Annotated in this window: 35 protein-coding genes and 1 pseudogene; 22 read left to right on the top strand and 14 right to left on the bottom strand. The window is 67.0% G+C overall.

Annotated elements, in window-relative coordinates:
* A pseudogene (locus HB681_RS35900) lies at positions 1-360 on the bottom strand (bifunctional glyoxylate/hydroxypyruvate reductase B); the annotation flags it as partial.
* 421 nt (positions 361-781) lie between these two features.
* The gene (locus HB681_RS35895; protein ID WP_213959670.1) at positions 782-1,750 is read right to left on the bottom strand and encodes an NAD-dependent epimerase/dehydratase family protein; all 969 of its coding nucleotides are present in this window, start codon (positions 1,748-1,750) and stop codon (positions 782-784) included.
* A gap of 176 nt (positions 1,751-1,926) precedes the next feature.
* Between HB681_RS35895 and HB681_RS35890 the strand changes: the two genes are divergently transcribed.
* Positions 1,927-2,823: a LysR family transcriptional regulator gene (locus tag HB681_RS35890; protein WP_213959674.1), complete on the top strand. Its 897-nt coding sequence runs from the start codon at positions 1,927-1,929 to the stop codon at positions 2,821-2,823.
* Positions 2,824-2,886: 63 nt separating this feature from the next.
* On the opposite strand, the gene HB681_RS35885 is transcribed toward HB681_RS35890, so the two are convergent.
* The 6 genes from HB681_RS35885 to HB681_RS35860 form a co-directional block, all read right to left on the bottom strand.
* Entirely contained in the window at positions 2,887-4,017 is a 1,131-nt protein-coding gene (locus HB681_RS35885) for an acyl-CoA dehydrogenase family protein (RefSeq protein ID WP_213959669.1), read from the bottom strand.
* Between the two features lie 16 nt (positions 4,018-4,033).
* The gene (locus HB681_RS35880; protein ID WP_213959668.1) at positions 4,034-4,792 is read right to left on the bottom strand and encodes a 3-hydroxyacyl-CoA dehydrogenase; all 759 of its coding nucleotides are present in this window, start codon (positions 4,790-4,792) and stop codon (positions 4,034-4,036) included.
* Positions 4,793-4,840: 48 nt separating this feature from the next.
* Positions 4,841-6,088, bottom strand: a complete 1,248-nt coding sequence (locus HB681_RS35875; RefSeq protein WP_213959667.1) for an acyl-CoA dehydrogenase family protein — start codon at positions 6,086-6,088, stop codon at positions 4,841-4,843.
* 23 nt (positions 6,089-6,111) lie between these two features.
* On the bottom strand, positions 6,112-7,194 hold the full coding sequence (locus tag HB681_RS35870) for a phosphotransferase family protein (protein WP_213959666.1): 1,083 nt from the start codon (positions 7,192-7,194) through the stop codon (positions 6,112-6,114).
* A 13-nt stretch (positions 7,195-7,207) separates the two neighbouring features.
* Positions 7,208-8,206 carry a tripartite tricarboxylate transporter substrate binding protein gene (locus HB681_RS35865; RefSeq protein WP_213959665.1) on the bottom strand — a complete coding sequence of 333 codons (999 nt, stop codon included), beginning with the start codon at positions 8,204-8,206 and terminating at the stop codon, positions 7,208-7,210.
* 77 nt (positions 8,207-8,283) lie between these two features.
* Positions 8,284-9,147, bottom strand: coding sequence for a helix-turn-helix domain-containing protein (locus tag HB681_RS35860; protein ID WP_213959664.1), 864 nt, complete (start codon positions 9,145-9,147; stop codon positions 8,284-8,286).
* 130 nt (positions 9,148-9,277) lie between these two features.
* On the opposite strand from HB681_RS35860, the gene HB681_RS35855 reads away from it, so the two are divergent.
* From HB681_RS35855 to HB681_RS35810, 10 genes are all read left to right on the top strand, one after another.
* The gene (locus HB681_RS35855) at positions 9,278-10,042 is read left to right on the top strand and encodes an enoyl-CoA hydratase/isomerase family protein (protein WP_213959663.1); all 765 of its coding nucleotides are present in this window, start codon (positions 9,278-9,280) and stop codon (positions 10,040-10,042) included.
* Positions 10,043-10,047: 5 nt separating this feature from the next.
* Positions 10,048-11,238 (top strand): CoA transferase, encoded by a 1,191-nt coding sequence (locus HB681_RS35850; RefSeq protein WP_256735239.1) that lies wholly within the window; start codon positions 10,048-10,050, stop codon positions 11,236-11,238.
* Positions 11,239-11,251: 13 nt separating this feature from the next.
* Positions 11,252-12,418 carry an acyl-CoA dehydrogenase family protein gene (locus HB681_RS35845; protein ID WP_213959661.1) on the top strand — a complete coding sequence of 389 codons (1,167 nt, stop codon included), beginning with the start codon at positions 11,252-11,254 and terminating at the stop codon, positions 12,416-12,418.
* Positions 12,419-12,547: 129 nt separating this feature from the next.
* On the top strand, positions 12,548-13,687 hold the full coding sequence (locus tag HB681_RS35840) for an acyl-CoA dehydrogenase family protein (RefSeq protein WP_213959660.1): 1,140 nt from the start codon (positions 12,548-12,550) through the stop codon (positions 13,685-13,687).
* 121 nt (positions 13,688-13,808) lie between these two features.
* Entirely contained in the window at positions 13,809-14,993 is a 1,185-nt protein-coding gene (locus HB681_RS35835) for a lipid-transfer protein (protein WP_213959659.1), read from the top strand.
* Positions 14,994-15,010: 17 nt separating this feature from the next.
* Positions 15,011-15,466, top strand: coding sequence for a MaoC family dehydratase N-terminal domain-containing protein (locus tag HB681_RS35830; protein ID WP_213959658.1), 456 nt, complete (start codon positions 15,011-15,013; stop codon positions 15,464-15,466).
* Positions 15,466-15,891 carry a MaoC/PaaZ C-terminal domain-containing protein gene (locus HB681_RS35825; RefSeq protein WP_213959657.1) on the top strand — a complete coding sequence of 142 codons (426 nt, stop codon included), beginning with the start codon at positions 15,466-15,468 and terminating at the stop codon, positions 15,889-15,891. The genes HB681_RS35830 and HB681_RS35825 overlap by 1 nt, the downstream gene beginning before the upstream one ends.
* A 35-nt stretch (positions 15,892-15,926) precedes the next feature.
* On the top strand, positions 15,927-16,757 hold the full coding sequence (locus HB681_RS35820) for an SDR family NAD(P)-dependent oxidoreductase (protein WP_213959656.1): 831 nt from the start codon (positions 15,927-15,929) through the stop codon (positions 16,755-16,757).
* A gap of 40 nt (positions 16,758-16,797) precedes the next feature.
* A complete protein-coding gene (locus tag HB681_RS35815) occupies positions 16,798-18,495 on the top strand; it encodes an AMP-binding protein (RefSeq protein ID WP_213959655.1) in 1,698 nt (565 codons plus the stop codon).
* 376 nt (positions 18,496-18,871) lie between these two features.
* The gene (locus HB681_RS35810) at positions 18,872-20,107 is read left to right on the top strand and encodes a hypothetical protein (protein ID WP_213959654.1); all 1,236 of its coding nucleotides are present in this window, start codon (positions 18,872-18,874) and stop codon (positions 20,105-20,107) included.
* Between the two features lie 503 nt (positions 20,108-20,610).
* Here HB681_RS35810 and HB681_RS35805 read toward each other — a convergent pair.
* The 3 genes from HB681_RS35805 to HB681_RS35795 all read right to left on the bottom strand — a co-directional run bounded on the left by HB681_RS35805 (position 20,611) and on the right by HB681_RS35795 (position 25,662).
* Positions 20,611-23,346, bottom strand: a complete 2,736-nt coding sequence (locus HB681_RS35805; protein ID WP_213959653.1) for a LuxR C-terminal-related transcriptional regulator — start codon at positions 23,344-23,346, stop codon at positions 20,611-20,613.
* Positions 23,347-23,503: 157 nt separating this feature from the next.
* Positions 23,504-24,547: a CaiB/BaiF CoA-transferase family protein gene (locus HB681_RS35800; RefSeq protein WP_213959652.1), complete on the bottom strand. Its 1,044-nt coding sequence runs from the start codon at positions 24,545-24,547 to the stop codon at positions 23,504-23,506.
* Positions 24,544-25,662, bottom strand: a complete 1,119-nt coding sequence (locus tag HB681_RS35795) for an acyl-CoA dehydrogenase family protein (protein ID WP_213959673.1) — start codon at positions 25,660-25,662, stop codon at positions 24,544-24,546. The genes HB681_RS35800 and HB681_RS35795 overlap by 4 nt, the downstream gene beginning before the upstream one ends.
* Before the next feature lie 244 nt (positions 25,663-25,906).
* Here HB681_RS35795 and HB681_RS35790 point away from each other — a divergent pair, with 244 nt between their 5' ends.
* The 7 genes from HB681_RS35790 to HB681_RS35760 all read left to right on the top strand — a co-directional run bounded on the left by HB681_RS35790 (position 25,907) and on the right by HB681_RS35760 (position 34,209).
* Positions 25,907-27,043, top strand: coding sequence for an acyl-CoA dehydrogenase family protein (locus HB681_RS35790; protein WP_213959651.1), 1,137 nt, complete (start codon positions 25,907-25,909; stop codon positions 27,041-27,043).
* A 164-nt stretch (positions 27,044-27,207) separates the two neighbouring features.
* A complete protein-coding gene (locus HB681_RS35785; RefSeq protein ID WP_213959650.1) occupies positions 27,208-28,476 on the top strand; it encodes a porin in 1,269 nt (422 codons plus the stop codon).
* 243 nt (positions 28,477-28,719) lie between these two features.
* The gene (locus tag HB681_RS35780; RefSeq protein ID WP_213959649.1) at positions 28,720-30,093 is read left to right on the top strand and encodes an alpha/beta hydrolase; all 1,374 of its coding nucleotides are present in this window, start codon (positions 28,720-28,722) and stop codon (positions 30,091-30,093) included.
* Between the two features lie 23 nt (positions 30,094-30,116).
* Positions 30,117-30,611: a hypothetical protein gene (locus HB681_RS35775; protein ID WP_213959648.1), complete on the top strand. Its 495-nt coding sequence runs from the start codon at positions 30,117-30,119 to the stop codon at positions 30,609-30,611.
* Positions 30,608-31,756: an alpha/beta fold hydrolase gene (locus HB681_RS35770; RefSeq protein WP_256354014.1), complete on the top strand. Its 1,149-nt coding sequence runs from the start codon at positions 30,608-30,610 to the stop codon at positions 31,754-31,756. The genes HB681_RS35775 and HB681_RS35770 overlap by 4 nt, the downstream gene beginning before the upstream one ends.
* Positions 31,753-32,355 (top strand): GNAT family N-acetyltransferase, encoded by a 603-nt coding sequence (locus HB681_RS35765; RefSeq protein WP_213959647.1) that lies wholly within the window; start codon positions 31,753-31,755, stop codon positions 32,353-32,355. The genes HB681_RS35770 and HB681_RS35765 overlap by 4 nt, the downstream gene beginning before the upstream one ends.
* A 69-nt stretch (positions 32,356-32,424) precedes the next feature.
* Positions 32,425-34,209, top strand: a complete 1,785-nt coding sequence (locus HB681_RS35760; RefSeq protein ID WP_256735238.1) for a hypothetical protein — start codon at positions 32,425-32,427, stop codon at positions 34,207-34,209.
* Between the two features lie 147 nt (positions 34,210-34,356).
* On the opposite strand, the gene HB681_RS35755 is transcribed toward HB681_RS35760, so the two are convergent.
* A complete protein-coding gene (locus HB681_RS35755) occupies positions 34,357-36,114 on the bottom strand; it encodes a tetratricopeptide repeat protein (protein ID WP_256735237.1) in 1,758 nt (585 codons plus the stop codon).
* Between HB681_RS35755 and HB681_RS38565 the strand changes: the two genes are divergently transcribed.
* Positions 36,106-36,252, top strand: a complete 147-nt coding sequence (locus tag HB681_RS38565) for a hypothetical protein (protein WP_256735236.1) — start codon at positions 36,106-36,108, stop codon at positions 36,250-36,252. The genes HB681_RS35755 and HB681_RS38565 overlap by 9 nt on opposite strands.
* Positions 36,253-36,340: 88 nt before the next feature.
* On the top strand, positions 36,341-36,841 hold the full coding sequence (locus tag HB681_RS35750; RefSeq protein WP_213959645.1) for a nuclear transport factor 2 family protein: 501 nt from the start codon (positions 36,341-36,343) through the stop codon (positions 36,839-36,841).
* Between the two features lie 240 nt (positions 36,842-37,081).
* On the opposite strand, the gene HB681_RS35745 is transcribed toward HB681_RS35750, so the two are convergent.
* Positions 37,082-38,020, bottom strand: a complete 939-nt coding sequence (locus HB681_RS35745; protein WP_213959644.1) for a LysR family transcriptional regulator — start codon at positions 38,018-38,020, stop codon at positions 37,082-37,084.
* Between the two features lie 108 nt (positions 38,021-38,128).
* Here HB681_RS35745 and HB681_RS35740 point away from each other — a divergent pair, with 108 nt between their 5' ends.
* Both HB681_RS35740 and HB681_RS35735 read left to right on the top strand, forming a co-directional pair.
* On the top strand, positions 38,129-38,836 hold the full coding sequence (locus HB681_RS35740; RefSeq protein WP_213959643.1) for an HAD-IA family hydrolase: 708 nt from the start codon (positions 38,129-38,131) through the stop codon (positions 38,834-38,836).
* Between the two features lie 21 nt (positions 38,837-38,857).
* Positions 38,858-39,655: an aldolase gene (locus tag HB681_RS35735; protein ID WP_213959642.1), complete on the top strand. Its 798-nt coding sequence runs from the start codon at positions 38,858-38,860 to the stop codon at positions 39,653-39,655.
* Between the two features lie 321 nt (positions 39,656-39,976).
* Here the strand turns inward: HB681_RS35735 and HB681_RS35730 are convergent, their stop codons facing one another.
* Positions 39,977-41,287 (bottom strand): sorbosone dehydrogenase family protein, encoded by a 1,311-nt coding sequence (locus HB681_RS35730; RefSeq protein WP_213959641.1) that lies wholly within the window; start codon positions 41,285-41,287, stop codon positions 39,977-39,979.
* Positions 41,288-41,364 lie beyond the last annotated feature (77 nt).

Genomic DNA, 41,364 nt, shown 5'->3' with positions numbered 1-41,364 from the left:
GCGGCGCGACGTCGCCATGATCAGCGCGAAGACCGTGTCGGCCGTGGTCTCGGTCAGCACGCCCGGCGTGTGGCACAGCACGATGCCTCGCTGCTTAATCGCCGCGAGGTCGTAGTTGTCGACGCCGACCGAGATGCTGGAAATGATCTCCAGCGCAGGCGCGCTCGCCAGATCGTCAGCCGTGATCTTGAAGCTCGACCCGATCAGGCCTTGCGCGTCATGCAGCGCCGCACGAAAGCGCGGCAGTTCCTCGGGGCGGCGCGGGTCGGCCACGGTCACGTCGTGCTGCGCCCGGATGCGTTCCAGCAGATCGTCCGGAAGCTTCCTGAATACCACGACTTTCTTGCGTGATTCACTCATGCTTTATCTCCTTGAGGAATTCAGTGCGGCATCGAACGGATCGACGAAGGGCCGCCGTAACGGGAGGCGCCGGCCCTGGGCAGTCGAAGTTGAGAAGCCTTTCCTCCCTCGTGGGAGAAGCGATTCTATGAAACCGGTTTCAGATATACGCTAGGGATTTCCCTATGACACTAGAAATGCCGGCCGTGGGCCGCACCGACCCGAAGCGAACTTCCACGCCGACGATCGCCTGTTCCACGTCGGCGGAGAGACCTACGCGTTGACCAATCAGTGGGGGGATCGATCCGTGGAAGCAGTGGAAAGCATCAAGCGGCGATTGGGCCCCGCGGCACGCGTCGAATTCGCGGCGGCGTCCGAGTAGGCGCGGCTCGAAGGCCACGTTTGCGCTGACGGAACGGCCTTCCCTGACCCGTATGGTTTCTCAGGCGGTTGCCGCGGCGAGGCCGCGCGTCTTCGGCATGGCCGCCAGCGTCTGGCGGATGCCTTCCGCATTGGGGGTCTTGCGGATCGGTCCGATCAGCCGCTGCAGGGCCGAGTCATCCATGATCAGCGGATCGGTCATCAGGTAGTTCATCTCGACCAACTCCCGCATGAAGGGATTGAACAGGCCGATGAGGCGCAGCATCGTCTTGCCTGCGACGCGCAGCTTGAACTTCGTGCCGGTCTGGCGCCCCATCTCGGCAACCAGGTCGCGCTGGGTTGTCGTGCCGGCGCCCGCAAGATGCCAGATGCTTCCGAAGGCGGCGGGCGTGTCGACGAGCCGAGCGACCACCGGTCCCACATCCGGCACGAACACGAACTCGTGCGGACGGTCGATGGGCCCGACCAGATCGGCGGTACCGCCGTTCACTGCCGCCTGTGCGGCGCGGTGCAAGAGGCTGGCCTCCACGCCGGGGCCGTAGAAGTCCGGCAGGCGCAGCACGGTCGCGCGGATGCGGCCGTCGGCGTGGGCCTGCATGAGCAGATCCTCCTGGGACTTTCGCATGCGGCCCTTGAAGGTGTGCGGTTCGCGAGGATGGTCTTCCCGCACCGGGTTGGTATTCGGCCGACCATAGGAATACACGGTGCCAATCAGGATGATGTTCTTGACTCCAGCGGCCACCGCGCCGTCGAGGGTCTTGCGCATGAGCTCCGGGTGCAGTTCGAACTGCCAGTAGTTCACGCCGACCATGTAGATCAGTGTGTCCACACCGCCAGCCGCCGAGCGCACCGAGGCCGGCGAATCAGGGTCCCAGGAAACGATCTCGGCGAGCGGGTCGGTGCCGAAGGCCTTGCGAAGCTTCGAGATATTGCGGCCCACCACACGGTAAGGGCGCCCCTTGCTGGCGAGTTCAGTGGCGATGCTTTGCCCGATGACGCCTGCGGCGCCGAAGAGAGCGACTTTGGACATGATGGTTTCTCTTCAGGTTCAGAAGGACAACTTGCGGAGGGCGGCGGCCAATGAAGCCGCTCGCCGTAGGACTTTTCAGGCAGCTATCCAATGCCGCGAGTGACTGCAGTTTGCAGATTCCTGCCCAGAAAGAAAATCGCCCAGATCTGGCTAGCAGCTATGCATAATTGAATACCATGGCCAGTAGCGAACCCAACTGGGAGTGGTATCGAACCTTCCTGCAAGTCCTCGAGACGGGCTCGCTGTCCGCGGCAGCCCGGGCAATGGGGCTCACGCAACCGACCGTGGGTCGACACATCGACAGCCTGGAGGCCGCGCTTGAGCTAAAGCTGTTTACCCGCTCGTTCGATGGTTTCGCGCCAACGGACGCCGCGGGGGAACTGAGACCCTATGCGGCCGGCATCGCCGCGACGGCGTCCGCCCTGCGCCGGGTGGCCAGCAGTCACGGATCGGGCGTTCGCGGCACGGTGCGGCTGACGGCCAGCGAGGTGATCGGCGTCGAAGTGCTGCCGCCAATTCTCGCGGCCCTGCACAACGAGCACCCTGAACTCGTCATCGAGCTGGTGCTTTCCAATCAGGCCGACGATCTGCTGCATCGCGAGGCAGATATCGCGGTGCGCAATTTCCGGCCGGTGCAGGACGCATTGGTGGCCAAACGCGTCGGTGGAATCGAGCTTGGCCTGCATGCGCATCAGCGCTACCTCGCAGCCCGGGGCTTGCCCAAGTCGCTGGACGGGTTGGCCAGTCACGCGGTCATCGGCTTCGACCATGAGAGTGCCTACATCCGCCGGCTCCAGGAGAAGGTCCCGGCCTTCTCGCGGGAACGCTTCGCGTTTCGGGCGGACAGCGACCTGGCACAGTTGGGGGCGATTCGCGCAGGCATCGGGATCGGCATCTGCCAGTCGAGATTGGCCGCCAGGGACAAGCAACTGGTTTGTGTCTTGCGCAGCCAGTTTTCGCTGACGATGGACACTTGGGTCGCCATGCACGAAGACTTGCGGGCAAGCGCGCGTTGCGCTGTTGCTTACGCGGCAGTTGCCGCCGGGCTCCACGCCTACACGCGAGGCGCCTGACCAGCTTTCGATCCCGACCTTCCTGGCATCAGGTCAGCAGGCGCGGCCCATGTTCGCGCGACGCTACGCCAACGCCCGCTGGATCAGCAGCTTCTGGATATCCGAGGTGCCTTCGTAGATCTGGCACACGCGCACGTCCCGGTAGATGCGCTCCAGCGGAAAGTCGTTCACATAGCCATAGCCGCCGAGCGTCTGGATCGCAGCACTGCACACGCGCTCGGCCATCTCGCTCGCGAAGAGCTTGGCCATTGCCGCTTCCTTGAGGCAGGGGCGGCCCGCATCGCGCAGGCTTGCGGCATGCCAGATCAACTGGCGCGCCGCTTCGATCTGCGTCGCGCATTCGGCCAGTCGGAAACCCACTGCCTGCTGGTCGAAGATGGCGCCGCCGAACGCCTGTCGCTCCTTCGCGTAGGCGACCGCCACGTCGAAGGCACTGCGCGCCATGCCCACGCTTTGCGCCGCAATGCCGATGCGGCCGCCCTCCAGCGCGCCGAGGGCGATCTTGTAGCCTTCGCCCTCCTGGCCGATGAGGTTCCCGGCGGGAATGCGGCAGCCGTCGAAGTTGATCTGGGCGGTGTCGCTCGAATGCTGGCCGAGCTTGTCTTCCAGGCGAGCGACGTTGTAGCCCGGCGCGTCGGTCGGCACGATGAAGGCGCCCATGCCGCGCTTGCCAGCCCCCTTGTCGGTGACGGCGATCACGATCGCGACCTGTCCGTTCTTGCCGCTGGTGATGAACTGCTTGACGCCGTCGATCACCCAGCCCTCGCTGTCCTTGCGCGCGGTGGTGCGCAGCGACGAAGCATCGCTGCCCGCCTGGGGCTCGGTCAGGCAGAAGGCGCCGAGCATCTTCCCCTGCGCCAGCGGCTGCAGCCAATGCTTCTTCTGCTGCGCATTGCCGTACCGCATGAGGATGGCATTGACCGGGCAGTTGGTGACGCTGATGGCCGTGCTGGTCCCGCCGTCGCCCGCGGCGATTTCTTCCAGCACCAGGGCGAGCGCGAGGTAGTCGAGCCCGGCGCCGCCATCCTCCTCGGGCACGCAGATGCCATAGGCGCCGAGCGCCGCCAAGCCGGCGTGCGCCTCCTTCGGAAAGCTGTGTTCGCGATCCCAGCGCGGCGCGTGGGGCCAGAGTTCGGTTTGCGCGAATTCGCGAACGGCGTCGCGGATCGCCTCGTGATCGGATGTGAGGAGCATGGCAGTGAGGGTTTCGTCAACGCGGAGGCAGGCGGATCGCGCCGTCCAGGCGAATCACTTCGCCGTTGAGCATGTCGTTCTCGATGATGTGGCGGGCCAGGCTGGCGTAGTCCGCGGGCCGGCCGAGCCGCGATGGAAAGGGCACGCTGGCGGCCAGTGCGTCCTGCACCTCCTGCGGCATGCCGAACAGCATGGGCGTGCCGAAGATTCCAGGTGCAATCGTCATGTTGCGAATCCCCAGGCGTGCAAGGTCACGCGCGATGGGCAAGGTCATCCCGACCACGCCACCCTTCGACGCGCTGTAGGCAGCCTGCCCGATCTGGCCGTCATAGGCGGCAACCGAGGCCGTCGAGATCAACACGCCGCGCTCGCCCGTGGGCTCGGGCTCGTTCCTGGACATGGCGTCGGCCGCAAGGCGGATCATGTTGAACGTGCCAAGCAGATTGACCGTCACGGTCTTGCTGAAAGCAGCAAGCGCGTGCGGACCATTCTTGCCGACCGTCTTCTCGGCGGGCGCGATGCCAGCGCAGTTGATGAGGCCCACGAGCTTGCCCAGTTCGAGCGCCGCGGCCACGGCAGCCTGTCCGTCCGCTTCCTGGCTCACATCGCATTTCACGAACACGCCGCCCACTTCGGCGGCAACGGCCTCGCCTTTTTCCACCTGCATGTCGGCGATGACGACCCTGGCGCCGTTCGCGGCCAACATCCGCGCAACGCCTTCGCCGAGGCCGGATGCGCCGCCGGTGACCAGGAACACATGGTTCGCAATTTTCATGACTCTGCTTTTTCCACTCTCAAGATAGATCTGTTCGCGTTGCGCTTTTCAGTGCTCGGCGTAATAGGCCGCGGTCGAGCCCAGGTTCTCGCGCGCCCGTGACAGCTCCGCGCGCGCCAGGGTGCGCAGGTGCACTTCGTCCGGTCCATCGAAGAAGCGCATGGCCCGGCCCCAGGACCACAGGTAGGACAGGGGCGTGTCGGGCGTCACGCCCATCGCACCGAAGACCTGCATGGCCCGATCGACCACGCGCGTCTGCAATTGCGCGGCAACGAGCTTGATGGCCGACACGTCCACATGCGCAGACTTGTTGCCGTAGGTGTCCATCTTCCAGGCCGCCTGCAGCACGAGCAGGCGTGCCTGGTCGATCTCCACGCGCGAATAGCCGATCCAGTCCTGCACGTTCGAGAAATCGCCGAGGTGCTTGCCGAAGGCGCGGCGGGTCAGCGCGCGTTCGCACATCAGCTCCATGGCCAGCTCGCACTGGCCGATGGTGCGCATGCAGTGGTGCACGCGTCCCGGTCCCAGTCGCGCCTGCGCGAGCGCGAAGCCCTCGCCCTCCTGGCCGAGCAGGTTGGCCACCGGCACGCGCACATCGGTGTAGGTCACCTCGCAGTGCCCCTCGGGCGCATGGTGATGCATGATGGGCACGTCCCGCACCATGCGAAAGCCGGGCGTATCCAGAGGCACGATGACCATGGAGTGGCGGGCATGCCGAGGTGCATCGGCTTGATCGTTGGTCACCCCCATGACGATGGCGAACCTGCAGTTCGGATGCAGCGCGCCGGTCGTGAACCACTTGCGACCGTTGATGACGTACTCGTCTCCCTCGCGCCGGATGCTGGTCTCGATGTTCGTGGCGTCCGACGAGCACACATCGGGCTCGGTCATGGAGAAGCAGGACCGGATCTCGCCATCGAGCAGCGGCACGAGCCAGCGCTCGCGCTGCTCAGGCGTCGCGAACAGATGAAGCAGTTCCATGTTGCCGGTGTCGGGCGCGCTGCAATTGAACACCTCGGACGCCCAGGGCAGGCGCCCCATGATCTCCGCCAGCGGCGCGTATTCCATGTTGCCGAGCCGCGTGCCCGGCTCGTCCTCACGCAGCCCCGGCAGGAACAGGTTCCACAACCCCGCCTCGCGCGCCAATGCCTTCAGCGGCTCGACCACGGCGGTCGGATAGGCCTTCGTGGCCGCGATCCGCTCGAACTCGGCGTTGCGCGGCAGCACATGGCGGTCCATGAACTGACGCACGGTGCGCTGCATCTGCAGGCTCTCTTCGCTGTACTGGAATTCCAAGGTCGATCTCCGGACGGATGTTTTCAGAAATGGGGAACCGGGGTACGGATCGCCTCGAGCCCGCGCTGCGCCAGCGCGAGTCCCAGTTGCCCTACCTCGGCCGCGTTGCTGGCCACGGCATTGCCCTGCGCGGCGCGTGCCGCGATCCCTTCGAACATCACGGCCCAGCGCATCAGCGCAAAGGCCCAGTGGAAAGGCGTGGCCCGCCGAGCCGCGTCGCGGCCCGTGCGGCGGTAGTAGTGCGCCAGGTACTCGTGTTCCGACGGAATGCCCAGCGCCGCGAGATCCGCCCCGCGGATGCCGCCGAACTCGGTGGGCAGCGTGCGCCAGGCGACGGTGTTGAACGCTACGTCGGCCAGCGGATGGCCCAGGGTCGAGAGTTCCCAGTCGAGCACCGCTACGACGCGCGGCTCCTCGGGATGGAACAGCAGGTTGTTGAGCTTGAAGTCCCCATGGGTGAGCGTGGTCTCGTCATCGGCGGGCATGTGCTCGCCCAACCAGGCCAGCAGTTCGTCGATGGCGGGGTTCTCTCGCGTCCTGGACAGCGCCCACTGCTGGTTCCAGCGGCGCAGCTGGCGCGCGAAGAAGCCGCCCTCGCGACCGAAATCCGAGAGGCCCGCTGCGCGCCAGTCCACCGCGTGCAACTGCGCGAGCGTGTCGGCCATGGCGAGGTAGATGGCGCGGCGCTCGGCAGGCGCCATGCCGGGCAGCTGGTTGTCCTGGAACACGCGTCCCTCGACGCGCTCCATGAGGTAGAACGCGGTGCCCACGATGTCGGGCTCCGCGTGGTAGAGCACCACCGGCGGTACCGGCAGCGCCGTGCTCGCGAGCGCCTGCATGACCCTGTATTCGCGGTCCACCGCGTGGGCCGAAGGCAGGACATCGCCGGCAGGCTTCTTGCGCAGCACCATGCGACGGTTGTCGAAGTCCACGAAGTAGGTGGGATTGGACTGGCCGCCGCCGATGGCTTCGACGCGCATGCGGCCGAGCAGGCCCGGCAAGCGCCGATGCAGGAAGGCCTCGAGCCTGTCGACTGCCAATCCGGGGGCCTGTACGGGTTCTTGTCTTTCCAGGCCGCCGACTTCCAGATAGCTTGCGTCGAGCATGTCGAACCGAGTCCTACTGCAACTCGATGCCGTTGGCCGCGACGATCCGCTTCCAGCGCTGGATCTCCTCGCGCTGGAAGTTGCGCATCTGCTCGGGGCCACCGGCCATCGGCGACGCGTCCTGCTTCTGCAGGAAGTCCAGCGACGCCTGCGACCTGGCCGCCTTCAGGACGGCGGCTTCCAGTTGGCGCACGATGGGCTGCGGCGTCTTCGCCGAGACGCCAAGTGCGGTCCAGACGAAGGCCTGGAACTCGGGAACGCCGGCCTCGGCCATGGTCGGCACGCCTGGCAGCGAAGGCATGCGCTTCGGGCCGCTCACGGCCAGCGCGCGCAGCTTGCCGGACTTGATCATCTCCAGGCTGATGACCGCCACCGCATAGTCCACCTGCTTGCCCAGCAGTGCGCTGACCACTTCCCCGCCGCCCTTGTACTGGATGTTGACCGTCTTGATGCCGGTGAGTTCGTTGAGCCAGGTGGACCACAGGTTGTAGCCCGGCGAACCGGCGCCGTTGTTCAGCGCGCCGGGCCGCTTGCGCGCGTCGGCGATCAGGTCGGCCATCGTCTTGTACGGCGAATCGGCCGGCACCAGCACCATGCAGTACTGGCTGCTGATCAGGCTCAGCGGCGTGAAGTCGGCGATCGGGTCGTAGGGCATGTTGCGGATCAGCGCGGCGTTGATCGCGAAGGTCGAGTTGCTGCCGAACAGCATGGTGTAGCCATCGGCCGGCGCATTGAGCACCGACTGCACCGCGACGATGCCATTCGCGCCCGCCCTGTTGTCGACTATCACCGGCTGCCCCGTGCTCTCGCTGAGCACCTGTGCAATGACGCGCGCCTGCATGTCCGAGCCGCTGCCCGGATTGAAGGCCACCACCATGCGGATCGGCCGCGACGGAAAGGTGGGGTCCGCGGCGTGCGCGGCGAAAGGCAGGGTTCCGGCCATGGAGGCCAGGCCTGCGCCGGCGATGCTGCAAAGCAGTTGGCGGCGCGATTGATTGGTCGTGTGGTGCATGTCTTTGTCTCCTGTAGTGCACCCAGTGTTCTCGCAAGCCCGGGCCGGGACCAGAGCTCAATTTCGATGAGCGAAATTCAGGTTGATCCAGCGGGCGCCTGCACCCTGGCCATTTCATCCCACGCGCGCTGCACGTCTTCGACCAGCTTGCGCAGCACCGGCGCGCAGCGCTGCACGAGCGGTTCGTTATCGCCATCCTTCGCCGACAGGCTGAAGTTGATGGCGTAGAAGGTGCGGTCCGGCGCGCGCAGTCCAGCCGCGATGGCCGACATGCCGGGGATGGCGTCCGAGCGGCAATAGCCCAGGCGCGTATGGCTCGCCAGGGACTTGTCGATGTCCTTGCGCAGCGCCGGCCAGCGTGCGCCGTGCTGGGCTTCGAGCGCTTTCAGGATGCGCTGGCGCGAGCGCGCGTCGAGCGCGGCAAGGTACGCATGCCCGGGTGAGTTCGACTCGATCGCGAGCCGAATGCCCGCCGTCACCTGTCGCTGCACCGGCCCCCGGCTCTCCCGCAAGGTCTCCAGGTACACCATCGCCAATCCGTCAGGGGTCGAGAGGCCGACGTTGATCTTCTCGGCCACGGCCACCTTTCGCATGAGCGGCAGGGCCAGCGCCAGTTCGGACTTGGTCTGGCGAAAGGCCACGCCCAGGCTCAGGTGCACCGGCGCCAGGCGGTAGGCGCCGGTCTGGGCTTCATGCACCAGGAATCCCGCGCCCACCAGCGCGTTCGTCAGCCGGCTGATGGTGGGCCGTGGCAGGCCGGTGCGCTCGGCCAGTTCCGCGTTGGTGAGCGCCGGCACGCTGGGCAGGAAGGCTCGCAGCAGGTCGAGACCGCGCACCAGCGACTGGCTGCCGGCGGTCGAGCGCGTGAAGGTGCCGCTTTGCCGCGTCAGGCTGCGCGTCGAAGGCTTTTTCGAAGGGACTGAAGGCGGTGAACGGGCCATGGCAAATGCTCGCTGCAATTTCGAAGAGCGAAATTTGACCATGGTGCGGAGCCTTTGCCTACGCAAATACTTGTGCTCCTACAAACCGCTGACCGGGGCTGCACGAAGGCCCGTCCGAACGAGACATCCCATGACCAGTTCCCCCGACCTCTGCATCACCCTTACCGGACATGTCGCCCACATCGAGATGCGACGCGAAGCGCCGGGCTACATCGACATGGACTTCGTCACCCGCCTGGCCGGGCAGCTGGAGGCGCTGGATGCCGACGACGACTGCCGCGCCATCGTGCTCTCCTCGGCTGGCAAGGCCTTCTGCGCGGGCGCCGACTTCGGCGGCGTCACGCAGGGCACGCCCGACCCCGGCCCCTTCTACCAACAGGCCATGCGCCTGTTCCGCACGCGCAAGCCCATCGTGGCGGCGGTGCAAGGCGCGGCGATCGGCGCCGGGCTGGGTCTTGCACTGGTGGCCGACTTCCGCGTGGCAGGCCCCTCCGCGCGCCTGAGCGCCAATTTCAACCGCCTCGGCATCCACCCCGGCTTCGGCCTCACGCTCACGTTGCCGCGGCTGGTCGGCGAGCAGCAGGCCGCCCTGCTCTTCTTCACCGGCCGCCGCATCGACGGCGCCGAAGCCCAGCGCATCGGGCTGGCCGACGAACTGGTCGCCGACGCCGAAGTGCTACCGCGCGCCCTGGCGCTGGCGGCCGAGATCGCCGAATCGAGCCCCACCGCCGTCGAAAGCACGCGCGCCTCGCTGCGCCTCGGCCTGGCCGAACGCATCGCCGAGGTCAACCGGCGCGAGCGCGAGATCCAGATCGGTCAGATGGTCAGCGCTGATTTCCGCGAAGGCGTGGCCGCGATGGCCGCGCGCCGCCCGGCCAACTTCACCCGGACCTGATGGCCATGCGCGAACAGGCTCCCACCGGACCGCTGGCCGGCATCCGGGTCATCGACCTGACGGCCGTGGTGCTCGGCCCGCTGGCCACGCAGGTGCTCGCCGACTTCGGCGCCGACGTGATCAAGGTCGAGCCGCCGGAAGGCGACCTCATGCGCGCCAACGGCGTGTCACTGCATCCGGGCATGAGCTCGATCTACCTGGCGCTGAACCGCAACAAGCGCTCGGTGGTGCTCGACCTCAAGCAGGAGGACGATGCCGCCGCGTTGTGCGCACTGATCGCGGGTGCGGACGTGGTCGTGCACAACATGCGCGTCGCCGCCATCGAGCGCCTGGGCTTCGGCTATGAGGCGGTGGCTGCGCTCAATCCGAAGATCGTCTACTGCGTGGCCACCGGCTTCGGCCAGGACGGCCCCTGGCGCGACCGCCCTGCCTTCGACGACATCATCCAGGCGTCCTGCGGCATGGTGGGCCTGGGCGCCATCGACGGCGAGGCGCCCGGCTACATGCCCAGCCTGATCGCCGACAAGGTCTGCGGGCTCGCGCTGGCCAATGCCGTGATGGCGGCGCTGGTCCACCGCGGGCGCCGCGGCGAAGGCCAGTACGTCGAGGTGCCGATGCTCGAGACCATGGCCTCCTTCGTGCTGGCCGAGCACATGGGCGGCCTGAGCTTCCCGGGCTCGCCCGCGCCGGCCGGCTATGCGCGCCTGCTCGACGGCGGTCGCCGCCCCGTGCCCACGGCCGACGGCTGGATCAGCCTGCTGCCCTACACCGGCCGCCACTGGAGCGCCTTCTTCGAGGCCGTGGGGCGCGAAGACATCGCGCGCGCCTACGACTTGTCCAGCCGGCATCAGCTCAACAGGCATATCCGCCAGCTCTACGCCTGCCTGGCCGAGATCACGCCCACGCGCTCGAGCGCCGACTGGCTGGCCCTGTGCGAGCGGCTCGACATCCCGGCCACCGAGATCTGCCGCCTGGACGATCTGCCGGGTCATCCGCACCTCGAAGCGGTCGGCCTGTTCCAAAACTCGACGCATCCGACCGAAGGCGCGCTCCGCGAGTTGCGCCCCGCCACCCTGTTCCACAAGACCCCCGCCACGCTTCGCCGCCATGCGCCGTCGCTCGGCGAGCACACCCAGGAGGTGCTGCGCGAAGCAGGCATTGCGATGCCGCGCGCCCTCCCCCAACGCCAAGACTGAAAAGAGACACACCATGAACTTCGAACTCGAAGAAGAGCACCAGATGCTCAAGGACCTCGTCGCGCGCTTCGTACGCGACGAACTGCTGCCACTGGAAGCGGGCGCCATGGCACGCGAATCCACCACCGGCCAGTTCGCGCTGTTGCCGGAGGAACACCAGCGCCTCGACGCACTGTCGAAGGAGCTGGGTCTCTGGGGCCTGGACGCGCCCACCGAGATGGGTGGCGCCGATATGCCGGTCACGGCGATGGTGGGCGTCAACGAGGAGTTCGGCAAGACCATCACGCCCTATGAGCTGCCGCCGGATTCGCCCAACCTGCGCATGCTGATGCTCAGCGCCAATGACGACCAGCGCGAGCGCTACCTCGCGCCCTATGCGCGCGGCGAGACCGTCTCGGCCATGGCCATCTCCGAGCCCGGCGCCGGTGCCGACCCGGCGGGCATGAAGACGCGGGCCGAGCGCGACGGCGACGGCTGGGTGATCAACGGCCGCAAGATCTGGATCACGCGCGCGGACCGCGCCGACTGGTCCATCGTGCTGGCTGTCACCGACAAAGCCAAGGGCGCGCGCGGCGGCATCTCCGCGTTCATCGTGGACCGGGGCACGCCCGGCTTCAACGTCGAGCGGCGCATCCCGATGATCGGCGGCCACTCGACCTTCGAGGTGAGCTTCGACAACTGCCGCGTCGGCGGCGGCCAGCTGCTCGGCAAGGAAGGCGCGGGCTTCGCGCCGATGCAGGCGCGCCTGAGCAGCCGCCGCGTGCAGATGGCGGCCTGGTGCATCGGCCGCGCGCAGCGCGCTCTCGACATGCTGTGCGAATACGCGCCGCAGCGCAGCACCTTCGGCGCGCCGCTGGCCGAGCGCCAGGCCATCCAGTGGTGGATCGCCGACGCGGCCACCCGCATCCATGCCTGCCGCCTCATGACCTACGAGGCCGCCGCCCGCATCGACCGCGGCGAGGAAGCGCGCAGCCAGGTCTCGATGATCAAGGTCTACGCCACCGAGATGGCCTGGGAAATCATCGACCACGTGATGCAGGCCTTCGGCGCCATGGGCATGACGAAGGAGCTCCCCCTGCAACAGATGGCCAACGAGACGCGCCTGATGCGCATCTACGAAGGGCCGAGCGAAGTGCACCGCTGGGTGGTGGCGCGCGAACTGCTGGGCCTGCGGCGCTGACAGCGGCCCCTTCCACTCCACTGGAGTGGTGACCGCCACGGAGGCCCGCGCGACCATGACAGTCAAGCCGGCGGGCCTCGCCCAACGCGCCCCGCCGCCAAGAACACCCCCATTTGCCAAGAGGATTCCATGGAAATTCAACGCAAGGTCTTTCGCGAGGACCACGAGCAATTCCGCGACACGGCGCGGCGCTTCTTCGAGCGCGAATGCCTGCCGCGCCAGGCCGACTGGGACCGCGCCGGCCGCGTGGACCGCGAGACCTGGCTCAAGGCCGGGCGCGAAGGCCTTCTGTGCACCACCATCCCCGTCGAATACGGCGGCGGCGGCGGTGACTTCGGCCATGCGGCCGTGCTGGGCGAAGCCCAGTCCAGCTGCGGCGTCTCGGGCCTGGGCTTCGGCCTGCACTCCGAGATCATCGCGCCCTACATCCTGCGCCTGGGCACCGAGGAACAGAAGCAGAAGTGGCTGCCCTCGATCTGCGCCGGCGAATCGATCCTGTCCATCGCCATGTCTGAACCCGGCGGCGGCAGCGACCTCAAGGCGATGCGCACCACCGCCAGGCGCGAAGGCGATGAATACGTGATCAACGGCGCCAAGACCTTCATCAGCAACGGCCTGAACTGCGATCTCATCCTGCTGGCCTGCAAGACCGATCCGCAGGCGGGCGCCAAGGGCGTGAGCCTGATCCTGGTCGAGGCCGAGCGCGCGGGCTTCCGCCGCGGCCGCAAGCTGGAGAAGGTCGGCCTGCACGCGGCCGACACGGCCGAGCTGTTCTTCGACGACGTGCGCGTGCCCGTGGGCAACCTGCTCGGCGAAGAGAACATGGGCTTCAAGTACCTGATGCAGGAACTGGCCCAGGAGCGCCTGCTGATGGCGGTCGCCGCGGCCAGCAAGCTTGAATGGCTGCTGGGCCTGACCATCGACTACGTGAAGCAGCGCAAGGCCTTCGACCAGACGGTGTGGGACTTCCAGAACACCAAGTTCAAGCTGGCCGACATCAAGGCGCAGGCCGTCGCCACGCGCCTGATGGTCGACTACTACATCGGCGAGCACATGCAGCGCAAGATCACCTTGCAGGAGGCCGCGATCGCCAAGCTGTTCTCCACCGAGGCGATGTGGAAGGCCGTGGACGACATGGTGCAGATGCACGGCGGCTACGGCTACATGGTCGAGTACCCGATTGCGCGGGCGTTCATCGACCTGCGCTACCAGCGCATCGCTGGCGGCGCCAGCGAAGTGATGCGCGAACTCATCGCACGCAAGCTCTGATTTTTTATCCGCGTGTCCGGCGCCCGTGCCGCTACTCCGTGGGAGTGGTGCCGCGGCCCGGCGTGCGGACCATCATGAATGAACCGGCGCCGCGATGGCGCCCCCAAACCTGGAGACTGATATGAGCGAGAAAGTGATTGTGGCCGGCGTCGGCATGATTCCCTTCAGCAAGCCCGGCGCAAGCCCGAGCTACACGCAGATGGGTGCCGAGGCCCTGCGCCTGGCGCTGGCCGATGCCGGCATCGGCTACGACAAGGTGCAGATGGCCTTCGCCGGCTATGTCTTCGGCGACTCCACCAGCGGCCAGACCGCCATCTACGAGGTGGGCCAGACCAGCATCCCCATCGTCAACGTCAACAACAACTGCTCGACCGGCTCGACCGCCCTCTTCCTGGCACGCGCCGCGGTCGAGAGCGGCCAGGTCGACTGCGCGCTGGCGCTCGGCTTCGAGCAGATGCAGGCCGGCGCGCTCAAGTCGCCGTGGGACGACCGCCCGCCCACGCGCGAGCGCTTCCTGCCGGTGCTGTTCGGCCTGACCTCGGACATCGAGATCCCGCAGGCGCTGCGCGGCTTCGGCGGCGCGGGCCGCGAGCACATGCAGAAGTACGGCACCACCATGGAGACCTTCGCCGCGATCCGCGCCAAGGCCAGCCGCCATGCCGCCAACAACCCGTTGGCGCTGTTCAGGAAGATCGTGACCACCGAGGAAGTGATGGCCGACAAGGTCATGTGGCCCGGCGTGATGACCCGCCTGATGGCCTGCCCGCCCACTTGCGGCGCCGCTGCCGCCATCATCGTGTCCGAGAAATTCGCGAAGAAGCACGGCCTGCGCACCGACGTGCAGATCCTGGCGCAGGCAATGACCACCGACCCGGTCGAATCCTTCGACCCGCCCTCGCTCATCAGCTACGTCGGCGACCACATGACGCGCGCCGCCGCCAAGCAGGTCTACGAGAAGGCCGGCATCGGCCCCGAGGACATTCGCGTGGCGGAGATGCACGACTGCTTCGCGCAGAACGAACTGCTCTCCTATGAAAGCCTGGGCTTCTGCGCCACCGGCGAAGGCATGAAGTTCGTGCTCGACGGCAACAACACCTACGGCGGCCAGGTGGTGACCAATCCGTCCGGCGGCCTGCTGTCCAAGGGCCACCCGCTGGGCGCCACGGGCCTGGCCCAGTGCTACGAGCTCACCAACCAGTTGCGCGGCACAGCCGACAAACGGCAGGTGGAAGGCGCGAGCATCGGCCTGCAGCACAACATCGGCCTCGGCGGCGCCTGCGTGGTGACGCTGTACGGCAAGAACTGAACGCCCGGCAGACACCCATGATCGACAAGTCCTTCATCGGAACCGACCTCGGCCGGCGCACTGTCACCATCGAGGAAGGCGCGGTGCGCTTCTACGCCAAGGCGATCGGCGAGACCGATCCCATCTACAGCGACGTGGACGCCGCCCGCGCTTCCGGCCTGCGCTCGCTGCGCGTGCCGCCAACCTACCTGTCGTGCCTGGAAACGCAGGCCTTCCCCTCGCGCGACGTACTCAAGCTCGTGGGCATGGAGCTCAAGCGCATCTTGCACGCGGAGCAGGCCTACGCCTACCACGCACCGGCGTGCGCGGGCGAGGCGCTGACCTTCGAGTCGCGCATCGCCGACATCTACGAGAAGAAAGGCGGCGCGCTGGAGTTCCTGATCAAGGAAACCCGCGTCACCAACCAGGACGGCGTGCACGTCGCCGACCTGCGCTCCACCGTCGTGCAGCGCCAACTCGGAAAGGCAAGCTGATGGCCATCGACCTCCAACAACTCCAGGCCCTGAAGGTCGGCGACAGCACGGCCACCTTGCAGATCCCCGCGATCTCCCGCACCACGCTGGCGCTGTACGCCGGCGCCTCGGGCGACCACAACCCGATGCACATCGACATCGACTTCGCGCGAGCGGCCGGCGTGGACGACGTGTTCGCGCACGGCATGCTCTCGGCCGCCTACGTGGGCCGGATGGTCACCGACTGGGCCGGCCAGGCGCGCGTGCGCTCGCTGAACATCCGCTTCACCGGCATCACCGCCGTGCACGACGCGCCCAGCTGCACCGGCGTCGTCGCCGAGCGCTTCGAGCAGGACGGCGAGATACGCCTGCGCATCGACATGCAGGTCGCCAACCAGCAGGGCGACGTCAAGATCACTGGCCAGGCCGTGATCGCCGTCGTCTGAACTTCATTCAATCCAACATCCAGCAAGAGACACACATGAGCAGAAAACTCGAAGGCAAGGTCGCCATCATCACCGGATCGGGCCGTGGCATCGGCCGCGGCGTGGCACTGAAGCTCGCCAGCGAAGGCGCGCGCATCGTCATCAACGACCTCGACGCGGCACCGGCCGAGGAAGTAGTGGCCGAGATCCGCGAGGCCGGCGGCGCCGCGGTGGCCTGCGTCGGCAACGTGACCGCGGCCGACTTCGGCGAGCGCATCGTCAAGACCGCGCTGGACACCTTCGGCGCGCTCGACATCATCGTCAACAACGCCGGCTACACCTGGGACAACGTCATCCAGAAGATGAGCGACGAGCAGTGGGACGCCATCCTGGACTGCCACCTGAAGGCGCCCTTCCGCGTGCTGCGCGCCGCGCAGCCCCACTTCCGCGAAGCCAGCAAGGCCGAGGCCGAGGCGGGCAAGGAAGTGTTCCGCAAGGTGGTCAACATCTCGTCGACCTCGGGCACCGGCGGCACCGCGGGCCAGGTCAACTACTCCTCGGCCAAGTCCGGTGTGATGGGCATGACCAAGGCGCTTGCCAAGGAATGGGGCCGCATGAAGGTCAACGTCAACTGCGTCGCCTTCGGTGCGGTCGAGACGCGCCTGACGCAGGCCGTCACGCAAGAGACGACTGTCAAGGTCGACGGCCGCGACGTCCGCGTGGGCATTCCCGCGGACAAGATCGCACTCGCCGCCAAGGAGATCCCGCTCGGCCGGATGGGCACCGTCGAGGAAGCGGCCGGTGCGGTCTACATCCTGTGCCTGCCCGAGTCGAACTACGTGACCGGCCAGACGCTGATCTGCGGTGGCGGACGCGGCGGGTTCTGAACCCGTCCTAACAACGGCGCAGTCGATAAGGAATTCCAACATGCCACAGTTGACGAGGCACCACGCCCACTGGCCCGCCGGCGTACCGCACACCCTCGAGATGCCCGAGCGCAACCTCTTCGACCACCTGCCGCAGCGGGCGGAGCTCCACCCCGAGCGCACGGCCATCGACTACTACGGGCGCCCCACCACCTACCGCGCGCTGCATGACGGCGCCGTGGCACTGGCCGGCTACCTCCAGCAGCACCTGGAGGTGCGCCGCGGCGACCGCGTGCTGCTGGTGATGCAGCCCTGCCCGCAGTTCGTGATGGCCTACTACGCGATCCTGCGCTGCGACGCGGTGGTGGTGGCGCTCAGCCCCATGAGCACCGATGCCGAGCTGCGCTACTACGCGAGCGATTCCGGCGCGCGCGTGGCAATCGCGATGCAGGACTTCCTGCCCCGGCTGCAGCCGCTGCTGGACGATGGCGCGCTCGAAGGCGTCATCGCGGGCGCCTACAGCGACCTGGCCGGCCGGCCCGAGGACGTGCCCTTCATGACGATCCCCGATTTCGTGCTGGCGCCGCGCGAGCACGGCAGCCAGCCGCTGGTGCACGACTTCATGGGCGCCCTGGCGGCCGACATCGCGCCGCTGCCCTCCAGCGCGCGCGGCGCCGACCTCGCCGTGATCGCCTACACCTCGGGCACCACCGGCAAGGCCAAGGGCGCCATGATGTCGCACCGGGCCTTCGTGCAGACGCTCAACCAGCGCATCGCGTGGATGGATTTTTGCGAGGACGACACCGAGCTGACCTGCATGCCGCTCAACCACATGGGCGGCATGGCGATGATGAACGTGCTGCTCGCGGGCGGACGCACCCAGGTGCAGCTCTCGCGCTGGGACGCCGGTGCCACCGCCGAACTGCTCGAGCGGCGCCGCGTGCGCGTCTGGGGCGGCGTGACGCCGATGATCGTGGAGCTTCTCGCCCAACTGGCCGAGAAGCCGCGCGACCTGTCTTCGCTGCGCTACGTCCTCGGCGGCGCGACGCCCATCCCGCAGGCCGTGGCCGACGAGATCAAGCAGCGCTTCGGCCTGACGCTGATCGAGAGCTACGGCATGACGGAAACCTGCAGCGCCTCGCACGTCAATCCGCCGCAGGCCCCGCGGCGCCAGTGCGCGGGCATTCCGTGGATCGACTCCGATGCGCGCGTGATCGACCCGTCGACCGGCGAGGAACTCGGTCCCGGCGTGCACGGCGAAATCATCCTTCACACGAAGACGCTGTTCGACGGCTACTGGAACATGCCGCAGGCCACCGCCGAGGCTTTCATCGAGATCGACGGCAAGCGCTTCCTGCGCAGCGGCGACATCGGCTACCACGACGAGGACGGCTACTTCTACGTGGTCGACCGGCTCAAGCGGATGATCAACGCCTCGGGGCTCAAGGTCTGGCCGAGCGAAGTCGAATCGTGGATGTACGGGCACCCTGCGGTGCAGGAGGCTTGCGTCATCGCGGCCGCCGACGCGCGCCGCGGCGAAACCGTCAAGGCCTTCATCGTGCTGCGGCCCGAGGCGCGCCAGACGGTCACGCCCGAGCAGCTGATCGAGTGGGCCCGCGGCACCATGGCGTCATACAAGGCGCCGCGGCTGGTGGAGATCGTGGACAGCCTGCCGAAGACGCCTGCGGGCAAGGTGCTCTGGCGCGTGCTGCAGCAAGCGCAGAACGAGAAGGACAAGGCGCTCGCCGGGAGCGTCTAGAGACGCGCCCAAGGCCTCGTAAACGGCAAGCGCGGGCCGCCTGCCGCCGCGTAGCGTTGGACACGGTTTTCCATGACGAACTCCCATCAAGTTGTGCGAGTCAACGACGCGCCGGGTGCTGTCCAAGCACTCGGCACTGCTCATATGAAAGACCCTGCGGAGGGATGCATGCTCAGGCCGAGGGGCAGCTTTCTGGCGCTGAGAGCTAGCCCCGGTTTCGGCCACAATCAGCCGGTCGTGCTTGCCCGCCCAGTGACTGCTATCTGAACGGAGCCGACGCCCCGATTTGGCGGTACGACCCACACGAGTGATTGCAACAAGGGCATCTTCACAGAATCATCGAGGCGCAAGCCCACCTTGAGTGGAAGGTAGAACGATGACAACGTTGCTCGTTGATAACGCCACATTGGCCAGTGCGGGCCGCGCGCTGTATGTCGGTACTACCGAATCCGGCCAACTCGGGGCCGAGCATGCGAGGGAGTACTACATGCGATTCCCCTCAGCCGAGCGCGAAGATCGCCGCGCGCTGTACGAACTGGTGACGGCGCTAGTGCTCGTCGATGAACTCACTTGGGAAGGATCAAGCACGCTGACGGACGTGACAGACCCGCCACTCGATCCAGATTTCGGTAAGCGGGCATTGGACAGTGGCGGCCATCAAAACCTAGCATGGGTATATCGGTGGTTCCCGAAGTTCGAAACGCTGCGCCAAGACAAGACGCTGCTGCCGACTTACCTGTACGACGTTGATAGGGATCGCCTTGGCCTCGCTCAGGAACTTGTCGTCAAATGGATTGCGGGCATGGATGCGTTGCGGAGAACGCAAACATCCCTGTTCGTTAACAAGATACCCTTGTGCTATCGAGATCCGGCGCACCCGGACCGCCACGCCGTTCGAACGTATGGCGACTTCAGACCACGGCTCACCGAAGATGAGATATCAGTAGCGTTGTTCGTATCCCGGGGCGTTTTCTATCAAGCGTGCACCAAAGCTTCGAATCTTGAGGGATACCTGCCGCACTCTTGTCGAGGATATCTGCTCCAAGATGAAGGACTACGCGAGATTGTTGACTATTGCGCGTTGTGCACAAACGAGATCTCGGCGACCCAGGTGCTGGAATGGGTCGATTCGACTGTTTACGAGCGCGCAAGAGCAGTCGCGACCAGGGGATTGCCCCAAGGCAAGGGAATGAGCGTTGGGGGGTCGTTTTTTCGAGGTACGGCCTCACCGCTGGCGGCCTGGGAAAGCGCGATAGCTTTTCGAGAAGGACCGTCCGGCATCGAGTTGCGGCAGCACTTTCGCGGACTCCTCGATCTTGCCGCTCAAGACGACAAGATACGCATCAATCAGGCGCTCGTCGAAATTGACAAGCAACTCGTCACGGCGACCATTCACGTCAAGGGCTGCCTCGACACTCCCCCAGCAGAAGAGCGGCTCGTTCTCGATGCGCTTCCGTGGTGGGGCAAGGCCGCTCACTACATGCTTCCCGAGTCGGCCAAAGGGGCATTGCGAAAAGCGTTGTTCGCGAGTCTCACTAATAAGAGCCCCTACCAAATGCTCTTCGACGCCTACCTAAAAGCACCGAGGCACGACAGTCGCGCGTTTGGGTAAGCGCTGGCGGGTATGCCGCAATCCAGAGCGATGGGAGGACGGCCGGGAGTTCCTGCTGGCGCGCCGGAACGCCGGCTAACCGAGCGCTGCGGCCGTTCGCGACCACGACGGCTATGCGTGCTCTGGGCCCGGACCTCCACTTGGAGGGCAAAGATTGCGGTCGTCCGATCCCTGCGTGGGCGACACGAACCGGTACTACTACTACGTTCAGTATTGCCACGAGCAAAACAATCTCCCGTCCGTAGTCGAAAAGATCAACCGGCAGACCTGCGAGCAGCTTCTCGCCAGTGTCGCTTCGATGGGCCCAGGTTTGTTTGACAAACCGAGTCGACCCCCAGGTTGCGTACCACGCGATCAGGACAGGTTGATGGAACTTCCGTTCGCCGAACAGGACGGACGGCGAGCGGCCCAAGGTCGCAAGTAGCCGACCATCCATTGACAATAGTCGTCTACCGCGGGGCGATGGCCCGCCTGGATTCGTGGATCGCGCCGTGCGCCCGCGCTCAGCCGCCGGTCTGCGCTGCCTTGCGGTCCTGCACGTCGCGCATGCGCGCCACGGCTGCGTCGCGGCTGGTCACGCCGAGCTTGGCGAAGATGTTCTTCAGATGCCACTTGACGGTCTGCGTCGACAGGCCGAGCGCACGTGCGATCTTCTTGTTGGGCAGGGCCTGGGCCAGAAGTTCGAGGACCTCGACCTCGCGCTCCTTCAGGGGCTCCGCGCCACCGGCCCCCGCCGGATCGCCGGTCGCGCCGGGTGCGCGTGCCGAGGCAGCCGCGGCAGCTAGAAGCTGGCGAACGTAGAACGCGCGCACCGGGTCGACGTCCTTCTCCCGCAGCAGCGCAGCGAGCATTTCCGCAAGCTCGGGAACCGCATCGAGCAGGCGGCGCACCAGGCCAAGACGGCGGCCGACGGCGAGCGCTTCGACCAGGTCCGTGCGCGCACGCTCGGTCTTGCCGAGCCGCCAGTTCGCATAGGCGCGCTTCAGGCGGTTCTGTGCGATCGCGCGTGCGCGCCCCGCCTTCTCGGCGCGCGCGAGCATCGCATCCAGCACACCGACGGCGGCATGGAAATCGCCCATCTGGAAGGCCACGGCCACACGCGCGCTGGCGGCGCACCATTCGATCTCGCTCTGGATGGGCGGGAGCACATCCGCGTACTTTGCCGCCAGCGCCTCGAGCCGGACCAGCGCCGCCTTGGCAGCATCGGACTTTCCTTGCCGAAGGTTCCAGCCGCATCGCAGGCGCAGCGCATGGGCATGCAGGCGGTCCAGGCCGCGCACGTCGGCGAAGTCCTCCAGGCGGTCGAGCGCATCGAAGGCTTCGAGCTGGTGTCCCTCCTGCCAGTGCGCCGTGGCCAGCACCACATACGCGCGCAGCACCGCGTCAGGAATGGTGACGCGTTCGATCAGTTCGATCCGGGACTCCAGCAGGCGGCGGGCGGACTCGACTTCGCCGAGTTCATAGAGCACGTCGCCAAGCAGGGCCGCGGCCGTGCAGGCCACGCCGGCGAAGGCCGATCCGCGTTGCTCGGCCTCCTCGTAGACCTCGCGCAGGATCCGTTCGGCCTCGACGACGCGCCCCTCCATCACATGGCTCAGCGCACCCAGGCTGCGGGCGACCAGGGCCTGTCGGACGCTGCCGCCGGCGCCGGCGGTCAGGACCTCGCGGGCCTGCTCGAAGCGACCCAGGTGGATGTACGCCCAGCCCTGGATCGTGCCGCTGCCGGCCAGCGCGAGATCGTCCGCGCCCTCGGGAACCTGCGCCATCGCGGGCAGCATGGCCTTAAGGCCCGCGGTGTCGTCCAAGTGCAGCGCCAGGCAGGCGCGCAGCAGCAGGAGCTCGTAGCGCTGCAGGTGGTCGAGCGCCAGTTCGCCGCTCATGCAGTCGGCATCGATCTGCGCGATGGTCTGGGCCAGCGGACGCAGGTCGCGCGCGAACACCTGCAGGTTGGCCTGCGCCAGGCGCAGGCTGCCGCGCGGACGCAACTCCTCGGCCGGTATCTGCCGCAACAGGGCGGACAGGCGGCCCAGCTCGCCGCCGTTGAGCAGCTCGCGCACCACGGCCGCGACCATGTCGGCCGCGGCCTTTGTCTCGTTCACCCGCAGCGCGTGCCGCACCGCTTCGTCGACCGGCCCGTGCTCCTCGAACCAATGCCAGGCCAGTGCGTGCAACGCGCGCACCTCCTCGGCGGGCTCGCGCGCCAGGCGCGCGAGCAGCACCTCGCGCAGCAGCGGATGCAGCCGGTACCAGGCCTCGCGGTCGCGGCCCTGGATGCGGACGATGAAGAAGTTGTCGCTGTCCAGTTGCGTGAGCCGCGTCATCATCCGGGCCACGGCGTGGGGCTGGCCCAGCAGCGACGCGCACAGGGAGGCGCAGAAGCGTTGGCACACGGCCATGCGCGTCAGCAGGTGCAGGTCTTCCGGCGAGAGCTGGTCCAGCACCTCGCGCTCGCAGTAGCTGGCGAAGGCGCGTGCATCCGACAAGGGCACCGGCGAGCGCGCAACACCGCGCTTGCCCTTGAGGTCGACTGCGTACAGCTGCAGGCCGGCCACCCAGCCGTCCGTCATGCCGTGCAGGGCGTGGGCGTCGCGCGCATCGATCTGCCCCAGGTGCTCGCGCAGGAAGCGCTCCGATTCGTCGGCGGAGAACTTCAGGTCGCGCAGATCGAAGGTGGAAAGCTGGCCCTGCGCGCGCAGCCGCCCCAGCGACAGGGGCAGCGCGCTGCGCGACGCCAGCGCCAGATGCAGCTGCGGGGGCGCATGGTCGAGCAGCCACTGGATCGTCTGGAAGATGCGCGGGTCGTCGACCCAGTGCAGGTCGTCGAGCATCAGCATCAGCGAACGCCGGCGCGAGGCGATGGCCTGCACCAGGGAAATGACGCAGTGCTCGACGGCCGCCTCGTCGACATCGGTGTCGACCAGCAGCGAGGCCTCGCCGACCAGGTCGACGTCCACCTCCGCGATGCTGGCCAGCAGGCAGCGCAGGAAGCGTGGCAGTTCGTTGTCCTCGGGGGCGATCGAGAGCCAGGCAACGTCGACGTCGAAGGGCACCAGCGCCTGCAGCCAAGCGACCATCGTGCTGGTCTTGCCGCTGCCGGCCGGCGCCTGGATGACCACGCAGCGCTGGTTGCGCGCCTCGACCAGGCGCGCCAGCATGGCCTCGCGCGGCACGAGCCGGCGGGCTGCGCGCGGTGCAGTCACTTTGGTGCTGGCGATGGCGCCGGGCCACTCGATGGTCATGTCTTGTCTCCTGGGGCGAGTATTGACCCGGAGCCGCTCGACGGGAAGACTGCAATTTCGCCGAATGAAAAAACTCGCCCTCGAAGCGCCTGCGGCGCTCCGGGCGGCCGCCAGAAGCGGCTGCCAACCCGGTGGTCAGCCGCCCCTTCGGCCTTTGCTATTCCTGTTCTGACTCGCGCAGCGGCAGGAAACGCGGCGCACTGGCCACCTGCAGGCCGCCGCTGGCACTCAGGCCGTAGATGCCGCGCGCGACGTTGTGCGGATGTCGGGTCGCTTCGTCGATGCTCAGCACCGGCGCGAAGCAGACGTCGCTGCCTTCCAGCAGCGCGCACCAGTGCGCCCGCGACTGGCTGGCAATGAGCGTTTCCAGCCGCGCCTTCAGCGCCGGCCAGGCCGCCTTGTCGTATTGCGCCGCCGGGTCCACGTCATGCAGGCCCATCTTCTGCAGCAGCAGCGCATAGAACTTGGGCTCCAGCGCGCCGATGGTGATGAGGCCGCCGTCGGCACAGGCGAACACATCGTAGAAGGGCGAGTCGTGGAAGGGACTCGGCTCGGGGCTGTCCAGCTGCCCGTTGGCGCGCGCCCAGTGGGCAATGGTGCCCAGCATGGCCACCACGTCGACGATGGCGGCATCCACCACGCGGCCCTGCCCGCTGGCGCGCGCATCGACGAGCGCGCAGGCGATGCCGAAGACCATGCCGAGGGCGCCGCCGGCGTCGCCGACGACGGTCGGCGGCAGGATCGGGCGTTCGCCACGGTGCGCCGACAGCGACAGCAGTCCGGTCAGCGCGACGTAGTTGAGGTCATGGCCGGCGGCATGCGACAGCGGGCCGCTCTGGCCCCAGCCTGTCATGCGGCCATACACCAGGCGCGGATTGCGCGCCGCGCACTGCGCAGGCCCCAGGCCCAGGCGCTCCATCACGCCGGGGCGATTGCCTTCGATCACCACGTCGGCCGCCTCGACCAGCGCCATGGCACGGGCATTGCCCTCGGGCTGCTTGAGGTCCAGCGGCACGATGGTCTTGCCGCGGCGCAGCGGGCTCTCCAGGTCGCCGCCCAGCTGCCTGGACACCGAACCTTGCTGCGGCGGTGCCACCACGGTCACCTCGGCGCCCATGTCGGTCAGCATGCGGCCGGCCAGCGGCCCCGGTCCGATGCCCTCGAACTCGACGACCTTCACGCCCCTCAGTGGCGGCATCATGCCCCCAACCTCCGCGCGATGAGATCCTTCATGATCTCGCTGGTGCCGCCATAGATGCGCTGGATGCGCGCATCGGCGTACAGCCGCGCGATCGGGTACTCGACCATGTAGCCGTAGCCGCCGAAGAGCTGCAGGCACTCGTCGACCACCTTGCCCTGCTGCTCGGTGCAATAGAGCTTGGCCATGTAGGCGGCCTCCGGCTCGAGATTGCCGTCGACCAGGCGCTGCACGCAGTCGTTGACGAAGCTGCGCACCACGTGCGCGATGGTCGCGCATTCGGCCAGCTTGAAGCGCGTGTTCTGGAAGTCGAACACGGTCTGTCCGAAGGCCTTGCGTTGGCGCGTGTACTCGACCGTCAGCTCGACCGCGAGTTCGATCACCGCGGCCGCCGGCACGCACAGCAGCATGCGCTCGTACGGCAGTTGGCTCATGAGCTGGGCGAAGCCCTCGCCTTCCTTGCCCAGCAGATGGTCGGCCGGCACGCGCATGCCGTCGAAGAAGAGTTCCGCCGTGTCGGAGGCATGCTGCCCCAGCTTCTCCAGGCGCCGCCCGACGCGAAAGCCAGGCAGGTTTTCCGTCTCCACCACGATCAGCGACACGCCGCGGCTGCCGGCGTCGCCGGTGCGCACCGCCATCACCAGCAGGTTGGCCGAGAAGCCATTGGTGATGAAGGTCTTGCCGCCGTCCACCACGTAGTGATCGCCGTCGCGGCGCGCGCGGGTTCGCAGCGCCTTCAGGTCCGAGCCGGCGCCCGGCTCGGTAAGCGCGATGCCCGCGAGCAGTTCCCCGCTCGCCAGCCGGGGCAGCCAGCGACGCTTCTGCGCCTCGGTGCCGTAATCCATGATGTAGTGCGCGGCCAGGTTGTGCACCGCGATGTTGCCGGGGAACTCGGCCTTGGCCAGTTCGTCCTGCACCACCAGCTGGTAGGCCATCGAGACGCCGGCGCCGCCGTAGCTCTCGTCCAGCTCCGGCAGCAGGAAGCCCATCTCGCCGAACGGGCGCCAGGCTTCGCGCGGAATGTAGCCCTGCCGGCGCCAGCCCTCCAGGTGAGGCGACAACTCGTTGTGGATGAAGCGACGCACCTGGTCGCGGAAAGTCTCGATGTCTTCGTCCATCCACGGATGGCGAAGCAACTGGGGGAGTCCGGTCACTTGGAAATCTCTGTCTTGGGTGTGAGGGTCTTGCAGGTCGTTTGCGCGCGCCTCTTGCGGTGCGGCAACGCAGGTGCATGCACCTTAGTGCGGGACGTGCCGCGCGTCACCCCCCCGCCGCGGGTGTCCGGCCCGCTCCCCACCGTGGGGGGGCGACAGCGCGGCGCCGAAATCCTCCAATGCGTGCAAGTCGGCAAGAGGACCATGCATGCAATTCACCACACCCAGCGAAGAGCAACGGCTCACCGTCGAGGTCTTTCGGGCCTTCGCGCAGCGCGAGGTCCATCCGGTCGCGTGCAAGCACCGGCATCGGGTGATGTCCTGGGCCACCGCGCACGAGGTGCAGCAGATGGTGGCCGAATTCGGGCTGCCCGGCGCCGCCATCCCGAAGGCGCTGGGGGGCCTCGGCCTGTCGTGTGGCACGCAGGGCCTGCTCTTCGAACAATTCGCCCAGGCCGGCGGCGAGGCGCTGCCCGGCGTGCAGGACAGCATCGTCGTGGCGCGCCTGCTGCTCGCGGCCGCCCCGGCCATCCGCGACCGCTACCTGCCGGATGTGATCGCAGGCAGGAAGATCGGTGCACTGGGCGCCATGGAGGCGGCGGCCGGGGCGGCATCGCAGCCGCTGGCGCAGGCTCGCCTGGAGGACGGCCATTGGCTGGTCACGGCGGATGAGATCCGCGTCTCCAACGGCATCAATTCCGATTTCGTGATCTGCCCGGTCCGCACCGCGGCCGGGCAGTTGGCGCTGGTGCTGGTCGAGCGCGACGCGCATCGCTACGAGGTGCGCCTCGACCACGCCGCCGGTCCGGCCGACGCAGGGTCGGCGGAAGTCTTCACGGCCAGCGCAAGCGTGCCGGCGGACCACCTGCTGGCCCAGGGCGACGAGGCGCAACAGTTGCTCGCCGCCGCTCGCACGCAGCAATGGATCCTTGCAGGCCTGGGCAGCGTCGGCCTGATGCAGTTGGCCCTGGAGGAATCGATTGCCCACGCCCGCGCACGCGAGGAGTTCGGGCGCCCGATGGCGGCGCACCGCCTTGTCGCGGCACGCATTGCCGAGATGGCGACGCGCGTCGAGTCGGCCCGACTCATGTGCCACCGCTGCCTCGCGATGGTGGACGCCGGCATCGACTGCGAGACCGAGGCCGGCATGGCGAGGTGGTACGCGTCGGAGGCCGCGGCCGGCCTGCATCGGCAGGCACGGCAGCTTCGCGGCGTCGATGCGCCCGAGTGGGACGGCCCCCACGAGCACCGCGAATCCTTCAAGCGCGCAGGCGCTGATCGCGCCGTCGAGATCCAGAAGCTGGTCGCCGCGCAGGCGCTCACCGGCATTTCGGCCTTGAGCTAGCAAAGGAGACGCCTAGCGACCCGCACCCCCATGACGGCCGGCTACGAAGCCAGCCCTGCACATAAGAAAACCCCAAACGAATCGAGATCGAAAGACAGATGATGAAAAACCAGAGACAACAGGCGCAACAGGCCCGCCGCAAACTAGCCACGAACACCTCACCCATGAACAAGATCCTTGTCGCGATTGCCGCACTGACAGCCATCGGCTCGGCTTCGGCGCAATCGAGCGTGGCCTTGTTCGGCGTCGTCGACATCGGCGTCAGCTACTACCAGACGACCAGCAACTACCAGAACAACGGCGTCATTCCCGCCACGCCCAAGCCGGACCTCAAGCAGAGCCAGACGGTCTTGTCCAACGGCGGCAATGCAGGCGGACGGCTGGGCTTCAGGGGCCAGGAAGACCTCGGCGGCGGCTTGGCCGCGGGCTTCTGGCTGGAGTCCTCGATGTGGGGCGACGTCGCAACGGTTGGCCGTGGCGCCCTCTACTTCGACCGGCGCTCGACAGTGAGCCTGCTCGGACCTTTCGGCGAAGTGCGGCTCGGCCGCGACTACAGCCCCACCTTCTGGAACGACGGGGTCTTCGATCCCTTCGGCAACGCCGGCTCCGGCAGCAGCCTGATCGTGCAGACGATGGGCAGCGCCTTCCCGACGCTGCAGCTGAACCGCGGGTTCTACGCCCGCAAGTCCAATTCCGTGGGCTACTTCCTGCCGCCCAGCCTGGGCGGCTTCTACGGCCAGGTGATGTATGCGTTCAACGAGGTCGTCAACTCGGACGCGCTGAACGATCCGACCACCGCGAACAACGCGCGCACAGGCCGCTACGCAGGCGGTCGCGCCGGCTACGCCAATGGCCCGCTCGACGTGGCTGTGGCCTACGGCGGCAGCACGGTCGCCGACAACTTCCACTTCGGCTCGACGACGAACGTGACCACCTTCAACATCGGTGCCTCGTACGACATCGACGTGGTGAAGTTTTTCGGCGAGTACTCGAAGGTCGACGTCAAGAGCGACTTCGTGAACATTGCCGCCTTCCCGCTCACACCCGCGCTGAGCCCGCCGCAAGACCTCAGCACCAACAACTACCTGGTCGGCCTGACGATCCCGGTCGGTGTGGGCCTGATCAAGGCTTCGTATTCGCAGGTGAAGGGGGAGTTTTCCGCATTCACGCGCGCCGGCGCGGTGCCGGTGACCACGCCGCCTCCGAAGGCGCAGAAGTACGCCATCGGCTACGTGCACAACCTGTCGAAGCGCACGGCGCTGTACGCCACCTTTGCGGTGACGGACAACGAGAACGGCGCGGCCATCTCGCCGGTCAGCGTGACCTCGGCCGACGTCGGTCCGGGCTACACGAACACGGCCAACTCCTCGGCGCCCGGCTATCGGGCGGGGCGTGGCTACGGTTACGACTTCGGGATCCGGCACGCTTTCTGAGCCCCCAGGGCCGGGCCTTGCCCGGCCCGTCCCCGCGCAGGGGATCAAGTCGAGATGGCAAGGCCGTATCGACGTGAAAGCGTGATGTGCGGGGCGCCACTCTCACGGAGTGGTGCATGCCGCACCTGCCTTTGAGATCCTCGAATGCGAGTGATCCCCCTCCCCGAGCCCCCCACCTGCGCACACACGAATCCATCGCTGCAGGCGAGCACGACAACCATCAAAGAAGAAGACGGAAACGCCATGACCATCGAGCGACGGCCAAAGCAGCCGCGCAAGCACGCCGCGTCCAGCAGGACCGACGCTGCACGAGCGACCCCCCTGACGGCACATCCGGTGCCGCCCAGGCTCGGCCCCGACATCGGCATGCCGAAGGCCTTGCGCAGTCCCCGTCCCGACCGGGCGACGCGCGCCTTCCTGCGCATGCTCAACCTGGTCCAGCCTCTCATTCCGCAAAAGCTCGTTCCCCTGAAAGCCCAGCGCGAGATCATCCGCCTGTCGGCCCTGGCCTATGGCGACCGGCCCGACATGGCCGAAGTGACCGAGCGCACGATCGCCGGCCCCGGCGGACAGATCGCACTGCGCATCTTCACGCCCAAGCGCGAATCGAAGCCACGGCCAGCCTTCCTGTGGTGCCATGGCGGCGGCTTCGTCACCGGCGGACTGGACACCGCGGAATCCATCTGCCGGCAGGTCGCGCTGGAAGCAGATTGCATCGCGATCGCCGTGCGCTACCGGCTCGCGCCCGAGCATGACCTGGTTGCCAGCCGCGAGGACTTCATGGCCGCGCTGCGCTGGGTCGCCGAGCACGGCGCATCGATCGGCGTCGACACCGCGCGGCTGGCCATCGGCGGCGATTCCGCTGGCGGCAACATCAGCGCCGCCGTCGCGCAGGCATGCCAGAGCCATGACGGCCCGCATGTGTCGCTGCAGGTGCTGGCCTACCCGGTCACCGATCTGCTGCACGAGTTTCCGTCGCACGCCGAGAACGCCAAGGGCGGCTACCTGCTCGACGAGAAAGTGACCGGCTGGATCAAGAGCCTGCTCGGCGAGAGCGCGAGCGAGGGCTTGAGCGATCCCAGGCTGTCGCCCCGCCGCAATCCGGACCTGCGCGGCCTGCCGCCGGCCCTGGTCATCACCGCCGGCTTCGACCCGCTGCGCGACGACGGGCTGGACTATGTGGCACGCCTGCGCACGGCCGGCATACCGGTGGAGTTGCTGCACTACGCCGGCCAGATCCACGGCTTCCTGAACTTCGACACCGTGATAGGCGCTGGCCGCGATGCGCTCGAACGCGTCGCCACTGCGCTGGCCACGACTTTCGGCAGCACGGCGCTGACCGACCGAACGCTGGAGATCACCGACCCGCCAGGCCCGCCGCCCCCGCTCGTGCACCACCTGGTGGCCGAGTGCGCCAGCACCGCACTGCTGCTGTGGATCTCCTCCGAGCGGTGGGGCCACACCTTGCTGAACCTGGCAGCACCGCGCGCCGCGCGGTCCGTGGGCCGCCTGGCAGGGTGGACCCTCGGGCCGGCCCTGGGGCTGCGCCGGCTGGCGATGTCGCGGCTGGACCGGCGGCATGTGCGCCAGACCCACCCGTCGCGGCCGGTTGCCTGAGAACAACGATGGAGACGACAAACATGACACGACCCAAGATACCCGACCCAATGGCCCTGGGTCGGCAGGCGCTCGACCAGTTCGAGACCGGCGTCAACGCCTACGCCAGCCGCAAGATGGCGGACGCCGACTTCGTGCGCACGCTCGGCAGCCTCGCGCAGTGGCCGCTGGGCCTGAAGCACCTGACCGGGCAGGCTCAGGCCAGCGTGCTCAAGCGCCTGGACCTGCCCAGCCGCAGTGAACTGGCCGCGCTGGCGGCCGCCGTGCAGCGCGTCGAGGACAAGCTCGACCAGTTGCTTCCCACGCCTGCGCAGCATGCCGCGCAGTCCGCACCCAGGCGCACGCGTCGGCCGCCGCCACCGCTGCCGCTGCCGGCCGCCTCCGCGCCGGCAGAGCCTGCGCCCGCTGCCAGACATGTGTCCACCGCCAAGCCTGCGCCTGCCGCCAAGCCTGCGCCCGCCACCAGACGTGCCCCTGCCGCCAAGCGGGTTTCGGACGCGAAAGGAGCCCGCCGATGATCTCGAGATCGGCTACAGCAAAGGCGCCGCCCCCGACACCGCGGGCAGCGTCGAAGAAGGCCGCGCCGATGCCGCCGGCCGCCGCCGAACCGACGCCGGCCGCGCGGCTGCGCGAGGAAGTCGAGCGAATGATCCAGCGCGGGTTCAAGGGCCTGGAGTACTTCGGCTCGCCGGCGCCGCAGGTGGGCGTGACGCCGCGCCGCCTGCTGCACCGGCGCGGCACGCTGGGCCTGTACCACTACGAGCCTCTCAACGACGAGCTCTACCGCGTGCCGCTGCTGCTGGTGATGGCCACGACGAACAAGGCCAACTTCTTCGACCTGACCCCGGGCCAGAGCATGGTCGAGTACCTCATGCGGCATGGCTACGACGTCTACGTGATGGACTGGAACGCCCCCACGCGCGCAGAAAGCGGGTTGCGCATCGAGGACTACGTGCTCGACTTCATACCCGACAGCATCCGCCGCGTGCAGCAGCACTGCGGCGAACCCGATGTCTCGCTGATCGGCTACTGCATGGGCGGCGTGCTCGCCACCATCTACGCCGCACTGCACCCGGGTGGGCCCCTGAAGAACCTGGTCACGTTCACAACGCCGATCGACTGGACCCAGACGACGCTGGCCGCGTCCATCGCCGGCTCGCAGGACCGGGACGTCGACCGCCTGATCGAGGCTGTGGACCTGGTGCCGCCCGAGTCCATCATCTCCGCCATCAACCTGCAGCGCCCTGCCAGCCGGGCCGTCGCGCAGGTACGGCTGTGGGACAACATGTGGAACGACAAGTACGTCAAGGCGTACCGCATGATGCAGCGCTGCGAAGCCGAGACGCTGCCGATGGCCGGCACCTACTCGCGGCAGATCCTGAAAGAGCTGATCCGCAAGAACGGCCTTGTCAACGACACGCTGCGCATCGGCGGCCGGCCGGTGCGGCTGGAGAACATCGAGGTGCCGCTGCTGCACATCATGGCCCAGTACGACCACATGGTCCCGCAGGCGTGCGGGCGCCCCCTGGTCGAACGCGCGGGCTCGCGCGACAAGTCCGAACTCATCCTGCCAGGCGGCCATGCCAGCCTGGTGGCAGGCCCCAATGCCGTCAAGCGCATGTGGCCCGCACTCGATCAATGGTTAGCCCCGAGGTCCGTATGAAGAAAAAACCGCTTTCGCGCGACTACCCGCGCCACTTCAAGCTGGGCAAGTCCGGCATCACCGTGCGCTGGATGACGCCGGACGACGCAGCCGCCGTCGGCGCCTTCGTCCAGTCGTTGCCCGCGCACGACCTGCTGTTCGTGAGCCAGGACATCAGCCACCCCAAGGTGCTGGCCGCCTGGATGAGCGCCCTGGCGGATGACCGCATGCGCAGCCTGGTGGCATTCGAGGGCGACCAACTGGTCGGATGCACGGCGATCGTCATCGATCCGCTGTCGTGGTCCGCGCACGTGGGCGAACTGCGCGTGCTGGTGGATACGTCATGGCGCGGCCGCGGGCTGGGCCGCGTGCTGGTGCAGGAAAGCTTTGCACTGGCGCTGGGCTTCGGACTCGACAAGCTCATCGTGCGGATGACGGTGGACCAGGGCGCCGCCATTGCGCTGTTCGAGGAACTTGGCTTCCGCGCGGAAGCGGTCCTGCGCGATCACGTCAAGGATCGCGAAGGCCGTTCGCACGACCTGGCGCTGCTCGGCCACGACATCGACGAGGTGCAGGCGCGCATGCAGGTGATGGGCCTGGACCGGGCATTGAGCGCGTGAATCCACTCGCATGACTCTTTCATTCACTACAACTCGCCGGTCTTGACCGGCACACACGGAGACTGACCTATGACAAGCAACAGAGAACTTTCAATTCACGGTGTCACCCCGACAGCGAAGACCTTGGGCACGCAGCAATGCGGCCGGGCTTCGCGGTGGCATGGATCACGGCTTGCGATCGCAGGCATTGCATTGATGCTGGCCGGCGCCGCGTCGGCGGCTTCGTCCACGATGCCGCAATACAACCCCTACCTCGCACAGTCCTACAACAACCAGGGCCACTGGAACGACGCGGCCACCGACAGCACCGACATCGCCGTGCCGCGCGGCGCGTTCGAAGTCACGCCGGGTTCCTTCGATGTGGTCCCCAATGAATCGGCCAGCCTGCCGCATTACAGCGACAAGGTCGGCGGCAAGGAAATCTACTGGTGGTGGTCTGGTTTTTCGCTGCGCAAGCTGCGTATCGACAACGGCAAGTTCGTCGAGATCGACCGGATGAAGATCCCGCTCTCGCTGCCGGACTACAAGGAAGCCACGCCCGAGCAGCGCATGGCGCAGGCCGCCGAGGTGCAGAAATTCCTGCAGGCGAAGGATGAACAGGGGCTGCTCGACTACATGAAGTCGCAACCCAACCGCATGCTCACCGCGGTCGAAGACCAGGTTCGGACCGGCGCCATCTATTCGCTGCTGACGCGCGAAGATACTTTCGTCGGTGCCAGCGGCCGCCGGCTGTTCACGATCGCCCAGTCCGATCCGAAGGATCCGGAATCGCGCCTGCTGCCGCCCAGGGAAAAGGTCCTGCCGGAGGAACTGTTCGACAACGAGAAGGCCAAGCGCGGCACGCGTTATCCGGTCGATGCCATGTTCGGAATCGGCATGACCTACAACGGCTACCTGCTGGCCAATACCGTCGGCGGCAAGATCATTACCCTCGACCGCAAGACCTTGGAAGTGGTCGATGTGTATGCGGTCAAGGGCAGCGACGAACTGTTCCTCAACGGCTTTGCCACCGGCCGGGAGATGGGCGGCGGCGCGGTGTACGTGGCCTCCAACACGACGATGTATCGCCTGGTGGTCGACGCGAAGGGCAAGATCCACGCCGACGAAAAGAGCGGCGCATGGCAGGAGCCCTATGAGCGCGGCGCCAAGTTCACGAGCATCAAGATCGCCGACGGCACGGGTTCGACGCCCACGCTGATGGGTTTTGGAGCGAAGGACGACAAGCTGGTCGTGTTCACCGATGGCGCCAACAAGATGCGCCTGGTGGCGATGTGGCGCGACAAGATTCCTGCAGGCTGGAAGCAGAAGCCCGGCACGCTGTCGAGGCGCATCGCCGATCAGCGCGAAGTCGACCTGGGACCGGAGATAGACACAGTGCAATCCGAGCAATCGGTGGCGGTGTATGGCGACTATGCCTTCGTGATCAACAACATCCCGACCAGGCAAGCGCCGCAATTGAGCAACCAGTCCTATTTCGCGTCCATGATCAACGGCGCAACCCGTCCCAGCCCGCGCGGCGCCGCGATGATGAAGTGGGACCCGAGCACACATGCATGGAAAACCCAGTGGACCCGCACCGACCTGGGCTCGATTTCGATCGTGCCGATGATCAGCGGCGGCAGCCGGATGGCGATCATCGACGGCTATTTCGCGGACCGCATGAATGACCGCCACCTCATCGGCATGGACCTCGATACCGGCAAGACCGTGCTGCGGATCCGCACCGGCACCGATCCGCGCTTCAATGGCATGTTTGCGCCGATCAAGTGCGATCCGGACGGCAACATCCTGTTCGGCATGGCGTTCGGACTGATGCGCATGGATACGTCGAAGATGAAGCGGCTCGAGGACTGAGTCGGCGCAACATGTATGGCGCCGCAGTTCGGCGCCGCTTTGAGGCTGAGGGCGGCGGCGTCGACGAAACGCGATTGCCCATGATGCGTTAGACCGGCCGACCGAGGCCGGATCGAATCCGCGAACGAGCAATGCACGCCGCGCACGTCAAGATGGGAACTTCATCCGTTCGACAAGGGCAGTGAATCTGCGATCGTCCCGAAGCGATTTCCAGCGCGGGTCCAGCCGCAACCAGACGAGCCAGTTGGAGCGTTCCTCGAAGGCCTTGTCGAGCCAAGCGAAAGCCTCATCTTTCTGGCCGAGTCCCGCATGCACGAGCGCCACCCCATAGGCGGTGACGAAGCGGTGCGTCGACAGGGCTTCCATCTCCAGCAGCACGGATCGCGCGTCATCCTTGCGTCCCGCCACGCCGCAGGTGTAGCCGCGGGCGGCGACCAGGACGGGCCACCCAGGTGCCACACGTTCGGCGCTGGCGGTCTCCACGAGCGCCTCGTCATACCGGCCCGTCTCGACAAGGGCACGGCCCATCCACAGATGCGCCAGGAGGAAGTCGCTCTTCATGCCGAGAACCGACTGCAATTGCGCAATCGCCTGCGCCTCGCGGCCGTTGTAATAGTGGTGGAATCCGATGTCGGTGTTGATGGCGAGTGACAGCGGATCGAGGCGGTGCCCGGTGCCGATCTCCCGAAAGGCCGCGTCGGCATCGCCTGTCGCCAGCAGGTAGACCGCGTACCACTGGTGTGCAAGCGGGTCGTTGGGGTTCAACGCAATGGCCCGCGCGAATTCCTCGCGAGCGCCCGCCCAGTCCCAGTCGAAGTAGAACTTGATATAGGCCAGCGAAGCGTGCGCCTGCCCCAGAGAAGGATCCAGTTCAAGTGCCTTCAGGGCATAGGGGCGCGCCACGGGAAAGGCGCCGACGGGTGCCACGTAGCTCAGGTAGCCGAGCGTGGTGTGCGCATCGGCAAGTGCGGCGTACGCGAGCGCAAAGTCCGCGTCGAGTTCGATTGCGCGGTGGAAGTGCTTGATGGCGCGTTGAAGGCCCTCTTCGCTGCGTTCATTCCACAGGAAGCGGCCCTGTAGATAAGCCCGGTACGCCGCGTCATGGGCGGTGGGCCGGCGACCCAGGGCGTTGATCTGCGCTTCCGGAGGATTCACGCGCAGTTCTCGAAGCAGGTCTGCGGAGAGGCGGGCAGGCAGATGCGGCAGGTCGGTGGCCGGAATCTCGTAGGTCGACTTCCAGACGCTGCGCTGACGCGCGACATCGAACAACTCGAGCCGGAGGGTCAAATCCTTCCCCCGCTCCACAAGCGTTCCGCTGAGGATGGCGGCAGCATTCAGCTTGCGTCCGGCATCCTTTGCGTCGACAGGCCTGCCCTTGAAGCCCAGGGTGGAGGCGCGTGGCGTCACACGAAGGCCGCGAATCAGCGTCAGTCTGTCAATAACGCTGTCGGAGATTCCATCGGCGAGGTATGCGATCGCGGGTACGTCGACGGCAAAGGGCAGGACCGCGACTGAATCGTATGGATCGGGCCGTGCAGCCAACTGCCAGGCGATGAAGGCGGCCACCAGCACCCACAGCACGCCCGCAAGCAGCCAGGCGGCCGTTCGACGCGCTGGCCCCGCTGCCACCGGCGTTGGCGCCGGAGTCACGGGTGGGCCTGAGCCTCCACCACCGCGCAATTGCGCGAGGTTCAAGGTCGCGATGTTTTCAAACTCGACGGGGCCGACGAAGCGGTAGCCCTGGCGCGCAACCGTTTCGATCCACCCGGCGCCATCGGGCGATCGCCCCAGCACCTTCCGGATCGCCGACACGTTCACGCTGAGGTTGACTTCTTCGACGACCAGCCCCGGCCAGACCTGCTGCAGCAGTTGATCCTTGCTGACGAGGTGCCCCGGATGGCGCATCAGCGCGACGAGGATGTCGAAGGCCTTGCCGGTGATCTCGACCGCCTGGCCGCCTTGCATGAGCAGGCGTTCGCTGGGCACCAGCAGGATGTTGCCGCATCGAAAGATCGACTCTTCGTGACCCTTCATGTCGCCTGACCCCGTGCCTCAGGGCTTTTGCAGGAGAAATCCAGCCCTTGTGCAGGGACTGGTGCGAGCGAAGCGCGAACCATCGTAGCACCGGCATGTGCCGGAGCGTGACGATCCAAAGGAGCTCATCATGAACATCCGGCCAGGACCCCATTCGATTGCGTTGCTCATTGCTACGGCTATTTGCCAAGGCGGCGCGGCCCAGGCTGCCGCCGAAGACGAGGTGCGCGCGAGCTTCGAGCGATTCGTGCAAGTGCAGAACACGCACGATGCCAAGGCGCTGGAGGGGTTGCTCGCGGACTCCCCCGGATTCCTGTGGATCACACGCGGAACAGTCATTTGGGGGCGAGACGCGGCGTTGCAGCAGTTCGCGAAGCTTTATACGGGCACTTGGCGGCTGGACCCGGAATACGGCGGCTTTCGGGTCGTGCCGATCGGCGAAGACGTTGCCGAAGTCCATGTGCCGGTCCAGTTCACGACCGGTCCGGCCGGGCAGGCACCGCAGGTCACCCGGCTCTTCCTGAACCAGGTGCTCGTGAAATCGGGGGGCGCGTGGCGCGTGTTGTCCATCTTTCCGATCGCTGCGCCGGCGCCTTGAGATGCTCGCCGATAGAGGATGGAGGATGCTGCGCCTCGGCCGGCTGCGGTCTTTCAGGCGCTCGGGCCATCCCAGGATCTACGACCGGTTCCAAGGTAGTACAGACATGGCCCGGGCTCCGTCCCTCTACCAACTGCGCCATTGCAGTAGTGCCCCCGATCGAACGGCGGCTCACCACGGCGCCGAAGTGCTAGTCCGGAAAAGCGCCAGTTTTCGCAAGGGCTCGATGTGGGCGATGCCTCAGGCTCTTGCGGAACTGGTGGCGCGTTGCGACGGGCCACTTCGGGCGCGCGTTGCGCGTTGCTTCCGCGAAGCGGTCGAGCTGGCATGCACTTCAACCTCGGTCGCCAGATACTGCGCGATCTCTCGCTGAACGGCGCTCAAGGGCTGCGTCGAAGTCACGAGCGCGAGCTCTGTCGGAGGCAGTTCGGGAAAGCCATCACGCGTTCCAAGGAGCGCGTGACCTTCCATGACGGCACTCATCGGCAGCACCGTCACGCCGAGCCCACAAGCCACGGCCGCCTGGATGCCGGTGAGGCTCTGGCTGCCGAAGGCCACTCGCCAAGGCCGGCCGGCGATCTCCAGTGAGCGGATGGCGCGCTGCCGATAGATGCAACCGTCGGGGAACAGTGCCAAGGGCACGCTGCTCTCTTCCCGGCGCAGGCCCTGCGCACCGGTGACCCACACGAGGCGCTCCGGCCAGGCGGCGATGCACTCGCCGGCCCCGGGCTCGCGCTTGACGAGCGCAATGTCGATCTCGCCTGCGTCCAAGCGGCGTCGCAGGTCGATGCTCATGCCGCTCACCGTTTCCAGTCGCACGTCGGCGTGCGATGCCATGTAGCCGGACAGGATCGTCGACATCCGAACCGCATCGAAGTCCTCGGGAACGCCGATACGCACGGGTGGCAAGGACGCGGGTCGCGCCAAGGCGTCTTCGGCTTCCTGCGCCATCGCCAGCAGCTTGCGGGCATAGTGCGCAAGCCGCTCGCCGCCTTCTGTCGGCACGACGCGCTTGCCGGTGCGGTCACGCAGCAGCAGCGCCTGCCCCATCCTGTCTTCCAGCTTGAGGATCTGCTGGCTCACGGTCGATTGGGTCCTGTGCACGCGGTCGGCGGCACGCGAGAAGCTGCGCTCGTCAACAACGCACACCAGGGTTTTCAGAAGTTCAAGATCCAGCATATGGCCTCCGTCAGTCGATTATCCACTGACAATCATGGAAAGATTTAATTTCCAAATAATCGAGCACCTGAGCACCATCGAGGCCTCTCATCCGACACGGTGCACTGAATGCCGCTCTTCAATACCCCCCGCCCGCAATGGCTGACCTTCGACTGCTACGGCACGCTGATTCAATGGGACGAAGGCCTGCTGGCCGCCGTCGAGCGCATCCTGCGCAGCAAGGGCTCGGTCGACATCGATCCCGCTCGACTCATTTCGATCTACGACTCGCACGAGCACGCGCTGGAGCAGACGCCCCCGCATCGCTCGTTCCGCACGGTCGCGGGCGAGAGTCTGCGCCTGGCGCTCGACGAACTGGGGCTGCGGAGCTCTCCCGATGACATCAGCGTCCTCACGGACGGCATTGGCGCCATGCCTCCTTTCCCGGAAGTCGTCGAATCGCTGCGCCGCTTGAAGACCGCGGGCTTCAATCTCTGCATCGTCTCCAACACCGACGACGACATCATCGCGTCCAACGTGGCGCAACTCGACGGACTGATCGACCGCGTCATCACGGCCCAGCAAGCGGGGGTCTACAAGCCGGCCCGTGGCCTGTTCGACCATGCACACGCCCAGCTTGGCGTTTCGAAGGATGACGTGGTCCACATCTGCGCCAGCCCGCACCTGGACCACGCCGCCGCGCGGGATGTCGGCTTCCGTTGCGTCTGGATCGACCGCGGGACCGGCCGCCAGCTGCTTCCCGACTACACGCCGGACGCCACGCTGAGCAAGCTCGATCAGGTCGCCCCGCTCTTCAACGAGCTGGGCTGGTTGTGAAGACGCTTGAGGAAATCCACCATGGCACACACGCTGGCTGTCTCCCCGGCCTCACCTGCTTCACTGGCTTCACCGACGCTGAAACTTGACTCGGAGGCGGCCATGGCGGCGCGCGTCGAACTCGCCGCGTGCTTCCGTCTCGCCGCCAGGTTCGGGTTCGAGGAGGGGATCTGCAACCACTTCTCGGCCGTGGTGCCGGGGCACGACGGCCTGATGTTCATCAACCCCTTCGGCTACGCCTTTGGCGAGATCACGGCATCGCGGTTGCTGGTCTGCGATTTCGATGGCAACGTCCTGGCCGGCGAAGGGGTACCGGAGGCGACGGCCTTCCATATCCACGCTCGCCTGCATCGGCTGAAGCCCCGCATCAAGGTCGCGCTGCACACCCATATGCCCCATGCCACCGCGCTGAGCATGCTCGAAGGACCGCCGCTGATATGGGCCGGCCAGACTGCGCTGAAGTTCTACGGCCGGACCGCTGTCGACGAGCACTACAACGGGCTGGCGCTGGACGCCTCCGAAGGCGATCGCATCGCCCAGGCGATGGGCGATGCCGACATCGTGTTCCTGAAGAGCCATGGTGTCATGGTCACGGGCCCCAATGTCGCCGAAGCCTGGGACGACCTCTACTACCTCGAGCGCGCCGCCGAAGTGCAGCTCAAGGCCATGAGCGCCGGCCGGCCCATCAAGCCGATTGCGCCGGAGGTGGCGCAGCGCACCCATGAGCAGATGCGGGCCGGAGACCCGGCAAGTGCCCGGGCTCACCTGGACAGCTTGATGCGCATGCTCAGGGCAGAAGGCATCCCGCTCGACGAATGAGGGATGGACTGACTGCACCGGTGCCGGCGGCTGTCAATCGGGCGTGCGTCGGTCGCAGAACTCGATGAAGCGATCGGTCGATATGCCCGCCTTGTCGACGGACTGCCCTTGTGGTCAGCGAATGGCAGTTTCCTGGGTGCGCTTTGGAACGGCGGTCCCGGCCATCTTCCAAGGCGTGATCGCCGGGGCACGTCGTCCAGGAGGGAGCACGAAGCGGTCGCTCTGATGCGCTCCAGCGATCGACCGCTTTCGCTGCTGCGGAGATCTCAACCATGTGCAGGTCTTGAGAGGCTGGCTGGCGCGATTGGCAAGCCGTTTGTACTAGCCCGCGCCGCCGGCGGTGACACGCCAGATGACGTCACCCACGTCGTCTGCCACAAGCAGCGCGCCGTCGGGCCCGATTGCGACGCCGACCGGGCGCCCGTACGACTCGCTTTCGTCGGGCGACAGGAACCCGCTCAGGATGTCGCGCGGCAGGCCTGCCGGGAGGCCGCCCTCGAACGGCACGAACACGACCCGGTAGCCGCTCAGCTTGCTTCGGTTCCATGAGCCGTGCTGGCCGATCGCCATGCCCGCGGGCCAGCCGGGCAGCGTACCGGCGGGCAGCCAGCACAGGCCGAGCGACGCGGTGTGCCCACCGAGCGCGTAGTCGGGTGTCAGCGCGCGCGCGAGCGCGGCCTGGTCCTGCGGCACGCGGTCGTCGACCGTGCGGCCCCAGTAGCAGTACGGCCAGCCATAAAAGCCGCCGTCACGCACCGAGGTCAGGTAGTCGGGCGGCGTCTCGTCACCGAGGCCGTCGCGCTCGTTGACCACGGTCCACAGTTGACCGGTGTTCGGTTCCCAGGCCAGGCCGACCGGGTTGCGCAGGCCGTCGGCGTAAATCCGGCTGCGGCCGGTGGCGAGGTCGATCTCGTAGATGCAGGCGCGCCCGGTTTCGACCTCGAAGCCGCTTTCGGCAATGTTGCTGAGCGAGCCGACGGCAGCGAAGAGCTTGCTGCCGTCGGGGCTCGCGAGCAGGCTGCGCGTCCAGTGGCCGCCCGGCTTGAATTCGTTCAGGCGGCGGCCCGGCGTGTCGATCCGCGTCGTGCCGGGGGTGTACGGGAACGCCACCACGCCGTCGGTGTTGCCGACGTAGAACACGTCGCCGATCAGCGCCATGCCGAAGGGCTGGCTCAAGCCCTCGAGCAGCGTCGAACGGACCTCGGCGATGCCGTCGCGGTCGGCATCGCGCAGCAGCGTGATGCGGTTCGGGCTCGGGCCGATCGCGGCGGCGCGCCGCATGGTGCTGACCATCGCGTAGTCGAACACGGACTTGACCGGGCCCGCCTCGAACAGCGCTTCGGCCACCGTCACATCGCCGTTGGGCAGCACGTGGATCCAGCGCGGATGCTTCAGTCCGGTGGCGAACGCGTTGACCTCGAGCCCGGGCGCCGGTGTCGGCTTGTGCCCGCCGGACCAGCCGCGCGCAGTCGGCATCTTGAGTGTCGGGATGCGGCCCTGAGGGCGTGCGTCGGGGATCGTCGGCGCGGCTCCGACCGCCTGCGTCGGATCGCCGGCCTGCATCCGGCGCCACTGCAGCGCTGCATTACCGGCCAGCGCAACCATCTGCGCGAACGCGCTCGACATGCTCATCAAGGTTCCTCTCGTCCCAGATTACCCAACACGATGTCCACGGAGCCCTTTCCTATTCCGGCAGCGCATTCAGCAAG

The organism is Variovorax sp. dw_954 (assembly GCF_018449755.1).
Lineage (GTDB): Bacteria > Pseudomonadota > Gammaproteobacteria > Burkholderiales > Burkholderiaceae_C > Variovorax.
Note: the sequence above shows the minus strand (reverse complement) of the source record. Positions and strands in the feature narration are given on the sequence as shown.

Coding starts and splice junctions, on each gene's coding strand:
- HB681_RS35735 (WP_213959642.1), top strand. CDS start 38,858: ATGGCACACACGCTGGCTGTCTCCCCGGCCTCACCTGCTTCACTGGCT.
- HB681_RS35745 (WP_213959644.1), bottom strand. CDS start 38,020: ATGCTGGATCTTGAACTTCTGAAAACCCTGGTGTGCGTTGTTGACGAG.
- HB681_RS35790 (WP_213959651.1), top strand. CDS start 25,907: ATGCAATTCACCACACCCAGCGAAGAGCAACGGCTCACCGTCGAGGTC.
- HB681_RS35740 (WP_213959643.1), top strand. CDS start 38,129: ATGCCGCTCTTCAATACCCCCCGCCCGCAATGGCTGACCTTCGACTGC.
- HB681_RS35885 (WP_213959669.1), bottom strand. CDS start 4,017: ATGCTCCTCACATCCGATCACGAGGCGATCCGCGACGCCGTTCGCGAA.
- HB681_RS35730 (WP_213959641.1), bottom strand. CDS start 41,287: ATGAGCATGTCGAGCGCGTTCGCGCAGATGGTTGCGCTGGCCGGTAAT.
- HB681_RS35805 (WP_213959653.1), bottom strand. CDS start 23,346: ATGACCATCGAGTGGCCCGGCGCCATCGCCAGCACCAAAGTGACTGCA.
- HB681_RS35800 (WP_213959652.1), bottom strand. CDS start 24,547: ATGATGCCGCCACTGAGGGGCGTGAAGGTCGTCGAGTTCGAGGGCATC.
- HB681_RS35860 (WP_213959664.1), bottom strand. CDS start 9,147: ATGGCCCGTTCACCGCCTTCAGTCCCTTCGAAAAAGCCTTCGACGCGC.
- HB681_RS35880 (WP_213959668.1), bottom strand. CDS start 4,792: ATGAAAATTGCGAACCATGTGTTCCTGGTCACCGGCGGCGCATCCGGC.
- HB681_RS35890 (WP_213959674.1), top strand. CDS start 1,927: ATGGCCAGTAGCGAACCCAACTGGGAGTGGTATCGAACCTTCCTGCAA.
- HB681_RS35825 (WP_213959657.1), top strand. CDS start 15,466: ATGGCCATCGACCTCCAACAACTCCAGGCCCTGAAGGTCGGCGACAGC.
- HB681_RS35760 (WP_256735238.1), top strand. CDS start 32,425: ATGACAAGCAACAGAGAACTTTCAATTCACGGTGTCACCCCGACAGCG.
- HB681_RS35835 (WP_213959659.1), top strand. CDS start 13,809: ATGAGCGAGAAAGTGATTGTGGCCGGCGTCGGCATGATTCCCTTCAGC.
- HB681_RS35820 (WP_213959656.1), top strand. CDS start 15,927: ATGAGCAGAAAACTCGAAGGCAAGGTCGCCATCATCACCGGATCGGGC.
- HB681_RS35785 (WP_213959650.1), top strand. CDS start 27,208: ATGAACAAGATCCTTGTCGCGATTGCCGCACTGACAGCCATCGGCTCG.
- HB681_RS35815 (WP_213959655.1), top strand. CDS start 16,798: ATGCCACAGTTGACGAGGCACCACGCCCACTGGCCCGCCGGCGTACCG.
- HB681_RS35855 (WP_213959663.1), top strand. CDS start 9,278: ATGACCAGTTCCCCCGACCTCTGCATCACCCTTACCGGACATGTCGCC.
- HB681_RS35755 (WP_256735237.1), bottom strand. CDS start 36,114: ATGCGCCATCCGGGGCACCTCGTCAGCAAGGATCAACTGCTGCAGCAG.
- HB681_RS35765 (WP_213959647.1), top strand. CDS start 31,753: ATGAAGAAAAAACCGCTTTCGCGCGACTACCCGCGCCACTTCAAGCTG.
- HB681_RS35780 (WP_213959649.1), top strand. CDS start 28,720: ATGACCATCGAGCGACGGCCAAAGCAGCCGCGCAAGCACGCCGCGTCC.
- HB681_RS35830 (WP_213959658.1), top strand. CDS start 15,011: ATGATCGACAAGTCCTTCATCGGAACCGACCTCGGCCGGCGCACTGTC.
- HB681_RS35775 (WP_213959648.1), top strand. CDS start 30,117: ATGACACGACCCAAGATACCCGACCCAATGGCCCTGGGTCGGCAGGCG.
- HB681_RS35795 (WP_213959673.1), bottom strand. CDS start 25,662: ATGGACGAAGACATCGAGACTTTCCGCGACCAGGTGCGTCGCTTCATC.
- HB681_RS35895 (WP_213959670.1), bottom strand. CDS start 1,750: ATGTCCAAAGTCGCTCTCTTCGGCGCCGCAGGCGTCATCGGGCAAAGC.
- HB681_RS35845 (WP_213959661.1), top strand. CDS start 11,252: ATGAACTTCGAACTCGAAGAAGAGCACCAGATGCTCAAGGACCTCGTC.
- HB681_RS35870 (WP_213959666.1), bottom strand. CDS start 7,194: ATGCTCGACGCAAGCTATCTGGAAGTCGGCGGCCTGGAAAGACAAGAA.
- HB681_RS35810 (WP_213959654.1), top strand. CDS start 18,872: ATGACAACGTTGCTCGTTGATAACGCCACATTGGCCAGTGCGGGCCGC.
- HB681_RS35770 (WP_256354014.1), top strand. CDS start 30,608: ATGATCTCGAGATCGGCTACAGCAAAGGCGCCGCCCCCGACACCGCGG.
- HB681_RS38565 (WP_256735236.1), top strand. CDS start 36,106: ATGGCGCATCAGCGCGACGAGGATGTCGAAGGCCTTGCCGGTGATCTC.
- HB681_RS35840 (WP_213959660.1), top strand. CDS start 12,548: ATGGAAATTCAACGCAAGGTCTTTCGCGAGGACCACGAGCAATTCCGC.
- HB681_RS35850 (WP_256735239.1), top strand. CDS start 10,048: ATGCGCGAACAGGCTCCCACCGGACCGCTGGCCGGCATCCGGGTCATC.
- HB681_RS35865 (WP_213959665.1), bottom strand. CDS start 8,206: ATGCACCACACGACCAATCAATCGCGCCGCCAACTGCTTTGCAGCATC.